At 72.5% G+C, this 56,509-nt stretch carries 54 protein-coding genes and 1 pseudogene (1 of these 55 cut by a window edge); 19 read left to right on the top strand and 36 right to left on the bottom strand.

Going from position 1 to position 56,509, the window contains the following annotated elements; translation table 11 throughout:
* The 9 genes from EFE23_RS10285 to EFE23_RS10250 form a co-directional block, all read right to left on the bottom strand.
* Nucleotides 1–446 carry the 5' end (the start) of an SIS domain-containing protein gene (locus tag EFE23_RS10285; protein WP_123240664.1) on the bottom strand. The gene continues 751 nt to the left of window position 1, outside the view, so the window shows 446 of its 1,197 coding nt (coding positions 1–446); its start codon is at nt 444–446; the stop codon falls past the left edge of the window.
* Nucleotides 443–655, bottom strand: coding sequence for a Trm112 family protein (locus EFE23_RS10280; protein ID WP_123240663.1), 213 nt, complete (start codon nt 653–655; stop codon nt 443–445). The genes EFE23_RS10285 and EFE23_RS10280 overlap by 4 nt, the downstream gene beginning before the upstream one ends.
* A gap of 198 nt (nt 656–853) precedes the next feature.
* Entirely contained in the window at nt 854–1,849 is a 996-nt protein-coding gene (locus EFE23_RS10275) for a hypothetical protein (protein ID WP_123240662.1), read from the bottom strand.
* Nucleotides 1,850–2,013: 164 nt separating this feature from the next.
* Nucleotides 2,014–2,685, bottom strand: a complete 672-nt coding sequence (nfi, locus tag EFE23_RS10270) for a deoxyribonuclease V (RefSeq protein WP_123240661.1) — start codon at nt 2,683–2,685, stop codon at nt 2,014–2,016.
* Nucleotides 2,686–2,756: 71 nt separating this feature from the next.
* Nucleotides 2,757–2,933, bottom strand: coding sequence for a hypothetical protein (locus EFE23_RS28460; protein ID WP_199737000.1), 177 nt, complete (start codon nt 2,931–2,933; stop codon nt 2,757–2,759).
* A 171-nt stretch (nt 2,934–3,104) separates the two neighbouring features.
* A complete protein-coding gene (locus EFE23_RS10265; protein ID WP_123240683.1) occupies nt 3,105–3,548 on the bottom strand; it encodes a hypothetical protein in 444 nt (147 codons plus the stop codon).
* Nucleotides 3,548–7,798, bottom strand: a complete 4,251-nt coding sequence (locus tag EFE23_RS10260) for a toxin glutamine deamidase domain-containing protein (RefSeq protein WP_123240660.1) — start codon at nt 7,796–7,798, stop codon at nt 3,548–3,550. Before EFE23_RS10260 ends, EFE23_RS10265 begins: the two co-directional genes overlap by 1 nt.
* A gap of 18 nt (nt 7,799–7,816) precedes the next feature.
* Complete coding sequence (locus tag EFE23_RS10255) at nt 7,817–8,173, bottom strand: hypothetical protein (protein WP_123240659.1); 357 nt, start codon at nt 8,171–8,173, stop codon at nt 7,817–7,819.
* 5 nt (nt 8,174–8,178) lie between these two features.
* Entirely contained in the window at nt 8,179–8,592 is a 414-nt protein-coding gene (locus tag EFE23_RS10250) for a YbaB/EbfC family nucleoid-associated protein (protein WP_123240681.1), read from the bottom strand.
* A gap of 80 nt (nt 8,593–8,672) precedes the next feature.
* On the opposite strand from EFE23_RS10250, the gene EFE23_RS10245 reads away from it, so the two are divergent.
* Complete coding sequence (locus EFE23_RS10245) at nt 8,673–9,905, top strand: SUKH-3 domain-containing protein (protein WP_233600940.1); 1,233 nt, start codon at nt 8,673–8,675, stop codon at nt 9,903–9,905.
* Between the two features lie 21 nt (nt 9,906–9,926).
* Here the strand turns inward: EFE23_RS10245 and EFE23_RS10240 are convergent, their stop codons facing one another.
* Nucleotides 9,927–11,366 carry an aldehyde dehydrogenase family protein gene (locus EFE23_RS10240; protein ID WP_123240658.1) on the bottom strand — a complete coding sequence of 480 codons (1,440 nt, stop codon included), beginning with the start codon at nt 11,364–11,366 and terminating at the stop codon, nt 9,927–9,929.
* 141 nt (nt 11,367–11,507) lie between these two features.
* Here EFE23_RS10240 and EFE23_RS10235 point away from each other — a divergent pair, with 141 nt between their 5' ends.
* The 5 genes from EFE23_RS10235 (at nt 11,508) to EFE23_RS10215 (ending at nt 16,930) form a co-directional block, all read left to right on the top strand.
* The gene (locus EFE23_RS10235) at nt 11,508–12,944 is read left to right on the top strand and encodes a gamma-aminobutyraldehyde dehydrogenase (RefSeq protein ID WP_123240657.1); all 1,437 of its coding nucleotides are present in this window, start codon (nt 11,508–11,510) and stop codon (nt 12,942–12,944) included.
* Nucleotides 12,945–12,947: 3 nt separating this feature from the next.
* A complete protein-coding gene (gabT, locus tag EFE23_RS10230) occupies nt 12,948–14,219 on the top strand; it encodes a 4-aminobutyrate--2-oxoglutarate transaminase (protein WP_123240656.1) in 1,272 nt (423 codons plus the stop codon).
* Between the two features lie 406 nt (nt 14,220–14,625).
* Nucleotides 14,626–15,042 (top strand): GntR family transcriptional regulator, encoded by a 417-nt coding sequence (locus EFE23_RS10225; RefSeq protein WP_123240655.1) that lies wholly within the window; start codon nt 14,626–14,628, stop codon nt 15,040–15,042.
* Between the two features lie 11 nt (nt 15,043–15,053).
* Nucleotides 15,054–15,944 (top strand): ABC transporter ATP-binding protein, encoded by an 891-nt coding sequence (locus tag EFE23_RS10220; RefSeq protein WP_123240654.1) that lies wholly within the window; start codon nt 15,054–15,056, stop codon nt 15,942–15,944.
* Nucleotides 15,941–16,930, top strand: a complete 990-nt coding sequence (locus EFE23_RS10215) for an ABC transporter permease (RefSeq protein ID WP_123240653.1) — start codon at nt 15,941–15,943, stop codon at nt 16,928–16,930. Before EFE23_RS10220 ends, EFE23_RS10215 begins: the two co-directional genes overlap by 4 nt.
* 81 nt (nt 16,931–17,011) lie before the next feature.
* On the opposite strand, the gene EFE23_RS10210 is transcribed toward EFE23_RS10215, so the two are convergent.
* Nucleotides 17,012–17,698, bottom strand: a complete 687-nt coding sequence (locus EFE23_RS10210) for an RlpA-like double-psi beta-barrel domain-containing protein (protein WP_123240652.1) — start codon at nt 17,696–17,698, stop codon at nt 17,012–17,014.
* 167 nt (nt 17,699–17,865) lie between these two features.
* Here EFE23_RS10210 and EFE23_RS10205 point away from each other — a divergent pair, with 167 nt between their 5' ends.
* The 4 genes from EFE23_RS10205 (at nt 17,866) to EFE23_RS10190 (ending at nt 22,701) form a co-directional block, all read left to right on the top strand.
* Entirely contained in the window at nt 17,866–19,404 is a 1,539-nt protein-coding gene (locus EFE23_RS10205; protein ID WP_123240651.1) for a hypothetical protein, read from the top strand.
* 122 nt (nt 19,405–19,526) lie between these two features.
* Complete coding sequence (locus EFE23_RS10200; protein WP_123240650.1) at nt 19,527–20,810, top strand: GAF domain-containing protein; 1,284 nt, start codon at nt 19,527–19,529, stop codon at nt 20,808–20,810.
* 41 nt (nt 20,811–20,851) lie between these two features.
* On the top strand, nt 20,852–22,357 hold the full coding sequence (gene adh / locus EFE23_RS10195; protein ID WP_123240649.1) for an aldehyde dehydrogenase: 1,506 nt from the start codon (nt 20,852–20,854) through the stop codon (nt 22,355–22,357).
* The gene (locus tag EFE23_RS10190; RefSeq protein WP_123240648.1) at nt 22,357–22,701 is read left to right on the top strand and encodes a DUF779 domain-containing protein; all 345 of its coding nucleotides are present in this window, start codon (nt 22,357–22,359) and stop codon (nt 22,699–22,701) included. The genes adh and EFE23_RS10190 overlap by 1 nt, the downstream gene beginning before the upstream one ends.
* 53 nt (nt 22,702–22,754) lie before the next feature.
* On the opposite strand, the gene EFE23_RS10185 is transcribed toward EFE23_RS10190, so the two are convergent.
* From EFE23_RS10185 to EFE23_RS10135, 11 genes are all read right to left on the bottom strand, one after another.
* A complete protein-coding gene (locus EFE23_RS10185) occupies nt 22,755–23,504 on the bottom strand; it encodes a LamG-like jellyroll fold domain-containing protein (protein ID WP_123240647.1) in 750 nt (249 codons plus the stop codon).
* A gap of 98 nt (nt 23,505–23,602) precedes the next feature.
* The gene (locus EFE23_RS10180) at nt 23,603–24,349 is read right to left on the bottom strand and encodes a G5 domain-containing protein (protein WP_233600939.1); all 747 of its coding nucleotides are present in this window, start codon (nt 24,347–24,349) and stop codon (nt 23,603–23,605) included.
* 217 nt (nt 24,350–24,566) lie between these two features.
* On the bottom strand, nt 24,567–24,878 hold the full coding sequence (locus EFE23_RS10175) for a helix-turn-helix domain-containing protein (RefSeq protein ID WP_123240645.1): 312 nt from the start codon (nt 24,876–24,878) through the stop codon (nt 24,567–24,569).
* Complete coding sequence (locus EFE23_RS10170; RefSeq protein WP_373683989.1) at nt 24,875–25,162, bottom strand: type II toxin-antitoxin system RelE/ParE family toxin; 288 nt, start codon at nt 25,160–25,162, stop codon at nt 24,875–24,877. The genes EFE23_RS10175 and EFE23_RS10170 overlap by 4 nt, the downstream gene beginning before the upstream one ends.
* A 145-nt stretch (nt 25,163–25,307) precedes the next feature.
* Nucleotides 25,308–26,321, bottom strand: coding sequence for an agmatinase (speB, locus tag EFE23_RS10165; protein WP_123240644.1), 1,014 nt, complete (start codon nt 26,319–26,321; stop codon nt 25,308–25,310).
* Nucleotides 26,318–27,520, bottom strand: coding sequence for a saccharopine dehydrogenase family protein (locus tag EFE23_RS10160; protein WP_123240643.1), 1,203 nt, complete (start codon nt 27,518–27,520; stop codon nt 26,318–26,320). The genes speB and EFE23_RS10160 overlap by 4 nt, the downstream gene beginning before the upstream one ends.
* Nucleotides 27,520–28,938, bottom strand: a complete 1,419-nt coding sequence (locus tag EFE23_RS10155) for an NAD(P)/FAD-dependent oxidoreductase (protein WP_123240642.1) — start codon at nt 28,936–28,938, stop codon at nt 27,520–27,522. The genes EFE23_RS10160 and EFE23_RS10155 overlap by 1 nt, the downstream gene beginning before the upstream one ends.
* On the bottom strand, nt 28,935–29,771 hold the full coding sequence (locus EFE23_RS10150) for an ABC transporter permease (protein ID WP_123240641.1): 837 nt from the start codon (nt 29,769–29,771) through the stop codon (nt 28,935–28,937). The genes EFE23_RS10155 and EFE23_RS10150 overlap by 4 nt, the downstream gene beginning before the upstream one ends.
* Nucleotides 29,771–30,676, bottom strand: a complete 906-nt coding sequence (locus EFE23_RS10145) for an ABC transporter permease (protein WP_123240640.1) — start codon at nt 30,674–30,676, stop codon at nt 29,771–29,773. Before EFE23_RS10145 ends, EFE23_RS10150 begins: the two co-directional genes overlap by 1 nt.
* The gene (locus EFE23_RS10140; protein ID WP_123240639.1) at nt 30,673–31,827 is read right to left on the bottom strand and encodes an ABC transporter ATP-binding protein; all 1,155 of its coding nucleotides are present in this window, start codon (nt 31,825–31,827) and stop codon (nt 30,673–30,675) included. The genes EFE23_RS10145 and EFE23_RS10140 overlap by 4 nt, the downstream gene beginning before the upstream one ends.
* A gap of 5 nt (nt 31,828–31,832) precedes the next feature.
* Nucleotides 31,833–33,017, bottom strand: a complete 1,185-nt coding sequence (locus tag EFE23_RS10135; RefSeq protein ID WP_123240638.1) for an ABC transporter substrate-binding protein — start codon at nt 33,015–33,017, stop codon at nt 31,833–31,835.
* 209 nt (nt 33,018–33,226) lie between these two features.
* On the opposite strand from EFE23_RS10135, the gene EFE23_RS10130 reads away from it, so the two are divergent.
* Nucleotides 33,227–33,739 (top strand): Lrp/AsnC family transcriptional regulator, encoded by a 513-nt coding sequence (locus EFE23_RS10130; protein ID WP_123240637.1) that lies wholly within the window; start codon nt 33,227–33,229, stop codon nt 33,737–33,739.
* Here the strand turns inward: EFE23_RS10130 and EFE23_RS10125 are convergent, their stop codons facing one another.
* Nucleotides 33,740–33,886 (bottom strand): DUF397 domain-containing protein, encoded by a 147-nt coding sequence (locus EFE23_RS10125; RefSeq protein ID WP_123240636.1) that lies wholly within the window; start codon nt 33,884–33,886, stop codon nt 33,740–33,742.
* 52 nt (nt 33,887–33,938) lie between these two features.
* On the bottom strand, nt 33,939–34,268 hold the full coding sequence (locus EFE23_RS28830; RefSeq protein ID WP_233600938.1) for a Scr1 family TA system antitoxin-like transcriptional regulator: 330 nt from the start codon (nt 34,266–34,268) through the stop codon (nt 33,939–33,941).
* A 341-nt stretch (nt 34,269–34,609) separates the two neighbouring features.
* Here EFE23_RS28830 and EFE23_RS10115 point away from each other — a divergent pair, with 341 nt between their 5' ends.
* Genes EFE23_RS10115 through EFE23_RS10105 form a run of 3 tightly spaced genes read left to right on the top strand, consistent with a single transcriptional unit; the run spans nt 34,610 to nt 37,958 of the window.
* The gene (locus EFE23_RS10115) at nt 34,610–35,956 is read left to right on the top strand and encodes an aspartate aminotransferase family protein (RefSeq protein ID WP_123240635.1); all 1,347 of its coding nucleotides are present in this window, start codon (nt 34,610–34,612) and stop codon (nt 35,954–35,956) included.
* Nucleotides 35,941–36,582: a pyridoxamine 5'-phosphate oxidase family protein gene (locus EFE23_RS10110; RefSeq protein ID WP_123240634.1), complete on the top strand. Its 642-nt coding sequence runs from the start codon at nt 35,941–35,943 to the stop codon at nt 36,580–36,582. Before EFE23_RS10115 ends, EFE23_RS10110 begins: the two co-directional genes overlap by 16 nt.
* Entirely contained in the window at nt 36,582–37,958 is a 1,377-nt protein-coding gene (locus EFE23_RS10105; RefSeq protein WP_199736999.1) for an NAD(P)/FAD-dependent oxidoreductase, read from the top strand. Before EFE23_RS10110 ends, EFE23_RS10105 begins: the two co-directional genes overlap by 1 nt.
* Nucleotides 37,959–38,064: 106 nt before the next feature.
* On the opposite strand, the gene EFE23_RS10100 is transcribed toward EFE23_RS10105, so the two are convergent.
* Nucleotides 38,065–38,439 (bottom strand): DUF3499 domain-containing protein, encoded by a 375-nt coding sequence (locus tag EFE23_RS10100; RefSeq protein ID WP_123240633.1) that lies wholly within the window; start codon nt 38,437–38,439, stop codon nt 38,065–38,067.
* 154 nt (nt 38,440–38,593) lie between these two features.
* Here EFE23_RS10100 and EFE23_RS10095 point away from each other — a divergent pair, with 154 nt between their 5' ends.
* Nucleotides 38,594–39,043: a metallopeptidase family protein gene (locus tag EFE23_RS10095; RefSeq protein ID WP_123240632.1), complete on the top strand. Its 450-nt coding sequence runs from the start codon at nt 38,594–38,596 to the stop codon at nt 39,041–39,043.
* Nucleotides 39,044–39,111: 68 nt separating this feature from the next.
* Here the strand turns inward: EFE23_RS10095 and EFE23_RS10090 are convergent, their stop codons facing one another.
* The 6 genes from EFE23_RS10090 to EFE23_RS10065 form a co-directional block, all read right to left on the bottom strand.
* Nucleotides 39,112–39,372, bottom strand: coding sequence for a WhiB family transcriptional regulator (locus tag EFE23_RS10090; RefSeq protein WP_013284161.1), 261 nt, complete (start codon nt 39,370–39,372; stop codon nt 39,112–39,114).
* 491 nt (nt 39,373–39,863) lie between these two features.
* Nucleotides 39,864–40,205, bottom strand: a complete 342-nt coding sequence (locus EFE23_RS10085) for a phospholipase (RefSeq protein ID WP_199736998.1) — start codon at nt 40,203–40,205, stop codon at nt 39,864–39,866.
* A gap of 14 nt (nt 40,206–40,219) precedes the next feature.
* Complete coding sequence (locus tag EFE23_RS10080; RefSeq protein ID WP_123240631.1) at nt 40,220–41,617, bottom strand: DUF4331 domain-containing protein; 1,398 nt, start codon at nt 41,615–41,617, stop codon at nt 40,220–40,222.
* Between the two features lie 54 nt (nt 41,618–41,671).
* The gene (locus tag EFE23_RS10075) at nt 41,672–41,950 is read right to left on the bottom strand and encodes a hypothetical protein (RefSeq protein WP_123240630.1); all 279 of its coding nucleotides are present in this window, start codon (nt 41,948–41,950) and stop codon (nt 41,672–41,674) included.
* A 151-nt stretch (nt 41,951–42,101) separates the two neighbouring features.
* Nucleotides 42,102–44,630 (bottom strand): bifunctional FO biosynthesis protein CofGH, encoded by a 2,529-nt coding sequence (locus EFE23_RS10070; RefSeq protein WP_123240629.1) that lies wholly within the window; start codon nt 44,628–44,630, stop codon nt 42,102–42,104.
* Between the two features lie 245 nt (nt 44,631–44,875).
* Complete coding sequence (locus EFE23_RS10065) at nt 44,876–45,781, bottom strand: hypothetical protein (protein WP_123240628.1); 906 nt, start codon at nt 45,779–45,781, stop codon at nt 44,876–44,878.
* Between the two features lie 99 nt (nt 45,782–45,880).
* Between EFE23_RS10065 and cofD the strand changes: the two genes are divergently transcribed.
* Nucleotides 45,881–46,828, top strand: coding sequence for a 2-phospho-L-lactate transferase (cofD, locus tag EFE23_RS10060; RefSeq protein ID WP_123240627.1), 948 nt, complete (start codon nt 45,881–45,883; stop codon nt 46,826–46,828).
* Complete coding sequence (locus tag EFE23_RS10055; protein WP_123240626.1) at nt 46,825–47,910, top strand: coenzyme F420-0:L-glutamate ligase; 1,086 nt, start codon at nt 46,825–46,827, stop codon at nt 47,908–47,910. Before cofD ends, EFE23_RS10055 begins: the two co-directional genes overlap by 4 nt.
* An 83-nt stretch (nt 47,911–47,993) precedes the next feature.
* Here the strand turns inward: EFE23_RS10055 and EFE23_RS10050 are convergent, their stop codons facing one another.
* Nucleotides 47,994–48,980, bottom strand: coding sequence for a helix-turn-helix domain-containing protein (locus tag EFE23_RS10050; RefSeq protein ID WP_123240625.1), 987 nt, complete (start codon nt 48,978–48,980; stop codon nt 47,994–47,996).
* Between the two features lie 277 nt (nt 48,981–49,257).
* Nucleotides 49,258–50,286: pseudogene (locus EFE23_RS10045) on the bottom strand (hypothetical protein); the annotation flags it as partial.
* A 39-nt stretch (nt 50,287–50,325) separates the two neighbouring features.
* Between EFE23_RS10045 and EFE23_RS10040 the strand changes: the two are divergent.
* Nucleotides 50,326–50,910, top strand: coding sequence for an NUDIX hydrolase (locus EFE23_RS10040; RefSeq protein WP_123240624.1), 585 nt, complete (start codon nt 50,326–50,328; stop codon nt 50,908–50,910).
* Nucleotides 50,911–50,975: 65 nt separating this feature from the next.
* Here the strand turns inward: EFE23_RS10040 and EFE23_RS10035 are convergent, their stop codons facing one another.
* Nucleotides 50,976–52,067 carry a mannose-1-phosphate guanylyltransferase gene (locus EFE23_RS10035; RefSeq protein ID WP_123240623.1) on the bottom strand — a complete coding sequence of 364 codons (1,092 nt, stop codon included), beginning with the start codon at nt 52,065–52,067 and terminating at the stop codon, nt 50,976–50,978.
* 63 nt (nt 52,068–52,130) lie between these two features.
* On the bottom strand, nt 52,131–53,276 hold the full coding sequence (locus EFE23_RS10030) for a glycosyltransferase family 4 protein (RefSeq protein ID WP_123240622.1): 1,146 nt from the start codon (nt 53,274–53,276) through the stop codon (nt 52,131–52,133).
* Nucleotides 53,277–53,427: 151 nt separating this feature from the next.
* Here EFE23_RS10030 and EFE23_RS10025 point away from each other — a divergent pair, with 151 nt between their 5' ends.
* Nucleotides 53,428–54,117 carry a TIGR03089 family protein gene (locus EFE23_RS10025; protein ID WP_123240621.1) on the top strand — a complete coding sequence of 230 codons (690 nt, stop codon included), beginning with the start codon at nt 53,428–53,430 and terminating at the stop codon, nt 54,115–54,117.
* A gap of 108 nt (nt 54,118–54,225) precedes the next feature.
* On the opposite strand, the gene EFE23_RS10020 is transcribed toward EFE23_RS10025, so the two are convergent.
* Nucleotides 54,226–56,214 carry an acetoacetate--CoA ligase gene (locus EFE23_RS10020; RefSeq protein WP_123240620.1) on the bottom strand — a complete coding sequence of 663 codons (1,989 nt, stop codon included), beginning with the start codon at nt 56,212–56,214 and terminating at the stop codon, nt 54,226–54,228.
* Nucleotides 56,215–56,509 lie beyond the last annotated feature (295 nt).

Genomic DNA, 56,509 nt, shown 5'->3' with positions numbered 1-56,509 from the left:
AGCTGGGAGTCCGGCGCGCCGACCGCGACCAGGCGGGCGCCCCGCCGGTGCGCGGCCTCGGCGGCGCCCAGCGCCTCGGGGCTGCGGCCGGAGGCGCTGACCGCGATGACCACGTCCGCCGCGCCCACCCAGCCCGGCACACCGGCGCTGCGGTGCGGGATCACCGGCACCGGGCAGCGCGGCCCGGCCACCGTGGCCAGCACGTCGCCGGTACGGCCGGCGGTGCCGATGCCGGCGATGACGACCGCGCGGGGCCGGCCCTCGTCGGCCAGCACGCTCAGGTTCGCCTCGGCGGCCAGCGCCGCCGACTCCCGCACCTGCGCGCCGGCCGAGGCGGTGAAGCGCAGCATGCCGCCCGGATCCTGCTCGGCCAGCAGCTCCGGGTTGTCCAGCAGCGACTCGTCGGGGTGCCGGTGCCCGCTGACCCCGGCCGTACCCTCCATCACGGCTGCGTCGCGGCGCCGCCGCGGGCGTCGTCCGCCGCGGGACCACCGCGCGCCTCGTCGAGCAGCAGCACCGGCACGTCGTCACGAACCTCGAAGATCCGACCGCACTCGGTGCAGGTCAGGGTCTGCGCCTGTGGGTCGTAGTCGAGCGGGGCGTGGTGTGTGTCCGGGCAGGCGAGGATCTCGAGCAACTGCGGGTCCAGGGCCACGGCGCGGCTCCTTCCACGTATGCGGTCTCACCGGTCGGCGGTGCCACCCGGCGCAGGCGATCTTATCGGCGAACCGGTGCCGGCACCGCGCCACGTCTCAGCACTAACGGCACCCTCCCGGCCGGCGCGGCGACCACCCGGCGCGGGTCGTCACCACACACCGTCACCGTAACGCCCGGCGCGCGGCCGGACGCGGGCTCAGCGCGGCGGGCGGGGCAGCACGGTCGTGGCGTCCGGGCCGGCGGCCGGCGGCTCGCCACCCGGCTGGTCCCCGGCGGCGGGAGCGCCGTACACGTTGCCGGTGGCCCGGGGGGTCGCGGACCCGCCGTAGACGGTCGGGGTGGGTGGCTGCTGCCCGTACACCGGGGCGACCGGGCCGCCGGAACGGTACGTGGTGCCGCCGGTGGCGCGCGGCAACGGGACCTGCGGGTACGCGTCCCCCTCGCCGGCCTTCTCCGCGCGGTTGCGCCGGATCAGCAGCGCGATCAGGCCGGCGCCGACGAGGACCAGCAGGATGCCGAACCACATGATGGGAGAACCTCCGGAGGAACTGTCGGCCGCGGCGGAGGGTGCCCCGGCGGTCGGGCCGAGGGCGGCCACGGCCGAACCGGTGTCCTCGGCGCTCGGCTCGGTCACTTCGGCGCTCGGCGTCGGCGTCGGGGACGGCTTGCGGCTCGGCGTCGGGCTGGGAGCCTTCGCCCCGCCCACCACCCGGGCCGCGGTGCTGGCCCGGCCGATGAGCCGACCGGCGGCGGTGGTCGCCTCGCCGATCACGGTCAACCGACCGTCGGCCACGCCGGCCAGGAAGGCGACCCGGTAACGGACGGTCCTGCCCTTGCCCTTGCAGAGCGTCGGCTCGGCCGGCGAGGTACGGGCCGTGGCGACCGCCCCGGAGCCCCCGGAGACCGGCACCGGCCACCAGCGGCCGTCGCTGTTCACCTGCACCCGGACCTGCTCGGGCCGGACGCCGTCCAGCCGCAGCGCCAGCGCGGTGCGGAGCATGACGCAGCCGTCGGTACGCTTGCGTACCTCGACCGCGACGCCGCCCGGGGACCCGCCGACCGTGAAGCTGCTCGCCGACCGCACCGCCACCCGGTCGCCGTCCGCTGACGCCGGGGAAGACGCGACGATCAGCAGGCCGCCGAGCACCGCCCCGACCAGGCCCATTCGCGCCGCGTGCCGCCTCACCGACATCCCCACCTCACCATTCCGCCCCTGCCGGGCCCGCCGGTAGGGTACTACCGGGCCGGAGTGGCAGCCGCGCATCGAGCGCTCACCATGTGTGCCGCGACACGCCGGACGCCCTCCCCGGCGACCCGTGCACGACCTGTGCCGCGGACGCGCCGCGGCGGGCGCGGTCAGGCGGCGGCGCCGGCCAGGGCCCGGCGGCACAGCCGGTCGGCGGTCCGGGTCGTCTCGGGCAGCCGGTACCGAGGGGTCAACGCCAGCACCCGGTCCGCCGCGTTGTCCAGGCTCATCCGATGACCGACGCTGACGAAGACCGGCCTGACCCCGTCCCGGGTCCGCAGCACCCGGCCGACCACCTCGTCACCCTCCCGCAGCGGGCTCCAGTCGCCCCGCCGCGGCCCCGGCTCCGTCCACGCGCCGACCAGCGGCGTCTTACCCACCCCGATCGTGGGCAGGCCGGTGACCAGACCCAGGTGGCAGGCCAACCCGAACCGGCGCGGGTGCGCCAGCCCGTGCCCGTCGCAGACCAGCAGGTCGGGGCGGACGGCCAACCGGTCCAGGGCGGCCAGCAACGCGGGCAGCTCGCGGAAGGCGAAGAGCCCCGGCACGTACCCGAAGGCCGGCCGGCCCACGCTCACCGCCTCGTCCACCACGGCCAGGGTGGCGGCGTCGAGCACCGTCACGGCCGCCGCCAGCCGGTCACCGCTCTCCGCGTACGCGACGTCCAGGCCGGCCACCGTCGCGGGCGCGGTCGGGCCCGGCCCGACCAGGTCCACCCGCGACCGCAACTCCTCCTGTACGCGCAGCGCCTCCGCCACGTCGGCCGGCGGCACGTAACGCACTCCCCCGGCCGGATGCCCGACCGCCGGCTGCTCCGGTCCTCCCCGCCCCGCGGGTACCGGCCGTCCTGGTGTCACCGCCGGCCGGACCGCCCGCCGACCTGGCTGAACGCGATCCCGAAGGCCACCCCGAGACCGATGCCCAGCACGATCCCGGCGGCCCCGCCGATGGTCAGCCACCCGATCACCAGGCCGAGCACGATCCCCGCCACCCAGAAGAGTGCCCGCTGCCGATCGGTCGAACTCGTCACCCGCCCACCGTAACCAGCGATCCGCGCCCGCACGCCTGCTCCCTCGGCGCTCGGGGACCAGATGGAACACCGCCGTGGGCCGGAGGATCCAGCGTGCGCAGGTCAGTCGTGCCTGGACGCCGGCCCTGAGCCGGGCCCCGTAACGCACTTCGGTCGCTCGGCCATCCGTCGTCAGGAGGCCGCGGAGGCGATGGTCGGGTCGGCACCGGGGTCGCCGGCCTGCTGCAACTGCTCCTCGAACATCACGAACGTCCGCCGCCGGATACCGGCGATCAGCGCGGCCTCGTCGACCGTGTACGGACGCCGCTCTGCGATTGCGACATCCTCAATCGCCCTGACCGTCTCGTAGAGGGCGAAGATCGGCCCTTCTCCCTTGACGTAACGTCCGCGCTCCTCCTCGGTCCGTTGAACGAACCGTTCCGGCGAGCGAACGAAAATGTCGCCGCCCATGGCGAAAAGGATTTCGTCCACTATGTCGTTGGCGGGCTGCCAGCCGCCGGTGTCTCGGTCTAGCCGCCAGGCAGTGAGGCCACCATCGGGCGTGGGTACGAACTTCACCGGCGTTTCGTAATAGTCGTAGTAGGAAGGCAATTGAATTCCATGCACCGGATCCATCACTCAGATCTCCCATCCAGCGTCGATTGAAGGGCGGCCCAGAAGTACTCCCGCTGACGATGGCTGATGCCTTGGCGGATCGCCGACTCCATCTCCGACAGGCTACGGTTCTGTTCTCGCGCAATCGCTTCCAGGTCTCGCTTCACCTCGAACAGCGAGTGCTCCCAGGTCGCCACCTCGTCAAGGGCAGCGAGCTGCAGCCGAAATTCGGCGACGTGTCCGGACGAGGTCCTCACCATCATCTGTATGTCCCGATAACCACTGTCCTGAGGATCGATGAAGCGATCCTCGAACTGAACAACTGTGACCCGCAAGTCACCTTGCAAAGCCGACAAACCCGCGTAAAGCTCGCCGAGCCGGCGATAGGAAACGCGGCCGGCCGCTAGGTCTAGAAGACGAGAGGCGTCGCCCCCATACTTCACCACCTTGTCTTCGGCTCGTCTCCTGTCCTTGGGACCTGGCCGTGGCGAGTACTCAGCACCGTGCGATTTCTCCGCCAGGCTGCGTCCCAGAACATCGACCTCAGCCTGGGCAAGGACCGCAGCTTCATAAAGTTGGTCGAGGTACTGGCGCTGATACGTAACGTCCCGGCGTCGATCGAGATCGAAGCCCGGTTGAATCGCAGCCGGACGATCGACGGTTAGGCCGGAGCTGATCTCCAACTGCGCGGCGTTGAGTGGGGTTGGCAATATGGGAGGCACCGGTGCGGTCGCGGCTGCGGCGATACCCCGCTCGGCGATCTCGTCCAGGACCTCACCGAGGACATCGATCGCTTTCTGATGGCTCGCCAGGTGATGCAACGTCATCGGTCGGGCCGTCAACGAGTTCGCCAGCTCCGGGGTCGCGAGGATCATCCGCGCCAGGTCCGGACGTTGGCTGAGCTGGTGCACCAACGCCTCCGCCAGCAGCGGTTCGTCGCGCGGGGACGCCTCCCAGGTCTGGTCGAGCATCTGTTGGACGCGGGGGTCGCCGAGCAGCCGCGCCACGTCGTCGGCCGCCGATTGGTCCAGCCCCGGCACCAGCCGCCGCAGCGTCGGTGGGTTGATGTGCTGCGCCAACTCGACCGGCGTCACCCCGGCGGCGAAGGCCTCCCCGATGCTCCCGCTGGCGGCCAGCGCATCCCGGACGTAGAGTCCGGCCGCTATTCGGTCGGCGTGTGCGGCAAGGTGCGCTTTGCGCTCGGCTTCGGCTGGATCCGGCGGCGGCGCGCTTCCGGGCACCGGCGGTTCGGTGACCCGGTGGAACGTGGTGTCCTCACCGAGCAGGTACGCATGGTTGAAGTCCGGCGAACCGTCCTCGTCGTCGAATGTTGGCGGATCGGGCGGCCGCGGCGGCTCGGGTGGCTCCCGCAGTTCGGGCAGCACGTTGTAGGTGCCGGGTGGTCGACCGGCGAACGGCATCGGCTGGCCGTCCGGACCGAGCACCAACGCGTCGATCGCCACCGTGTTGTGGGGGTGCGACACCCCGCTGTGCGTGTAGAGCGGACGATCCCAGACAGAGCCGTTCTGCGGATCCAGGTAGAGCACGGTGCCGTTCTGGTTCAGCGCCACCCAGGCGTGCGAGCCGCCGCCTTCGTAGCTGGTGATGAGGAAGGCATAGCTGCCGTGCCCGCCGCCGAGCAGTTGCCAGTGCAGGTCGCGGTAGCCGCGCTCGACCCGCTGCCGCGCTTCGAGATCACTCGTCGGGGCGGGTCCCGCGCACAGGTCCTGGAACCAGCCGCCGGTGACCTCCTCGACCCGCTTCGGCCCGTCCACCTCGCCGTCGACCGGCGAGCGGACGTTGCCCTGGAGATAGCCGTCGAAGGTACGCGGCGCGGAGACCCGGGGCCGGCCGTGCACCCAGGTCTCGTAGAACGACAGGGTGCAGTCGAGGCAGTTGATGCTCCGGGTCGCGTCCGCCTGCGGACCACCGTCGTTCGCGAGCTGGAACCAGCCGCCGTACCGGGGATCAGCGGTACGCACGACGCTGCCGTCCGGGTTACGCGGCATCTGCCGCTCCAGGTCGGTCTGATGCAGCGCGAGCGGAGGGCGCAGGCCACCACGTACGCCGTAGCGACGGGTGCGGTCGATCGGCGGCGGGTGGCCGTCACCGGTCAGTGCCGAGCGGTCCGAGGTCTCCACCGCGCCGCTGGCGAGATCGGCGACCTCGCTGTTGATTCGGTAGAAGTCACCGTCGTCTTCGACGGTCACTCGTTCAGGGAGAAGGCTGCCGTCCAGCACAGCTTCCGCTTGATCGACCCACTGATAGTGGAGCTGATCTCTAAGCCGGCCCTCCCGATGGTGCTCCTCGGCGAGCTGGATCTGCCCCGCTTCCCTCAGCTCCTGGGCCCGTTTGAGAAGCCACCGCGCAGCCTCGTGTTGCTGTTCTGCGGCATCACGTAGCTCCTTTGCGGTGGTGCGGCGTCGTTTGTCTTCGTACCACTCGCGCTGCTCCCGGACGTAGCGTTGGTACCGCCGCCGGTCGAAAGCCTCCCGATCGGCCGCGAGCCGGGCCGCCCGCTCCTCAGGAGTGCTTCGACGGGGCGGCAATGGTTCTACGGGCATCGGCACTGCCGGCGACGCGTCCTGGGCCGGCGGACGTGGTGCCGGGGCCAGCGACTCCAGCAGCGGGAACCGAGGACTCGGCGCGGGCCGGTCACCCTGGCCGGGGGTCGACGGCGGGGTGGCCGGGTCCACGGCTGGTCGGACATGTGGGTGCGACGACGGCACCGTCGACGGCTCTGCCTGTGGCGTCGTCGCGTTGGTGGGGGCGGTGTGGACGGGTCCCAGCATCGGCGGGTGGGACTCAGGCGCAACGGGCGTGGCTACCGGTGCTGTCATGCCCGGCCGGGGAGGTGCCGGCTGGCTGGACATCCCGAGGTCCGCCGCTGCGGGGCTGTGGAGCGGATCGGGTCTGGGGTCGACGGCGACAGAATGGGTGACGGCAAGCGACGACTCGACGGTGACCGAGGAGAGCGTGGGGCTGGCCAACGCTTCGATGCGGGGCCGGTAAAGGTCGGGGTCTCCGGCGGGATGCCCAGAGGTCGAGGCGACGGGGACAGTGCCTTCAACGTCGACCGGCGAGCGCCCAAGTTCGCCGACCCCGCTCTCCTGCCGCAGATGGTCGACCGTGGCAGGGCCAACGTCGTGCGCCGGAACGACCGGCCCGGCCAAGTGGGAGGTCGGCTCCGTGGGAATCACACCGGTTGCATCGGTGACCTGCCCCGATGGCAGGGCGAGGTCGATCGGCTGGGTGAGGCCGGCCAGCTTCCCGTCGAGCCGGTGGTGCATCGCCGCGTCGGCCTGGCCGGTGGCCGACCCGCTGACCCCGGAGGCCGCCGCCCGGGCCAGGTCCTCGAGCGACACTCCCTGCCCGGTGGCCAAGCCTGCGGCGGTGTCTGCCAGGGTCTCGCCGGCCATCTCCCGGCCGAGGTGCTCGCCGAGCTGCGTGAACCGCCCGTGTGCGTGTCCGCCCAGCCCGGCGAGGGGCGCCGCCGCGCCGCCGGCGAAGCCGCCGAGCGCGGACATCCCCGCATCGGTCAGGTCGAGCCCGTCGCGGCGGCCGGTGGAGTTCTGGTACGCCTGCGTCGCCAGGTTGGTGCCGGCCTCCTGCCCGGCCTCGATGAGGCCACCGGCGAGGGCGCGTCTGGCCAACCCGCGTGCGCCGCTCTTGACGGCCTCCTTCGCGGCCCGCTCGCCGGCTTCCTTCAGACCCTCCTTGACTGCCTTGCGGGCCAACTGCGCCACGAGGCGCTTGAAGATCTGCTGCACCGCCACCCGGCTGGCCGCGGTGGCCGCGCCGACGGCCGGCGACGCGACGCCGGCGGTGGCCACGGTCAGCACCGCCAGCGAGAGCAGCTCGATGACCAGGATGCCCAGTTCGATCCAGGCCTCCAGCTTGGCGCCCTCGATGTCGCACCCGCAGGACTCGACGACCTTGCCCAGTTCGCCGGTGAAGGCGAGCACGGCGTGCAGCGGCGCGTCGTCGCCCTCGGCGACCTTGTGCCAGGCGATGTCGAAGGTCTTCGCGACCAGCCCGACGCCGCCGTAGCCGCTCCGCACCTCGCCGGCCGCCGTGATCGCGTCATTCCTCGGGATGCCGAGCACGTCGGCGACGCCGTACCACTGGTCGGCGAGGTCCCAGACGGCCCGCTCGTCACCCTCCGGCCACTCCACTCCGATGACCCAGTCGAGTGCCTCGTAGATCCAGCCCGGGACGTCCCAGGGGCAGTAGTCGAGCGGATGCGGGATCGGGCTGGGCAGCAGAGTCACGGGCGGATCCTCCGAAGGTCAGCGCCAGTGCCGATGCGGGTTGTGATGCTGGTGCGGGATCTCCCCGAGCTGCCGGGCATTGGCAGCGTCGGTCTCGACGGTGGCGGTCACCGAGCGGACCACGTCGGCGCCCAGCCCGTGCAGGGACCGGCCCAGGACCTCCCAGGCCTTCAGCAGCGTCTCCTCGTAGCCGCGGTACTGCTTCTCGAAGGCGGCGCCGATGTCGTCGCGGCCCCAGGGTCGCCGGGCACTCGCCTCGGCGATCGCCCCGCCGGCCTCCCGCCGGGCGGCCGTGACCGCATCCCCCGCCAGGCTCAGGTCGGCCCCGCCCCGGCGGGCCCGGTCAGGGTCCAGCCAGATCTCCCCGTCGGCCATTGCGGTCACTCTCCAGGCGACAGCACGGCGTCCGCCCGGCCGAGCAGGGCACCGAAGTCATTCGTACGCAGGAACTCCACCGACGGCGAGCCGGGCGGCAGATAGCCGGCGACCAGCTCCCGGGTGGCCGCCAGTCCTGCGGCGGAAGCCCGCAGTACGGTTGTGGTGATCTTGCGGCTCAGCGCCTTGGCGTCCCGGTCGTGGAAAACCGCCGGAGAGACGTCCACGCTGATCAGCTCGCCTCGGGCGCCGACCACGGCGGTCACCTGGCCGTCGTCGGAGCGCTCGGTCACCCGCAGTTGGGCGAGCTTGGTCTGGAGTTCGTCCAGTCCGGAGCGAAGTCGCTGGTACTGGCCGTACACCTCGTCGAACCGCGCACGAAGCGCGCGGTTGGCCTCCCGGTCGGCAGTTTCGGCCACCGCCACCCCTCCCCGTCACCCTCGGTAGGGCAGACCATACCGGGCGCCACGGAATCCGTGGGGTCCGGTAGTTTCGGGCTGTGATCGAGCGACAGCAGGCCGAGCAACTCGCCGCCGTCTGGGCGCAGCGGGATTCCGACCGTTTGGGATTCCCCTGCTCGCCGATGGTCGAAGAGTTCGACCTCGGCTACCTGATCACCTCGACGGTGTCGCGGGACGCCCGCGCCCTCCCCGGCGACCTGCCCACCACCGTCGTGGACAAGGAGACGGGCGAGGTGTCCACCTGGCCACGCCTGCCGTTCCCCGCGGTGGAGCGGTTGTTCCGCCAGCGCCGACCGGCCGCGCCCCGCCCGCCGCGCACCGTCGATCCGGCCGGCCAACTGCTCCGCGAGATCACCCGACTCCCGACGCCCGGCGCCGCGACGCATCTCACTCTCGACGGCCGGACGCACGTCGCCCACGGGGCGAAGGGAGACGTCGAGCTGCACCACCATCCGCTCGTGCGGTCCTATCTGGACGGACTGCCGCCCGGCCATCTCGTCCGCGGCGGCGAACGGCACGCCGAGATGATCGTCGTCTCCGACCTGCTGCACGAACACGATCACCGTCGCGCCGGCGATGGACTTCCCTCGCTGACTCTGGAGGAGGCCAGGGCGATCCTCGGCCGCAGCCGGCTCGAGTTCTTTCGGGTGCGAGAGTCAGGCGACCCCGGAGGTGGGCCGGCCGAGCTTCCGTGCGACTCGTGCATCAATTTCCTGGTGCACGTCAACGCCTTGCCGTGGTCGGACCTCGCATACACGGAGGAGTGGCGTGCCGCGCCCTCGCCCGCCATTCATCCCGGCCGCTTTCCTGACGAGGTCGGCGAGTCGCTGATGGATGCCGGCTGGGAGGACGGCATCTTCAACGAGGCGCTCTCCATGGGGGCCATCGGCGAGACGCTTGAGGTAGCGGGCAGACATCATCGTCACGAGGCCTTTCCGGCGGCGGAGCGAACCCTCACGGCGTTCCCGACTATCCTCAGCCGACGGCGGGGCCCGGGCAGCGAAGTCTGGATCAGTAGGTTCACCATCAACCCGCTGCGCAGCGCCCACACCGCAGACACTCTCGCTGACTTCGGGGCGGTGCTCGGCGTACGGCTGTTCCCGCTGGGCACCGAGCGCGGCGACAGCATCATCGCGGTCGACGAGCAGGGGCGGATCTTCGCGCTGGACCAGGCCGGCGAGTGGTTCCTCGGCCCGGACATCGACGCCGCCCTCACCACCCTGCTGCTCGGTCGCGCTCCCGCCCGGGTACGCGACGACGGCACCTGGTGAGCACCGCCGGGCGGCGAGACGCTACAGCGCCAGCCCGGTGAGCACCATGACCCGCGGCTCCGTGTAGTCGTCCATCGCGCTGCGCAGCCCCTCCCGGCCGACGCCGGAGCCCTTCACCCCGCCGTACGGCATCTGGTCGGCCCGGTAGGACGGCACGTCGCCGATGATCACCCCGCCGACCTCCAGCGTCCGCGCGGCGGCGAACGCCACGTCCAGCCGATGGGTGAACACGCCGGCCTGCAGTCCGTACGCGGAGTCGTTGACGGCGGCGAACGCGGCCTCGTCGTCGGCGACCGGGGCGACCACCAGCACCGGCCCGAAGACCTCCTCCCGGCAGACCTTGGCGTCCGCCGGCACGCCGGAGAGCACGGTCGGCGGGTAGCTGGCGCCCTCCCGGCGTCCGCCGACCTCGATGGCGCCGCCCGCGGCGACCGCCTCGTCCACCCACGCTTCGACGCGTTCCGCCGCCTCGACGGAGACCAGCGGCCCGACGTCGGTCAGCTCCGAGGTGGGGTTCCCGGTCCGCAGTTCCTGCACGGCGGCGACCAGCCGGGGCAGGAAGCCGTCGTAGAGCCATTCGTGCACGTAGACCCGCTGCACGGCGATGCACGACTGCCCGGCCTGGTAGTTGGAGAACGTGGCGATCCGGTGCGCGGCGAAGGTCAGGTCCTCGTCGGAGGTCCAGTCGGCGCAGATCACCGCCGCCGCGTTGCCGCCGAGTTCGAGGGTCACGTGCTTGTCGGGGGCGGCCCGGCGGATGGCCGCGCCGACCGGTCCGGAGCCGGTGAACGACACCACCGGCAGCCGCGGGTCGGCGACCAGTTCGGCGGCGCGTTCGTTGGGCAGCGGCAGCACCGAGAACATCCCCTCGGGCAGCGCGGTCTCGGCGAGGATCTCGCCGAGCAGCAGCGCGGACAGCGGGGTGGCCGGGGCGGGTTTGACGATGATGGGCGCCCCGACGGCGATGGCCGGGGCGACCTTGTGCGCGACCAGGTTCAGCGGGAAGTTGAACGGGGCGATCCCCAGCACGGGGCCGCGCGGCACCCGCCGGACCAGCGCGACCCGCCCGGTGGCCGCCGGGTCGGTGTCGAGGCGTTGCAGTTCGCCGGAGAAGCGCCGGGCCTCCTCCGCCGCCCAGCGGAAGGTGGACACAGCCCGTCCGACCTCGGCCTTCGCCCACTTGATTGGCTTGCCGTTCTCGGCGGTGATCAGCGCCGCGACCTCGTCGGCCCGTTCGGCGAGCCGGCGGGAGACGTGGTCGAGGGCGGCCGCGCGGACGTGCGCGGGCAGGGCCGCGGCCGCCGCGGCCACCCCGGCGGCTGCCGTGACGGCGGCCTCGACCTGGTCGGGCGTGGCGAGCGTGGTACGCCCCACCGTGCGCCCGTCGTACGGGTGGGTGACGGTCAGTTCGCCCGCACCGTGGGTGGGGCGGCCGGCGACATAGAAGGCTCTCGGCTCCACGTCCGGCAGCGTAGACCACCCCGGCCCGCGCGGAAACAGTTGCCCAAACCCTTGTCTGCCTCGGATTCAGTAGCCAAGATGGCAGTCAGATTGCGATAACCTCCGCTGACCCTTCCCCCGGCCATCCCTCGGAGACTTCTGATGAGCGATCAGCAGCAGCTGCGCAACTTCGTCAACGGCGCGTACGTCGACCCGGTGGACGGCGGCTACGCCGACCTGATTGACCCCTGTACCGGCGAGGTGTTCGCCCAGGCGCCGGTCTCCGGGGCGGCGGACGTGGACGCGGCGATGCAGGCCGCGGCCGCCGCGTTCGAGGGTTGGCGGGACGCTACCCCCGGGGAGCGGCAGAAGGCCCTGCTCAAGCTCGCCGACGCGGTGGAGGCCCGGGCGGCCGAGCTGGTCGACGCCGAGGTACGCAACACCGGCAAGCCGCGCCAGCTCACCGCCGACGAGGAGCTGCCGCCGTCGGTGGACCAGTTCCGCTTCTTCGCCGGCGCGGCCCGCCTGCTGGAGGGGCGCTCGGCCGGCGAATACCTGGCCGGGCACACCTCGTACGTGCGGCGCGAGCCGATCGGCGTCTGCGCGCAGGTCACCCCGTGGAACTACCCGCTGATGATGGCGGTCTGGAAGATCGCCCCGGCGCTGGCGGCCGGCAACACCGTGGTGCTCAAGCCGTCGGACACCACGCCGGTGTCGACGCTGCTGCTGGCCGAGATCGCGGCCGAGTTCCTCCCGCCGGGCGTGTTCAACGTGGTCTGCGGCGACCGGGACACCGGCCGGGCCCTGGTGTCCCACCCGACCCCGCAGTTCGTGTCGATCACCGGCTCGACCCGGGCCGGCATGGAGGTCGCCGCCGCGGCCGCGCCGGACCTGAAGCGGACCCACCTGGAGCTGGGCGGCAAGGCCCCGGTGGTGATCTTCGACGACGCGGACATCGCGGCGGCGGCCGAGGCGATCGCGGTGGGCGGCTACTTCAACGCCGGTCAGGACTGCACCGCCGCCACCCGGGTGCTCGCCGGCCCCGGCATCTACGACGACTTCGTGGCCGCCCTCGCCGAGCAGGCCCGGAACACCAGGACCGGCGCGCCGGACGACGAGGACGTGCTCTACGGCCCGCTGAACAACGCCAACCAGCTCTCCCGGGTGCGCGGGTTCGTGGACCGGCTGCCGGACCACGCGAACATCGAGACCGGGGGCTCGCAGCTCGGCGAGCGCGGCTACTTCTACGCCCCGACCGTGGTCTCCGGCGTCCGGCAGCAGGACGAGATCATCCAGGACGAGGTGTTCGGCCCGGTGATCACCGTGCAGCGCTTCTCGGCCGAGGACGAGGCGGTGCGCTGGGCCAACGGCGTCGACTACGGTCTCTCCGCCTCGGTCTGGACGAAGGACCACGGCCGGGCGATGCGGATGACCCGCCGGCTCGACTTCGGCTGCGTCTGGGTGAACACCCACATCCCGTTCGTCTCCGAGATGCCGCACGGCGGCTTCAAGCACTCCGGGCACGGTAAGGACCTCTCGGTCTACAGCCTGGAGGACTACACCCGGATCAAGCACGTCATGCACAACATCGAGGGCTGAGCCATGGCATCGTCGGACGAGCTGCACAAGCGGCGGGGGGCGGCCGTCGCCCGGGGCGTCGGCAGCACGATCACCGCCTACGTCGACCGCGCCGGGGGCGGGACGGTCACCGACGTCGACGGTCGGGAGTGGATCGACTTCGCCGCCGGCATCGCGGTCACCAACGTGGGCAACTCCGCCCCACGGGTGGTCGAGGCGGTCAAGGCGCAGGTCGAACGCTTCACCCACACCTGCTTCATGGTCGCCCCGTACGAGTCGTACGTGGCGGTCTGCGAGCAGCTCAACGCGCTGACCCCGGGCAGCTTCGAGAAGCGCTCGGCGCTGTTCAACTCCGGCGCCGAGGCGGTGGAGAACGCCGTCAAGATCGCCCGGCACGCCACCGGCCGCCCGGCGGTGGTGGTCTTCGACCACGCGTACCACGGCCGGACCAACCTGACCATGGCGCTGACCGCGAAGAACATGCCGTACAAGCACCGGTTCGGGCCGTTCGCCGGGGAGGTCTACCGGGTCCCGATGTCGTACCCGCTGCGCGACGGCGGGCTGGACGGGGCGACCGCGGCGGCCCGGGCGATCGAGATGGTGGAGAAGCAGGTCGGCGCGGAGAACGTGGCCGCGCTGCTGATCGAGCCGATCCAGGGCGAGGGCGGCTTCGTCGTACCAGCGGAGGGTTTCCTGCCGGCGCTGCGCGAGTGGGCGACGGCGGCCGGGGTGGTGTTCGTCGCCGACGAGATCCAGACCGGGTTCTGCCGCACCGGCGACTGGTTCGCCTGCCAGCACGAGGGCGTCGAACCGGACCTGGTCACCCTGGCCAAGGGCATCGCCGGTGGCCTGCCCCTGGCGGCGGTGACCGGCCGGGCTGAGCTGATGGACGCGGTGCACGTCGGCGGCCTCGGCGGCACGTACGGGGGCAACCCGATCGCCTGCGCGGCGGCCCTCGCGGCCATCGAGACCATGCACGAGCTGGATCTGGCCGCCGCCGCCCGGCGGATCGGCCAGGTGATGGGCGACCGGCTGCGCGCGATCGCCGCCCGGGATCAGCGGATCGCCGAGGTGCGCGGCCGGGGTGCGATGCTGGCCGTGGAGATCGTGCAGCCGGGCACCCGCACCCCGGACCCGGCCGCCACGGCGGCGATCTCGGCGGCCTGCCACGCCGCCGGCCTGCTCACCCTCACCTGCGGCACGTACGGCAACGTGCTGCGCTTCCTGCCTCCACTGGTCATCTCCGACGACGAGCTGGCCCGCGGCCTGGACATCCTGGACGCGGCCTTCGGCTGATCGGGGTACGCGGGGATGTCGTGGGCAACCGCCCGCCGGGCCACCCGCCGCAACTCCCCCACGATCTCGGCGACGAGCTTCTCGTCCGGCTCACCCACCCACTCCTCGGCGGCGGACAGGTCGCGCGCCGCCAGGTCGAGGTCGCCGTGCCGGATCGCCGCCCACAGCCTGCCGACCAGCACCGTCGGCTCCAGGAACCTGCCCCGCAGCGGGGCCAGCTCGTCGCCGGGCCCGATGTCGACGGCGGCCAGCGCCTGCTCGGGACTCGCCGCGAAGTAGTCGGTCAGGATGCCCACGGCCGAGACGGTACGGCCCGCCTCCGACACGTCCGATCCGCCATGGGGTCCCCTTCCGCCGCCATCCTGTTCTATAGTCCTACTGTCGTAGGACAATAGAAGGGCGTCGCGTGATCGAGTTCGTACTGGACGGCCGGTCCAAGGTGAACACCTATGTGCAGCTGATCCAGCAGGTCAAACAGGCCCTGCGGGTGGGGCTGCTGACGCCCGGCGACCAGTTGCCGAAGGTCCGCGACGTGGCGCAGTCGCTGGCCATCAACCCCAACACGGTGCTGAAGGCGTACCGCGAGCTGGAGATCGAAGGTCTGGTCGAGGGCCGCCCCGGCGTCGGCACCTTCGTCCGCCGGACCCTCGCCGGCTCGGCGCTGGCCGATCAGGCCGAGCTTCGCGAGGAGCTCGTGGCCTGGCTGCACCGCGCCCGCGCCGCCGGACTCACCCCGGAAGACGTCACCGCCCTGGTCGAGACCACCATGCGGGCCGCACTCGCCGCCGAGGCGACGCGCACCGAGCCCGCCTCAGCAGGATGAGAGGACAGCTGATGGAGATCGCGCTGGAGGCCGAGCAGCTCGGCAAACGGTACGGGAGAACCTGGGCGCTGCGGGACTGCTCGCTGCGCCTGCCCGCCGGGCGGATTGCCGCCCTCGTCGGCCCCAACGGTGCCGGCAAGAGCACGCTGCTGCACCTGTCGGTCGGCCTGCTGCGGCCGGACGCCGGCGCGGTGCGGATCTTCGGCGAAGCGCCGTACGCCAACCCGTCGGTGCTGCCCGAGGTCGGCTTCGTCGCCCAGGACACGCCACTCTACCGGGACTTCACCGCGGCCGAGCTGGTGGAGCTGGGCCGCCGGATGAACAAGCGCTGGGACGGCGCGCTCGCCCGCAACCGGCTGGCCCAGCTCGGCATCCCGCCGAAGCTGCCCGTCGGCAAGCTGTCCGGCGGCCAGCGGGCGCAGGTCGCGCTGGCGCTCGCCCTCGCGAAGCGGCCCCGGCTGCTGCTCCTCGACGAACCGGTCGCCAGTCTCGATCCACTGGCGCGGCGGGAGTTCCTGCAGTCGCTGATGGGCAGCGTCGCCGACTCCGACACGACCGTGCTGCTCTCCTCGCACCTGCTGGCCGACCTGGAACGGGTCTGCGACTACCTGGTCGTGCTGCAGGCCGCCCGGGTGCACCTGGCGGGCGCGGTCGACGACCTGGTCGCCGCCCACCGGCAGCTGGTCGGGCCCCGGCACGGCGGTGAACCGATCGAGGGGGTCGACGCCGTGGTCCGGGCCAGCCACACCGCCCGGCAGTCAACGCTGCTGGTCCGTACGACCGGCGAGGCTCTCGACCCGGAGTGGACGGTGCACGACGTGACGCTGGAGGACCTCGTCCTGGCGTACCTCGCCGAGGGCGAGACCACCACGAGCCACGCGGCCTGGGAGGTGCCGGCATGATCTGGCTGGCCTGGCGGCAGCACCGCAAGCAACTGCTCTTCACCCTCCTCGGCTTCGCCGCGCTCGCGGCCCTGATGGTCCCGATCGGCCTGTCGATGCGGCACAGCTTCACCGAACTCGGGCTGCCGGACTGCGTCAGCAAGCTGGCGCGTCCGGACGTCGACCCGGTCACCGTCAACGGCTGCGAGTCGGCGTTCCGCCAGTTCACCAACCGGTACGCCAGCCTCAACCTGGTCGCCGTCCTGCTCGTCGTCCTGCCGGTGCTCGTCGGTCTGTTCTGGGGCGCCCCGCTGGTCGCCCGGGAGGTGGAGCAGGGCACGCACCGGTTCGCCTGGACGCAGGGCGTCGGCCGGACGCGGTGGGCCCTGGTGAAGTTCGGCCTGGTCGTCGCCGTCACGGTGACCCTGGCGATCGCCTACGGACTGGGCATGGCCTGGTGGGTCAGCCCGCTCACCCAGGCCGCGCACGAGGGCCGCCTCGGCTTCATCGTCTTCGACCTGCAGGGCATCGCCCCGATCGGCTACACCCTCTTCGCGGTGGCGCTCGGCATCTTCGCCGGCACCCTCTGGCGCCGGATGCTGCCCGCCATGGGCGTCACCCTGGCCGCGTTCATCGGCGTCCGGGCGGCGGTGGCGATCCTGGCCAGACCGCACTACCAGCCCGCCCGCACCCGCACCTTCCCCATCGAGGGGGCCGGACCGCTGCAGGAGGACCGGGGCAACTGGGTCCTCGCCAGCGGGGTGCGCAACGCCGACGGGAAGCTGATCGCGGCCGACACCCACATCATGTGCCCGCCGGGTGGCCAGGGACCGAATGGCCAGCGCTGCGGTGCCGAACTCGGCGCCGGACCCGGCGCCTACAACTGGGAGCTCTACCAACCGGGGGACCGGTTCTGGCCGTTCCAGTGGATCGAGACGGGCATCTTCGTCGCCCTCGCCGCGCTCCTGCTCTACCTGGCCCTGCGCCGCGTCCGTCGCATCGCCTGAACCGCCATCCGTGGCACACCATGGCGGTCACCGCATCCGGGAGACCGCCATGGTGTGCCACCTGCGGGCGGCGCCGGCGGCTCAGCCGAGCAGTTCCACCACGTTGCGCCGGACCAGGTTCTTGCCGGGCTCCCGGACGAGGTCCATCGCGGCGGCGTTGAGCAGGACGCAACTGCCCGACGGCCCGGTCACGGTCACGGTCACCGCCTTGCCGTTGTCCAGGTTGGTCACCCGCAACCGGGTCCCGGCCGGGAACTGGCCACTGGTCGCCGCCGGAGCGCCGGCCTCGCCCGAGAACGTGATCGGGCCGCCGCACACGGTCCGGCCGGCCGCGCCGCCCGGCTGGGCGGGGGCGCCCGGCTGGGCGTAACCCGGCCGGGTCTCGCCGGAGCCCGGCCCGGCGGGCTGGCCCGCCGGGCCGTCGAGCCGTTCCACCAGGTTGCGCCGGACGACGTTCTTGCCCGGCTCCCGGACCAGGTCCATCGCGGCGGCGTTGAGCAGGACACAACTGCCCGACGGACCGGTCACCGTGACGGTCGCCGCCCGGCCGTTGTCCAGGTTGGTCACCCGCAACCGGGTGCCCACCGGGAACCGGTCGCTGGTCGCCGCGGGCGCCCCGCCCTCCGCCGAGAAGGTCACCGACCCCTGGCACACGCTGGCCCGCTCCGGCGTGGTCCCGGCGAAGCCGAGGCCCGTGCCGAACGCCACCGTCGCCGCGGCGACCGCCGCCATCCCACCCGCCAGTACGTGTTTCCGCTGCACCCTCACCGCAACTCCCGTCGTCCGTCGGCCTGACTTCGACCACTGGTACGGCGTGGGAGCGCTGCTCCGTTCACCGGGGCGCCGACCGGTGGACAATTCCGAGTTTCATCCGCTTCCGGCTTTTTTGTCGCGTCTGATGGGACTCTGCGGCTCCTTACCGACAGAGGTGTTCCATGACGTCTTCCCGTGGTCGTACCCGTCTGCGTCTGGCCGGCCTGGCGCTGCTCGCCACCATGGCGGTAGCGGCCGGCTCCGGCACGCCGGCCACCCGGCCGGCCGTCGCTGCCGCGCCGGTGCAGCCGACCGCCACCACAGCCCCCGCTCCCAGCTCGCCGCCCGACCTCCTGTCCCTCCTCCGGGAGCAGCAGCAGGTGCCGGTGCTCCCGGCCGACGCGCCCCGCAGCACGGCCGACCCGTACGGGCAGGTGCCACCTGGCCGGGCCGCCGGGCCGGGCCAGCTCGACCCGACCTTCGGCGTCCGGGGCGTCGCGGTCACCCGATTCGCCGACCGGGCGGTGCAGGCCAATGACCTGGCGGTCCTGCGGGACGGCTCGATCGTCGCGGTGGGCGGCGACCAGAACGGCGAGAGCCCGGACTTCCTGCTGGCCAGGTACCACTGCGACGGCACGCTGGACACCGGCTTCGGCGAAAACGGCCGGGTGGTCACCCCGCTGCCGCCGGTTGGCGGCGGTGGCGCGCGGGCGGTCACGCTCGCCCCGAAGGGCGATCTGGTGGTGGTCGGCACCGCCGGCCTCGGGCCGGACCAGTTCGGCTTCGCCGTGGCCCGCTACCGGCCCGACGGTGAGCTGGATCGACGGTTCGGCAGCGGCGGCGTCGTGGTGGCACCGGTCGGCCCGCTCCGCCAGGGCGGCGCGACCGACGTGGTCGTCCTCCCCGACGGACGGATCCTGGCTGCGGGTGGGGCGAACGACGCCCAAGGCAACCCCGGCTTCGCCGCCGCCCGGTTCCTTCCCGACGGCCGGCTGGACCCGAGCTTCGGCACCGGCGGCTGGACGATCGTGCCGATGCCCGGCAACGACGCCGACGCCTTCGCCCTCGGAGTTCAGCGGGACGGCCGGATCGTGCTGGGCGGTGTCGCCAACTTCGGGGTGAGCTGGTTCGCGCTGGTCCGGCTCACCGCTCAGGGGCGACTGGACCCCAGCTTCGGCATCGCCGGGAGGGTGCTGGAACGCTTCCCGGACGCCGGCATCAACGGCCTCAACGACCTGGTCCTGGACCCGGCGGGGCGGATCATCGCAGCGGGCGTCACCGGCAACCTCAACGACTCGAGCGGCTTCGGCCTGATGCGTTTCCGCCCCGACGGCGCACTCGACCGGACATTCGGGGGCGGCACCGGCCGGGTGCGCACCGATTTCGAGGGCAGGGCGGGCGCGAACGGCGTGCTGCTCCGGCCGGGCGGCCGGCTCGTCGCGGTCGGCCAGGCGTTCCCGAATGTCGCGCTGGCCGGCTACCTGCCGAACGGCGAGCTGGACGAGAGCTTCGGCACCGACGGCCGCACGGTCACCGCGGTCGGAACGATCTCCGCCGCCTCGTCCGTCGCGCTCCAGTTCGGCCGGCGGCTCGTGGTGGCCGGGGTGACCGGGAACGAGACGCTCAGCGACGCCGCCTTCCTGGCGGCCCGCTACGGGCTGGTCCGGGGCCCGCTGCCGCGATGCTGCGAGCGGACCCCGTCGGTCAACGGGCTGGGCTGAGCAGCCTGCGGACCGGTCCGGGTGGTGGAGGTGCGCCCCACCCGGACCGGTCGATCCGCCCGGGCAACCGGTATTGGCGATCACGGGTGAGCTGGGTCACCATGGGCGCGAGGAGGTCGCCCATGGCTGACCCGTGGCTCGCCCTGGAGTTCGGCGCCGATCCGGCGGAGCGGATCGCGCAGGTCGGCGCCGCCCACGAGGCGTTCCTCGCCGGACACGTCACCGCCGACCGGGTCCGGGACGTGGTCCGCCGGTCGTGGGAACGGTCCGCGCTGCTCGACCCCGAGACCACCGCCCCGGTCGACCTGACCGACGACGCGCTGGAGAGTTACCGGGCCGCCCACCCCCTCGCGCGGGTGCTGCCGCTCTTCCGCGACCTGCTCGGGGGGATCGCCCAGGACGGCGCGCACCTGATGGCGGTCTGCGACGCGTACGGGCGGCTGCTCTGGGTGGAGGGGCATCCGGGGGTGCTCCGGCACGCCGAGCGGATGAACTTCGTGCCCGGTGCGCGGTGGGACGAGGCACACGCCGGCACCAACGCCCCCGGCACCGCCCTCGCCGTCGACCACAGCGTGCAGATCTTCGCCACCGAACACTTCGTCCGGCCGGTGCAGCGCTGGACCTGCGCCGCCGCTCCCATCCACGACCCCACCACCGGCCGGCTGCTCGGCGCGGTCGACATCACCGGCGGCGACCACCTGGCCACCCCGCAGAGCCTCGCCCTGGTCCGGGCCACCGCCCGGGCGGCCGAGGCGTTCCTCGCCGGGGCCGCGCCGGCCGAGCCGGACCTGCTGCACGTCACCGCGCTCGGCCGCGACGAGGCGGAGCTGCGGATCGGCGGGCGGCGGATCCGGCTCGGCCGCCGGCACAGCGAACTGCTGGTGCTGCTGCTCGACCACCCCGAGGGGCGCACCGGCGAACAGCTCGGCCTCGACCTCTACGGCGACGACCGGCTGCACCCGGTCACCCTGCGCGCCGAACTGTCCCGGCTGCGCCGGGCGCTCGGCGAGGAACTGCTCGACTCCCGCCCGTACCGGCTGCGGGCGGCCGTGCGCGCCGACTTCCGTACCGTCACCGAGCTGCTGGAACGCGGCGACCCGGCGGGGGCGCTCCAGGCGTACGGCGGGCCCCTGCTGCCCGGGTCGGACGCGCCGGGAGTCGCGCGACTGCGCCGCCTGGTCGACGGGCAGCTGCGCGCGACCGTGCTGGCCACCGCGGACGCCGACCTGCTCGCGGCCTGGACCGCGACGCCCGCCGGGGCCGACGACCTCACCGCCTGGCAGGCCCTGGCGCGGGCGCTGCCGCCGGGCGCGCCCCGCCGGCCCCTCGCCGTGGCCCGCGCCCGCCAGCTCGCCCGGGAGTACGACCTGCCGCGCGCAACGTTGCTGCAACGTCGCGGACACTAACGTCCTCCGCCATCCACCACCCACGGACGGCGGAGGTACCCATGACACGCTACGACGCCCCCACCCACTGGCAGTCCCGCTACGACCACTTCATCGGCGGCGAGTACGTGAAGCCGCACGGCGGCCGGTACTTCGAGAACCCCAGCCCGGTGACCGGGCAGACCTTCTGCGAGGTGGCCCGGGGCACCGCCGACGACGTCGAGAAGGCGCTCGACGCCGCGCACGGCGCCGCCGACGCGTGGGGCCGCACCTCGGTCGCCGAGCGGGCGCTGGTCCTCAACCGGATCGCCGACCGGATGCAGGAGAACCTGGAGTCCCTGGCCGTCGCGGAGACCTGGGAGAACGGCAAGCCGGTACGGGAGACCCTGGCCGCCGACATCCCCCTGGCGATCGACCACTTCCGCTACTTCGCCGGGGCGATCCGGGCCCAGGAGGGCTCACTCGGCGAGATCGACGACGACACGGTGGCCTACCACTTCCACGAGCCGCTGGGGGTGGTCGGGCAGATCATCCCGTGGAACTTCCCGATCCTCATGGCGGTCTGGAAGCTCGCCCCGGCGCTCGCCGCCGGCAACGCGGTGGTGCTCAAGCCCGCCGAGCAGACCCCGGCGTCGATCCACTACCTGCTGTCGCTCGTCGCCGACCTGCTTCCGCCCGGCGTGGTGAACGTGGTCAACGGCTTCGGGGTCGAGGCGGGCAAGCCGCTCGCCTCGTCGCCCCGGGTGGCCAAGGTGGCGTTCACCGGCGAGACCACCACCGGGCGGCTGATCATGCAGTACGCCAGCGAGAACATCAAGCCGGTCACGCTGGAGCTGGGCGGCAAGAGCCCGAACATCTTCTTCGACGACGTCAGCGCCGCGTCCGACGACTTCCGGGACAAGGCCCTCGAAGGCTTCACCATGTTCGCCCTCAACCAGGGCGAGGTGTGCACCTGCCCGTCCCGGGCGCTGATCCAACAGGGCCACTACGCGGACTTCCTGGCCGCCGCGGTGTCCCGCACGGAGCAGATCAAGCAGGGGCACCCGCTGGACACGGCGACGATGATCGGCGCGCAGGCATCCAACGACCAACTGGAGAAGATCCTGTCCTACCTGGACATCGGTCGGCAGGAGGGCGCTCGCGTGCTCACCGGCGGTTCACGGGCGGACCTGGGCGGCGAGTTGTCGGGCGGGTACTACGTCGAGCCGACGATCTTCGAGGGCGACAACTCGATGCGGATCTTCCAGGAGGAGATCTTCGGCCCGGTGGTCTCGGTGACCTCCTTCGCCGACCTGGACGACGCCGTGAAGATCGCCAACGACACCCTGTACGGCCTCGGCGCGGGGGTCTGGACCCGGGACATCAACACCGCGTACCGGGCCGGCCGGGCGATCCAGGCGGGTCGGGTGTGGACGAACTGCTACCACGCCTACCCGGCGCACGCCGCGTTCGGCGGGTACAAGCAGTCCGGCATCGGCCGGGAGAACCACAAGATGATGCTGGAGCACTACCAGCAGACCAAGAACCTGCTGGTCAGCTACTCCCCGAAGAAGCTGGGCTTCTTCTGATGGGTGACCCGGTCACCCTGACTCCCGCGGCGGCCGAGCTGATCCGGTCGCTACGGGAGTCGCACGGCCCGATCATGTTCCACCAGTCCGGCGGCTGTTGCGACGGCAGCGCCCCGATGTGCTACCCGGCCGGCGAGTTCCGCACCGGCGCCTCGGACGTACGCCTCGCCGCGCTCTCCGTGGACGGCGTCCCCGAGCCGGTCGAGTTCTGGATGTCCAAGTCCCAGTGGGAGCTGTGGAAACACACCAGGCTCACGGTCGACGTGGTGCCCGGCCGGGGCAGCGGCTTCTCGCTGGAGGCCCCGGAGGGCGTCCGCTTCCTCATCCGGTCCCACCTCGCCTGAGGCTGCGGGGGCGGGCGGGACAGCGTCCCGCCCGCCCCCGCGAGCGCACGCCGTCAGCCGAGGCTGAATACCGCGTTGTCCAACTCGCCGCGGAACTGGTCGTTGTTGCTCAGGCCGGCGCCCTTCGCGCCGATGGTCACCTTCGAGGTGTTGCTGACATCCATGCTGGCGTCCCCGTCGAAGGGCACCGCCGGGTGGGCGCCGACAGTGATGCTGAGCACCGTGCCCCGCCGCTTGCACTGGACGAAGGTCCAGCCCTGGTCGGCGATGGAGACCCCACTGCTGACCAGCGCCTCGGTCCAGACACCGTCACGGAAGCCGGCGATCCGGCAGCCCGGGATCCCGTTGTCCGCCTGGAGTTTCCACTGGCTGCCGGTCTTGGAGTAGAAGCCCTTCTGCACCAGGTTCGCCCCGGCGGTGACCTGGCCGGCGGTGAGCTTGACCAGCACGCTGATCGTGAAGTCCTGCGTGCCCGGGTTGAGGTTGGCGGCGTCCGGCACCTGGATCACCGCGCTGCCCGCGGCGGGGAAGGCGAGCGCCGGGCTGCCGCCCGTGCCGTTGGGCCGGGTGGCGCGGGAGATGCTGCCCGGGTCGCTCACCGCGATGCAGCCCGAGTCGCCCGGGGTGGCCACGTCGGCGAAGCACCCCGAGGTCCACGGGCCCGGCTCGACCTGCCCGCTCGGCGCCGCGTCGAAGTCGAGGCGCAACTGCTCCGTGGCCGCGTACGCGGGTGCGGTGTCCACCAGCACGGCGGCGGCGAGGGTGGCGACACCCAGGGCGATTGCGGACCTGGCTCGACCCATGAAGGCCCTCCGGAGATCGTGCCGCGGTCCCCCGTACGGCCGCAGCGCCCCCACATGATCACGTCCACTTCGGCCCCTGTCAATGCCGGCCGGGTCCGTCAGTCGTCGCAGCCGTACCCGTCGTGATCGCGGTCCAGCCGATAGATGTCCGAGCCGATGACCTTCACCGGTCCGGTCACATACGCGGGGCCGTCGCCACCGCCGCCCGCACAGTCCACGTCACTCGCGATCGGTACGCAGCCGCTGTAGTTCGGGTCGCACCGCGATGACGGCTCGGACTTGGTGCCGACCGCCACCACCTGGGTCACCGGCTTCCTGGTGACCACCGAACTGACCAACCGCCGTCCGGTCTCGGCACCGTCGGTCAGCGTGACCTCGTAGGTCAGCGTCCGTACCCCGTTGACACCCCGGGTACGCACCACCCGCTTCCCCTTCGCGAGATTCGGATCCTTGACGGTGCGCTGGTCGTACCGGATGGTCTGCGTCTCGGTCTCGGTGCGGGTCTCCACCTTCGGCGAAGGCGTCGGTGCGGCCGAGGTCGCCGAGGGCGGGAGCGCGGCCGGAACCGTCTCGGCCGGGCTACTGGGGACCGTGATCGGCGCGGCGGCGGGCGGGTTGGCAGCGTCGGCGGCCGATGGCTTCCGGTCCGACTGCGGGCTGTCGGTGAAGGCGCCGATGACGGCCACGCCGGAGCAGCAGAGCAGAAACACGGACAGCATAACGCCGCCGAGGATCACGCCGGTGCGTCCGCCGGGGCTGAGTCGGACGAACCAGCCGGGCCGGGGAGGGCGGAGCTGGTGGCCGTACGGCGACTGACCGGGGGTGGGCGGGAGCGAATTCGTCACGGGGCCGAGTTTGCTGGTCACCGTGCGCTGTCGGATCCGCCGCAACTCTCCTCATCGATGCCGACCAGGGCACCGGCGCTACACCTCACGGCCGCGCCGCCCGCAGGACGGACCATGGGCGCCCGTCGATTGGTTGTCCCGGCGTGGACGATTGCTCCAGGCAACTGGATGCTCGGCCCGTCACCCGCGCCCGGGTGGCACCAGCTCTCCGGACTGATCAGGCGATCTGGCGGAGGTCGTCCCCGTAGTCGAAGATGATCCGCAACTTCGCGCCGAGCGCGTTCGCGTAGCGGCTCAACGTAGCCACCTCGTTCACGTCGAGATCACCGTTTTCGATCTGGCTCACCCGTCCGGGCGTCACTCCCATCAACTCCGCCACCTGGCGCTGCGTCAGGCCCAGACGCTTGCGCTCCTCGGCAAGGTGGAACGCACTCACCCACGCCTCGGTGCGGGTCCGCTCCGCCTCGTACGCCGCATCCTCGCCGCCCAGTTCAGCGCGGACCTGGTCCCAGTCGTAGAACTCCGTCACGACTCCCCCCTTCGCTCGCGCTCATTGTCGAGCCACGCCTTGTACGCCACCTCCGCCAGCGGGATGTTCCGCTGATACCACTGGCTCCAATTCCCAGCTTTGTTGCCGGCGACGAGGAGTACCGCCTGCGACCACGGATCGAAGACGAAGAGAACGCGAAGCGCCACGTCCCGACCCGATCGCGGCCGAAGTTCCTTCAGGTTGCTGATGCTGCTGCCACGGAGCGTGTCCACGAGAGGCCGGCCCAACCCCGGTCCGACCTCCGCAAGCTTGTCCACGGCCACCCGCACGCTCTCATAAGACCCGGGATCGGTCCGCCGCAGGTCTCCCAGCCACTGGGCGGACCTCACCGGTGACGCGGATCGACCAACGCCCCCTGGCAGCATTCACCCGTCAACTATAGCTTGGGCTAAACATGAGGGGGAGGGGTCAACGGCTGTCGAGGAGGGGTTGGTGGGGGTTCCAGGGTGGGCCGCCGGCGGCGTCGCGGCGGCGGCGGGCGATCGCGGACAGCGCCTCCAGGACGACCCGGTTGCCCAGGTACGCGGTGATGTCGGCGTGGTCGTACGGCGGGGCGACCTCGACCACGTCCACGCCGACGATCGGCAGCTCGTAACAGCAGCGCCGGACCGCGTCGAGGAGCTGCCGGGAGGTCAGCCCGCCGGGCTCCGGGGTGCCGGTGCCGGGGGCCATGCCCGGGTCGACCACGTCGACGTCGACGGAGAGGAACACCCCCTCGCACTCGTCCGTGGCGATCCCGAACGCCTCCGAGAGACAGGAATCCAGGCCGCGCGCCACGATCTCGGTCATCTCGTACGAGCGCATCCGCTGCTCGGCCATCCACGCCAACGTCTCGGGGCCGGGCCAGTAGCCGCGCAGGCCGATCTGGAGGAAGCGGTCGCCGCGTACCGCGCCGGACTCGATGAGCCGGCGCATCGGCTGGCCGTGCCCGTGCAGGGAGCCGAACTCGATGTCCCCGGTGTCGGCGTGCGCGTCGAAGTGCACCAGCGAGACCCGGCCGAGGCCGTGCTGCCGGGCCACCCCGGTGGCGTCGGGCAGGGCGATGGAGTGGTCGCCGCCGAGCACGATCGGGATCGCCCCGGCCCGGGCCACCGCGTGCACCGCCGACTCCAGCGCGGCAAGCGACCGCTCGATGTCGCCGGAGAACATCTCCACGTCGCCCGCGTCGTACACGCAGAGGTCCCGCAGCCCGTCGACGCGCAGGGCGAGGGACGGCCGGGAGCCGTCGTGCGGCAGGTAGCAGGCCTGCCGGATGGCGGACGGTCCGAACCGGGTGCCCGGCCGGTGCGAGGTCCCGCCGTCGAACGGCGCACCGACGATCACCACGTCGGCGTCGGCGTAGGTGACCGGCTCCTCGATGGTGCACGGCGGTACCCCGAGGAACGTCACGTCGGGGCCGAACATCGGACCGTAGCGGGTCACCGCTCCTCCATCCCCCACGGCGAGCCGTAGCCGGTCAGCAGGTCGAGGAAGGGTACCGGAGGGAACGCCTCCGGGCCGAGCACGCCAGTGCCGGACCAGCCGCCGGTGGCGAGCAGCTCCAGCGCGACGACGGGGTTGACCGCGGTCTGCCAGACCACCGCCTGGTGGCCGTACTCCCGCATCGACCACTCGTTGTCGACCACGTGGTAGAGGTAGACCTTCCGGGGCCGGCCGTCGGTGCCGGTGCCGGTCACGTACGTGCCGGCGCAGGTCTTGCCACGCATGCGGTCGCCGAGGGTGGCCGGGTCGGGCAGGCTGGCGGCAACGACATCACGGGGAGCGACCGAGGCGCCGCCCACGCGCACCGGCGACGTGGTGTCGAGGCCGAGCTTGTGCAGCGTCTTCAGCACCTCGATGAACTCCTCGCCGAGGCCGTACTTGAAGGTGACCCGCTTGGCCTTCACCCAGCGCGGGATGAGCAGCACCTCCTCGTGCTCCACGTTGACGCACTCGACCGGGCCGATCCCTTCCGGGAACTCGAACACCTCGGGCTCGGAGAAGGGCGGTGTGGTGTACCAACCCCGGTCGGCCGCCCAGATCACCGGCGGGTTCAGGCACTCCTCGATGGTGGTCCAGATGGAGAACGAGGGGGCGAAGTCGTAGCCGTCGACGGTGAGGTTCGCGCCGTCGCGTACCCCGATCTCGTCGATCTCGGTGAACAGCTCGTCGGCGGCGTAGCGGGCGAACACGTCGGAGAGGCCGGGCTCCACGCCGATGCCGCAGAGCGCCAGGCGGCCGGCCGCCGCCCAGGCCGAGGAGGCCGCGAACTGCTCGTCGCCGAGCTTCACCCCGGTCTCGGTGTACGGCGCGGACGGGTGCGGGCGGGACAGGGACATCGCCATGTCCAGGTAGTCGGCCCCGGCGGCGAAGGCCCCGTCGAAGATCGGCATGACGAAACGCGGGTCGACCGCGTTGAGCACGTGGGTGATCCGGTGCTCGCGGCAGAGCGCGGCGACCGCCTCGGCCGAGGAGGCGTCGAGCCGGGCGGCGACGAAGCGGTCGCCGTGCCCGGCCACCGCCCGCTCGGCGCGGGCCAGGTCGTAGTCGGCGACCACCATGGTCTCGAAGAAGGAACGGCGGGCGGCGATGGCGACGGCGGCGGAGCCGACCCCGCCGGCGCCGACGAGCAGGATGCGCATCAGGAATCGAACCCCAGTCCAAGACGATCGAGAGTACGGAGCCACAGGTTGCGCCGCCCCTCGCGCGCGTCGGCGCGGGCGAGCGACCAGCGGGTGAGGTTGATGCCGGTGGCCCGGAACGGTTCCGGCGGGAACGGCAGCGGCTTGCTGCGGACCAGGTCGAGCCGGGTCAGCGGGGTCTGCGCGCCGCCGAGCAGGTCGAGCATGACCCGGGCGCCGAACCGGGTCGCCCCGACGCCGAGCCCGGTGAACCCGGCCGCGTACGCCAGCCGGCCGTCGTAGGCGGTGCCGAAGAACGGGCAGAACCGGGTGCAGGTGTCGATGACGCCACCCCAGCGGTGGCTGAACCTCAGGTCCGCCAGCTGGGGGAAGATCGTGAAGAAGTGGGACGCCAGAGCGGTGAAGGTGGCCGCGCGCTGCTCCAGTGACGGGGCCATCCGGTTGCCGTAGTGGTAGACCGCGTCGTAGCCGCCGAAGAGGATCCGGCCGTCGGTGGTGATCCGGTAGTAGTGGAACTGGTTGCCGGTGTCGGCCAGCCCCTGCCGGTTGCGCCAGCCGATCGCGTCCCGCTGGGCGGGCGTCAGCGGCTCGGTCATCAGCGCGTAGTCGTAGACCGGCACCAGCCAGGCGCGCAGCCGGCGCAGCAGCGGCGGGAACGCGTTGGTGGCCAGCACCACCTGGCCGGCCAGGACGGTCCCGGGCGCGCCGTCGGGGCCGGCCGTGGCGGCGCGCAGCGCCCCGCCGTCCGGGCGCAGGCCGGTGACCCGGGTGTGCTCGTGGATCCGTACGCCGAGGTCGAGCGCGGCGCGGCGGAGCCCCCAGGCCAGCCGCGCCGGGTCGAGCATGGCCACCCGGTCCCGGTCCCACATCCCGCCGAGGTACGTCGGCGAGTCGACCTCGGCGCGCACCTCGTCCCGGTCGAGCAGCCGGACGTCGTGGCCGTACCGGCGGGCCAGCTCGGCGGCCTCGGTGAGCCCGGCGAGCTGGTACGGCTCGACCGCCACCGCCAGCTCACCGGTCCGTTCGAAGTCGCACTCGATGCCGTGCTTCCCGACCGTGGCGGCAATCGCGTCCAGGTTCTCCCGGCCGAGCCGCTCCAGCTCGTCGATCTCACCGGGGAACCGGTCGACGCCGTTGGCCAGGCCGTGGGTGAGCGAGGCGGCGCAGAATCCGCCGTTGCGCCCGGACGCCGCCCAGCCGCAGGTGCCCGCCTCGACCAGGAGCACGTCCCGCCCCGGGTCGGCCTCCTTCGCCAGCAGCGCGGTCCAGAGCCCCGAGTACCCGCCGCCGATCACCAGCAGGTCGGTGTCGTGCGTGCCGGCCAGCGGCGGCAGCGGGTCGGGGCGTTCCGGTCGGTCCAGCCAGTACGGGACGGGCGCGGCATCGGCCAGCGCCCGGCCGGTATGCGGGAGTTTCATGACGCGCTCTTCGGCGTCCCGACGGCCGCGACCGGGGCCACCAGGGCCGCGCGCCGGGCCCGCCGGCCGCGCAGCGTGCTGGCGCCGACCAGCAGCAGCGCGATCGCGAACATCGCCGTGCCGATGACGTTGACCTGCGGCGGGATGCCCCGCTGGGCGGCGCCCCAGACGTACATCGGGAAGGTGACGGTGGTGCCGGCGTTGAAGTTCGTGATGATGAAGTCGTCGAAGCTGAGCGAGAAGGCCAGCAGCGCGGCGGCCATGATGCCCGGCAGCACCAGCGGCAGGGTGATCCGCCGGAAGGTCTGCCATTCGCTGGCGTACAGGTCCATCGCGGCCTCCTCCAGCCGCCGGTCCATGCCGGAGAGCCGGGCCTTCACGGTGACCACCACGAACGAGACGCAGAACATGACGTGCGCGATGACGATGGTCCAGAAGCCCTGCGGCACGCCGGCGGCGACGAAGAGGGCGAGCAGCGAGGTGCCCATCACCAGCTCGGGGGTGGCCATCGGCAGGAAGATCAGGCCGTTGATCCCGGCCCGGCCCCGGAAGCCGTGCCGGACGAGGGCGAACGCCATCAGCGTGCCGAGGAGGGTGGAGACCACCGTGGCGATGAGGCCGATCTCCATGCTGCGCACCACCGCGTCACACATGTCGGAGGTGGCGCAGGGTTGGGTCCAGTTGTCCAGGGTGAACTCGTTGAAGTCGTAGGACAGCCGGCTGGAGGGCCGGTTGAAGGAGAGCCCGGCGACCACGACGATCGGCAGCGAGAGGTAGCCGAGGACGAGCAGGGCCACGCCCATCACCCAGCGGTCGGCGATCCAGCGTCGCATCACAACACCTCCTCGGTGCCGGCCTTGCGCAGGTAGCCGAAGACGATCGCGAGGATCGCCGCCATCAGCAGGAAGGACAGGGCGGCGCCCTGCGGGTAGTCCAGCCGGACCAGGAACGCCGAGTCGATGACGTTGCCGATCATGTACTCGTTCGGGGTGCCGAGCAGCTCGGCGTTGATGTAGTCGCCGGTGGCCGGAATGAAGAAGAGCAGGGTGCCGGCGATCAGGCCGGGCATCGACAGCGGCAGGGTGACCTTCTGGAAGGCGCGCAGCGGGCTGGCGTACAGGTCGCTCGCCGCCTCCAGCAGCCGGGAGTCGAGCCGCTCCAGGCTCGCGTACAGCGGCAGCACCAGGAACGGCAGGAAGTTGTACGTCAGGCCGAGCACCACCGCGAACGGGGTGGCCAGCAGCCGGCCGTCCGGGCCGAGCAGGTGCACGTCGCGCAGCAGCCCGACCAGGGCGCCGTTGTCCGACAGGATGGTCTTCCAGGCCAGCGTGCGGACCAGGAAGCTGGTGAACTGCGGCGCGACCACGGCCACCAGCAGCAGGTTCTTCCACCGTCCGGCCTTCTGCGCGATCGCGTACGCCAGCGGGTAGCCCATCAGCAGGGCCAGCACCAGCGCGATCGCGGAGTAGGCGAACGACCGGACAAAGTGCGGCCAGTACGCCTGCAGCGCCGCCGGATAGTTGTCGAACGCCCAGGTCATCGCGTACCCGGTGGAGAGCGATCCGCCCGGGTCGTAGAGGCTGGCGGCGGCGAGCTGGAGCAGCGGCAGGGCGAAGAAGATCAGCAGCCAGGCCGCGCCCGGCAGCAGCAGCAGGTACGGCAGCAGCCTGGACCGTGACCGCCGGGGCGCGGCGGCCGGCTCCCCGGCGGAGGTCGGCACGTGCGCGAGGGCGGTCATGACGGCACACCGACCGGCGGCTCGTCGAGCAGCGGCGCGGTCTGGTCGTCCTCGCCGGGCTCGCGCGGCAGCACGAAGGCGTGCCGCGGGTCCCAGTGCGCCGTCACCGGGGTGCCGACGGCGAGCCGCCCGCCGACCCCGCTGTTCGCGGCGAACACCGACAGCTCGCTGCCCCAGGCGGTCCGCACCAGGTACTGGGTGCTCACGCCGACGTACGAGGCGTCGGTGACCACGCCGCCGACGTGCTGGTGCCCGGCCGGGACCTCGCCCGGGTCGGCGGCCAGGTGCAGCTTCTCGGGGCGTACCCCGAGGAAGACCGGCCCGTGGTCGACGCGGGCCCGGTCGGCGGGGACCGAGAAGCGCGCGCCGTGCGCGGTGACCGGCAGGTCGTCGCCGGTCCGCCCGGCCGCCTCGCCGGCGAGCAGGTTGGACTGGCCGAGGAAGTTCGCCACGAACGCGGTGGCGGGGTACTCGTACAGGTCGGCGGGGGCACCGAGCTGCTCGATCCGGCCGGCGTTCATCACCGCGACGGTGTCGGCCATGGTCATGGCCTCCTCCTGGTCGTGGGTGACGTGCACGAAGGTGATGCCGACCTCGGTCTGGATCCGCTTCAGCTCGATCTGCATCTGCCGGCGCAGTTTCAGGTCGAGCGCGCCGAGCGGCTCGTCCAGCAGCAGCACCTGCGGGTGGTTGATCAGGGCGCGGGCCAGCGCGACCCGCTGCTGCTGGCCGCCGGAGAGCTGGGCCGGCTTGCGCCGGCCGTACCCTTCGAGCTGCACCAGCGCGAGCATCCGTTCGACCTGGTCGGTCACCTTGCGGATGCCGCGCCGGCGCAGCCCGAAGGCCACGTTCTCGTGGATGTCGAGGTGCGGGAAGAGCGCGTAGCTCTGGAACACGGTGTTCACCGGCCGCTTGTACGGCCGCAGCCCAGCGATGTCCCGGTCACCGAGCAGTACCTGCCCGCTGGTGGGCTCCTCGAGCCCGGCGATCATCCGCAGCGTGGTGGTCTTGCCGCAGCCGGACGCCCCGAGCAGGGCGAAGAACGAGCCCTGCGGGACGGTGAGGCTGAGGTCGTCCACCGCGGTGAAGACGCCGAACCGCTTGGTCAGGTTGGCCAGCCGCAGATCGCCGGCCGGTGTCTCGTGTCCCATTGTCCTCACGCCCCGATGACCTGCTGGAACTTGGTCTCGTACTCCTTCTCCTGCTTCTCGTCCAGGGCCATGAACACCTTGGACTTCGAGAGCATGGCCTCGTCCGGGAAGATGAGCGGGTTGCCGGCCAGGTCCGGGTCGATCTTCTCCATCTCGGCCTGCGCGCCCTTGACCGGGCAGATGTAGTTGACGTACGCGGCGAGCTTCGCGGCGACCGCCGGGTCGTAGTAGTAGTTGATCAGCTCTTCGGCGTTCGCCTTGTGGCTGGACCTGTTCGGCACCAGCATGTTGTCCGACCAGAGCATCACGCCGGACTCCGGCACCACGAACTTGATCTTGTCATCGTCGAAGCCCAGCTGGATGACGTCGCCGGACCACGCGATACAGGCGACGATGTCGCCCTTGGCCAGCTCGGTGGAGTACTCGTTACCGGTGAACTTCCGGATCTGCCCGGAGTCGACCGCTCGCTTGAGCTTGGCCAGCGCGTCGTCGAACTGGGCGGCGGTGAAGTTCGCCGGGTCGTGGCCGCTGGCCTGCAACAGGAGGCCCATGGTGTCGCGCATCTCCGACAACGCGGTCACCTTGCCCTTGAGTTCGGGCTTGGTGAGCAGCTCGTCGACGGTGCGGATCTCCTTGGCGTGCTTGCCGTTGTAGGCGATCCCGGCGAGACCGGACTGCCACGGGATGGCGAGCTGGTTGTCGCTGTCGAAGGGGCGGTTGCGCAGCGAGGGCAGCAGGTTCGCCTCGACGTTGGGCAGCTTCGCCTTGTCCAGCTTCTGGATCCAGCCGAGCCGGATCATCCGGGCCGCCATCCAGTCGGTGAGGACCATGACGTCCCGCCCGGTGGGCTGGCACCCGGCGAGCTGGTTCTGCACCTTGCCGAAGAACTCGTTGTTGTCGTTGACGTCCTCGGTGTAGGTCACCTGGATGCCGGACTTGGCGACGAACGCGTCCAGGGTGGGGCGCTTGGACTCGTCCTTCTCGTCCACGTCCATGTACTGCGGCCAGTTGGAGAACGCCAGCTTCTTCTCCGTGGCGGAGAGGTCATCGCTCTTGCAACCGGCCTCGGTCTGCTGGGCGCCCTTGGTGCCGCAGCCGGCCAGCGTGCCCGCGGTCGCGAGCAGGGCAGCCGAGCCGAGGGTGCCGGTGAGCAGACCACGCCGGGTCAGTGACCGGTGGGGACTACGCATGTGACGACTCCTAGGGGGGTCATCGTCGGCGGCGGGACGGGGGTGGCACGCCGGCGGGAGGGTCAATGGCGATGGACGACTGATCCTGACATGAGGTGACCTCCCTTACAAGGGATTCCGTTGCGGGAATAGCTTCGGGCGACGAAATACGCCAGACTGCCGCCGGGCACTACGCTCAGCGCCAAGGATTCGGACATGGGGAGCGGACGATGGGCAATCGGCAACTGGAGAACGGAAACGGCACGCGCCGTGTCACGGTGCGTGAGGGAGCCAGTCACGCTCTGCTCGACGACGTGGCCAAGCAGATCATCGAGCAGCTCCAGGAGGACGGCCGGCGCCCGTACGCGACCATCGGCAAGGCGGTCGGGCTCTCCGAGGCCGCGGTGCGGCAGCGGGTGCAGCGGCTGCTCGACGCCGGGGTGATGCAGATCGTCGCGGTCACCGACCCGCTTCAGCTGGGCTTTCCCCGGCAGGCCATGATCGGCCTGCGCACCGACGGCGACCTGGAGACCGTGGCGGACCGGCTCGCCGAGTTCGAGGAGATCGACTACGTGGTGATCACCGCCGGCTCGTTCGACCTGCTCGCCGAGGTGGTCTGCCGCAACGACGCGCACCTGCTGGAGATCCTGCAGAAGCTGCGCGGCGTGGCGGGCGTGGTGTCGACCGAGGCGTTCGTCTACCTCAAGCTGCGCAAGCAGACCTACAGCTGGGGCACCGCCTGATCAGCGCGCCTTCGCGGCGGCCACGAACGCCCGCCAGGCGGCCGGGGCGAAGGCGAGGGTCCCGCCGTCGCGGTCCTTGCTGTCCCGGACCAGCACCCGGCCGGGCAGGTTGTTGGCGGTGCGCCAGCGGGCGTCGGTCAGCTCCATGTCGTCGCCACTTCCCTGATCAGCTCGATCGACCGGCGGCGGGGGGAACGCCTCACCGGTGACGCTCCCACCTGCGCCCCGGGTTAGCAACATCCAATGGATCACTCACGATCTCACCGCGGAGCTGGCCGTCCACATAGGTCAGTTCCGCGCCGTCGGGTAGCCGGGCGAGCATGAACGGGCCGGCCAGCCCGGTGTGCCAGGGACCGTCGGCCGGGATCACCCGGACCTGGACCTGCTCCAGTGTCGGCGAGCGACTCGACCGTCTCCCCCTTCTCCGCCATCGCCACCCGCAGCACCTCGTTCGCCATACCAGCCTCCGTGTCGCTGTCCGCAGGCATCGCAGGGTGGGCGCCGCGGGCCCGGAAAAGGCCCCGAACATGTCCCACGGGGTCGACGGAGTCCCTCAGAGCGTGCCTTTCGAGCTGATGTCGAAAACGACTCACAGCCCGGATCGCGGGCGGCACGCCGGCGGGGCCCGGGGGGCGGCGCCCAGACGAGCGATGTCGCCGACGACTCAGCTCGAAAGGACTTTCCCCGGCACCGTCCCCCGACGAAGCCCCGCGCGATCGGACCGCGAAATCCGTTGCTACGGCAAACCTCGAACGCTGAATCCGTTGCCAGTCGCCGTCAAGACTTGCGTTATCAGTAACGACTGTGCGATAACCGTGGGCAGAGCGGCCGGTGTCACCCCTGACCGGCCCGAGACCCGATGGGGCTGACATGGCCAACGCCACCGACCACCTCTGGATGCACTTCACCCGGATGGCCAGCTACTCCGCCGGCGAGGTACCGACGATCGTGCGCGGCGACGGCGCGTACGTCTGGGACGCGCAGGGCCGCCGCTACCTGGACGGACTCGCCGGGCTCTTCGTCGTCAACGCCGGCCACGGCCGGACCGAACTCGCCGAGGCGGCCGCCAAACAGGCCGGCGAACTGGCCTACTTCCCGCTGTGGTCGTACGCCCACCCGACCGCGATCGAACTCGCCGAGAAGGTCGCCGCGCTGGCCCCCGGCGACCTGAACCGGGTCTTCTTCACCACCGGCGGTTCCGAGGCCGTCGAGGCGGCCTGGAAGCTGGCCCGGGCCTACTTCAAGCGCACCGGCAAGCCCACCAAGTACAAGGTGGTCAGCCGGTACATCGCGTACCACGGCACCTCGATGGGGGCGCTGTCGATCACCGGCCTGCCCGGCATCAAGACCGACTTCGAGCCGCTGGTGCCCGGTGGCATCAAGGTGCCGAACACCAACTTCTACCGCGCCCCCGAGCACGGCGACGACCCCGAGGCGTTCGGCCGCTGGGCCGCGGACGAGATCGGGCGCGCCATCGAGCGGGAGGGCCCGGACACCGTTGCCGCGGTCTTCCTGGAGCCGGTGCAGAACTCCGGCGGCTGCTTCCCGCCACCGCCCGGCTACTTCCAGCGGGTCCGGGAGATCTGCGACGCGTACGACGTGCTGCTCGTGAGCGACGAGGTGATCTGCTCCTGGGGCCGGCTGGGCGAGTACTTCGGCGCCACCCGGTACGGCTACCAGCCCGACATCATCACCACCGCCAAGGGCATCACCTCCGGCTACGCCCCGCTCGGCGCGATGATCGCCAGCGACCGGCTGATGGAGCCGTTCCTCAGCGAGACCGGCATGTTCGCCCACGGCGTCACCTTCGGCGGCCACCCGGTCTCCTGCGCGGTGGCCCTGGCCAACCTGGAGGTCTTCGCCCGTGAGAACCTGGTCGGGCACGTCCGGGCCAACGAGGGCGCCTTCCGGTCCACCCTGGAGAAGCTCACCGACCTGCCGATCGTCGGCGACGTCCGGGGCGACGGCTACTTCTACGGGATCGAGCTGGTCAAGGACAAGGCGACCCGGGAGACCTTCGACGAGGCCGAATCGGAGCGGCTGCTGCGCGGCTTCCTCTCCACCGCGCTCTTCCAGGCCGGGCTCTACTGCCGCGCCGACGACCGCGGCGACCCCGTGGTGCAGCTCGCCCCGCCGCTGATCGCCGGGCAGCAGCAGTTCGACGAGATCGAGCAGATCCTGCGTACCGTGCTGACCGAGGCATGGTCGCGCCTCTGACCGGCGGCGCGGGCACCGACCGGACCCGGGTACGCCGCCTGCCCGACCTCGCCGTGCACGACCGGCAGAGCCTGCACGCCGTGCTCGACGCCGGCCGGGTCGGCCACCTGGCCATCGTCGATCAGGACCAGCCGTACGCGCTGCCGGTCGCGTACGCCCGGGACGGCGAGCGGGTGCTGGTGCACGGCTCCACCGGGAGCCGGCTCTTCCGGCACCTTGCCGCCGGCGCCCCGGCCTGCCTCACCGTCACCCTGCTCGACGGCCTCGTCCTGGCCCGCAGCGCCTTTGAGTCCTCGATGAACTACCGCTGCGCCATGGTACTCGGCCGGCTGGTCACGCTGGACGGCGCGGAGAAACTGACCGCCCTGGAACGCCTCTCCGAACACCTGCTCCCCGGGCGCTGGGCGCAGATCCGGCCGCCGTCGGCCAAGGAACTGGCCGCCACGCTGGTGCTCGCCCTGCCGCTCGACGAATGCTCGCTGAAGATCAGCGCCGGCCCGCCCGACGACCCGGAGGACGACCTCGACCTGCCGGTCTGGGCCGGGGTGGTACCCGTCGTCGAGGCGTACGGCACCCCGCAGCCCGATCCACGGCTGCGCCACCAGCTGCCCGCACCGGAGTGGTGATGCGCTACCAGGAGCTGTCGTACTGGTTGTCCAGTCTGGACGAGCCGCTCACCCCGCGGCCCGGGCTGCCCGGTGACACCGACGCCGACGTGGTGATCGTCGGGGCCGGCTACACCGGGCTGTGGACGGCCTACTACCTCGCCGCGGCGGATCCGAGGCTGCGCGTGGTGGTGCTGGAGCAGGAGATCGCCGGGTACGGCGCCTCCGGGCGCAACGGGGGCTGGTGCTCCGCGCTCTTCCCCACCTCGCTGCCCGCGCTGGCCCGCCGGCACGGCCGGGACCGGGCGCTCGCCATGCACCGGGCCATGCGGGAGACCGTCGGCGAGGTGGGCCGGGTGGTCGCCGCCGAGGGCATCGACTGCGACTGGCGGGCCGGCGGCACGGTGGTGCTGGCCCGCACCGAGGTGCAGCTCGGCCGGGCCCGGGCCGCCGCCGCCGAGGCCCGCGAGTACGGGCTCGCCGACACCGACCTGGTGCTGCTGGACGCGGCCGAGGCCGCCGCCCGCTGCCACGCCGACGGGGTACGCGGCGGCACGTACACCCCGCACTGCGCCGCGGTGCACCCGGCGAAACTGGTCCGCGGCCTGGCCCGGGCGGTCGAGCGCCGGGGCGTACGCGTCTTCGAGCGGACCCCGGTGACGGCGCTGCGCCCGGGTGCGGCGGTGACCCCCGCCGGGGTGGTCCGCGCGCCGGTGGTGGTCCGGGCGACCGAGGGGTTCACCCCCGCGCTGCCCGGCCAGCGGCGGGTCGTGGCGCCGGTCTACTCGCTGATGGTGGCGACCGCGCCGCTGCCCGAGCCGGCCTGGGCGGAGATCGGCCTGGCCGAACGGGAGACCTTCTCCGACTACCGGCACGTCATCATCTACGGCCAGCGCACCGCCGACGGCCGGCTCGCCTTCGGCGGGCGGGGCGCCCCGTACCACTACGGCTCCCGGGTCCGGCCCGGCTTCGACCGGGAGCCCCGGGTCTTCGCGGCGCTGCGCCGGGTGCTCGGCGAACTCTTCCCGGTGCTCGGGCCCGAGGTGCCGGTGACGCACACCTGGGGCGGGCCGCTCGGCGTGGCCCGGGACTGGGCCGCCTCGGTGGGCCTGGACCGCTCGACCGGTCTCGCCTGGGCCGGCGGCTACGTCGGTGACGGCGTCGGCACCAGCAACCTGGCCGGCCGTACCCTCGCCGACCTGATCCGGGGCGCGGACAGCGACCTGACCGCCCTCCCCTGGGTCAACCACCGCTCCCCCAGCTGGGAACCCGAACCCCTACGCTGGCTCGCCGTCAACGCCGGCCTCAAGGTGATGTTCTCCGCCGACGAGGCCGAGGCGCGCACCGGCCGCCCCTCCCGCCGCGCCGCCGCCTTCTCCCGCCTCCTCGGCCACTGACCCGCACTCGCGCCCGCATCCAACGCGTTGATCATGAAGTTGGCGGCGTTTTCGATCTCGCTGACCGCCGTCAACTTCATGATCAACGGCAGCGAAGGGCGGCGGGTCAGTGGTTGGGGGGGATGACGCGGAGGTGGCCGCGGCGGCCCTGTTGGGGGGCCGGCTGGGCGGTCGGGTGCTCGGCGTCCGTGGGAGGGCGTGGGGGTGCGGGACGGGCGGCTTCGCGCACGGCCTCGGCCAGGGCGACCAGGTCGTCGGTGGTGGGCGGCGGGGGCTCGAACTCGCCCTCGTGCCGCACCACGTCCCAGCCCCGGGGCGCGGTCAGGTTACGCGCGTGCGGCTCGCAGAGGTCGTACGTGTGCGGCTCGGCGAAGGCCGCCAACGGGCCCACCACGGCGGTCGACTCGTTGTAGACATAGGTCAATGTGGCGACCGCTTGCCGGGGGCAGCCGTTACGGGAGCAGCGCCGTGGTGACCTCACGGCGGCAGGGTATCCCCATTACCGGGTCCGGCGCACCGCTTCGCGTTACGACACGCCCGTCATGGTGATCACAATTCGTCCGATCGGATCACCGGCGCGCCGCCGCGGCGGCGCAACGACGGGCAGCCAGGTGGGGCGGGCTACCCTTTGCGTCATGACGAGCCCGGAGAACCGCCGCCCCGGCTCCGGCCGGCGCAACCACCGCGACCGCCACGGTCGCGGCCTGCGCGGGCGGCTGGTGCCGGCCACCGTACCGCTGGCCCGGACCAAGGCCGAGGTCTTCGACGACCTGGTGCTGGACACGGTCGAGACCCTGGAGCGCCGGTTCGCCAAGGAGTTGGCCGGCGTCGAGTTCGCCGTCGAGGACGTCCCGCCGGATTTGAACGTCTACGACTCGGACGTGCTGGAGGACGGCGAGGTGCCGCTCGCCCGGCTGCTGCCCGGCCGGCCCGGCCGGCAGGAGGTGCCGCCGCGGATCGTGCTCTACCGGCGGCCGCTGGAGTTCCGGGCGATGGACCGCGAGGACCTCGCCGATCTCGTGCACGACGTGATCATCGAGCAGGTGGCGAACCTGCTCGGGGTCGACCCCGACGAACTGGCCTGAGCCGGCCCCCACCGGCTCGGCCCGTCAGCCCGGGCCGGGCGGCCCCCACCGCCCCGGCCCGGTACGCGTCAGGCGGCGACCCGCCGCTTGAGCTTGCGCCGCTCCCGCTCGGAGAGCCCGCCCCAGATCCCGAACCGCTCGTCGTGGCCGAGGGCGTATTCCAGGCATTCCGTCTTGACTTCACACCGCGAGCAGATGCGCTTCGCCTCGCGGGTCGAGCCGCCCTTCTCGGGAAAGAACGCCTCCGGATCGGTCTGCGAGCAGAGCGCCCGCTCCTGCCACTCCGGCGCGTTTCCGAGCAGGTCGGCCACCTCGAGCTGGCCGTCCATCAAATGCCTCCTTGTCGCGCACCGGCGTCATCGCCGCTGCAACCCCCCACGCGAAAGGCGTGCTTGTCCGTCCGGTCACGATTTGTTGCGTTCCGTGCGAACAACCCCATTCAAATTACACGCGTGTAATGCGTGCGCCGTCAAGCCAAACTTGATAATGGAGTCGCCCTCCCGACACGTCAGGGCCGGCCATCCGGGCCGCCCGAGCCTCGCAACCTGCCCTATCGATTCAGACCCCGGACGAGTAACGCCCTCTCCGGCGAGTTGCCCCAGATTTTCGCCGTGGCGCACCCCGGCACGGACCCGCCCGGCGGCCCCGGTGGAGGCTCCGGCGGGCCGCACCCGGGCGGCCGTCGCAACACCGTCCAAGATCAGCATGTAATGGGGGAAAGGTTAACCCGGCTGGCGCGCAACCGCCCGTCGAGCGCCGGAAACGCCGACCGCGCCCCGTCCACCAGGCGGACGGGGCGCGACGGCGACTGCGCGTACGGTCAGCTCACTGTCGAGGGCGAGCTGGGCGGCCAGACGAATTCGGCGACCGCGCCACCGGTGACGGAGATCGCTCCGGCCGGTGTGGAATCGTCCCACCAGACGGTATAGAGACCCGCCTCCAGGTCCGGGTACACGGCACTGTGGAAGACCCCGTCCCGGACGTGCCGCTCGCGTACGGCCGAGTGGGTGCGCGGCCCGTCGTCGTCCACCCGGCTGATCTCGATCTCGCGGCCGTGCAGCTCACGTCCGGTGTAGATGATCAGTGCGCCCGAGTCGCCGCCCAGGTCGAGCACGACGCTACCGCTCTCCGACGGTCCCAGGGTGTGCTGGTGCTGGTGCACGGCCGGCCCCTCTCTCAGGACTTCTTCGCCGGCGGGTTGTCGAACCCGTCGTACGGGGTACCGAGGAACGGGAAGTCACCGAGGAACGGCGCGGTCACGTCGGCCGCGCTGAGCCCGGGGGTGACCGCGGCGGCCGCGGCGTCCGGCTTGAAGGTCTTGTCCACCAACGGCACGGTGAGGCCGGCGATCGCCCGCAGCGCGATGCTGACCACGTCGTCGCCGACCCGCCGGCCGTTGGGGAAGCCGGCCAGATCGCCGCCGAGCACGCCGAACCGGTCCGGCTTGCGGTTCGGCCGGATGGCGGTGTTCAGCCGCAGCATGTCGGCCTGCACGTCGCCGGTGGTGTTGGCGAACCCGTCGATCAGCCCGGCCGGGATGCCGGTGAGCAGGATCGCCACCAGGTCGGCCCGGGGCTTCTTCGACTTGTTCAGCGCCTCCAGGTTGGGGAAGACGCCCGGATAGAGCGCGGGCAGCAGGGCCGCCAGTTCGGGGTGCTCGACGAACTGCGCGAACCGCTTGTCCTCGGTGGGCGGCAGGCTGTTCCACAGGTCCTTTCTGGACATCGGCACGACGACCTCGTTGAACAGCGGGTTCCCCAGCCGGGAGACCTGCGTGAACGGGCCCGCGACGGTGTCCGCGGCCACCCGGTCACCGAGCACCCGGACCTGCTGGCGGGACGCCGTGGTCCACACCCCGATCGTCGAGGCCCGGTCGGCGTAGCCGTACCGGCTGGCCTTGCGGCGCACCGTGCTCAACGGCACCTGCACGGCGATGCTGTGCACGTTGGTCCGGTCCAGCGCGTTGACCGGCTGCCCCTCGGTCTTGAATATCTTCTTGCCGGCGACGTGCAGCTGCTGGAACGGCCGGAGCGTGCCCAGGTCGAAGATGGCGCCCAGGTCGACGAAGAAGCCGTCCGCCCGCTGCCCGGCGAAGACCTTCTCCCCCGTCGACAGCCGGTACGTGGCCTGCCGGACCAGGTCGTGGTATTTCGGGGTGGAGAGCGGACCCACGTTGCACGGCGGGCAGGGCAGTTTGTGGGCGAGCACCCGCTCCCGACCGTCCGCAACCCGGGTCAACCGGTAGAACTGCCGCCGGTTCCAGTTCTTGCTGTCCAGCGACTCGATCGGCCCGGTGTTGTAAAGAAAGCTGTTCGGATTCGTGATCTCGGTGGTGAATTCGAAGCGATACGTGACATCCGGATAGCCGTCACCGTCGTTGTCGATGTGAATCTCGTACCGGACGTCGTCGCCGAACTCGAAGAAGTTCGGGCCGCCGGACGGGAGCTGCACCGGCACGTAGTTGGCGATCAGCGTCACCGTGTCCGGGTGGTCGGGACTGACGAACGCGTACAGGTCGGAACTGTCGGCCACCGGATCCTTGGCTATCTCCGGGGCTTCGCGGTGAGAGGACATGGCGGACCACACCTTCGTCGAAAGAGAAGAGGTCGAGGGGAAGAACCGGGCGGGTCAGCGTCGACCGGCGGCGCGTACCAGCCGGTCCGCCAGGGCCCGGTCGCGCACCTGGATCCGGGTCGTGCCGACGAAGACGTCCATCGCGCCGGAGGCCGCGTCGCGCAGGTGGACCACGATCGGCTCGTTCCGGCGGCCCGTGCTGGGCGTGTTCTGTGCGGCCGACAGGCCCGGCACGGTGAGGGCGGCGGCGCCCAGGGTGGCGCTCGCGGCGGCGGTCAACGTCTGCCGGCGGGTCAGTCGCGGCCAGGGCCGCTTCCGCTGATCACTGGTCATGGGCAACCTTTCCGGGCCGGCGCCGCAGCGCCCGCGGTGGGCCGGAGACCCGGACGCCGCCGGGTGCTCCGCGGGAGTCACCGGCGGCGGCCCTCGCCGCAACCGCCGCCGGCATCCACTGGTACGGCCGGCGGCGGGGAAAGGTTCGACGTCAGGCGCGAGCGTGACCGTACGCGGTCGTCCGCTTGCGGGCCGGCCGGCCCGCCGCCGCCGCGATCGCCCGGAGCTGCTCCTCGGTCCGGGCCGAGCCGTTGCCCGACCCGGCCATCCGGGAGATGGTCTCCTCCATCAGGGTGCCGCCCAGGTCGTTGCAGCCGTCCCGGAGCATCGCCGCGGCGCCGTCGTCGCCGAGCTTCACCCAGGAGCACTGGATGTTGGCGATCCGGCCGTGCAGCAGCAGCCGGGCCATCGCGTGCACCACCCGGTTCTCCCGCCACGTCGGCCCGGGGCGGGCGATCCCGGCCAGGTAGATCGGCGCGTTGGTGTGCACGAACGGCAGCGCCACGAACTCGGTGAAGCCGCCGGTGCGGTCCTGCACCCCGGCCAGCACCCGGAAGTGGGCGAGCCACTGGCCGGGGTGGTCCACGTGGCCGTACATCATCGTGGAGCTGGACCGGATGCCCAGCTCGTGCGCCGTGCTGACCACCTCGACCCAGGCGGCGGCCGGCAGCTTGCCCTTGGTGAGCACCCAGCGCACCTCGTCGTCGAGGATCTCGGCGGCGGTGCCCGGGATGGTGTCCAGCCCGGCCTCGCGGAGCTGGAGCAGCCACTCCTTCACCGGCACGCCCGCCTTCGCCGCCGCGGTGACGATCTCCATCGGGGAGAACGCGTGCACGTGCATCCCCGGCACCCGGGCCTTGATCGCGCGGACGATGTCGGCGTACCCGGTGACCGGCAGCTTCGGGTCGATCCCGCCCTGCAGGCACACCTCGCCGGCGCCGGCCGCCCACGCCTCCTCGGCCCGGTCGGCGATCTGGTCCAGGGAGAGCCGGAACGCGTCCGCATCGCTCTCCCGCTGTGCGAACGCGCAGAACCGGCAGCCGACGTAGCAGACGTTGCTGAAGTTGATGTTGCGGTTGACCACGTAGGTGACGTCCTCGCCGACCGCGTCCCGGCGGACGTCGTCGGCGATCCGGCACAGCTCGTCCAGCGCCGGCCCGTCGGCGCCGAACAGCGCCAGCGCCTTCGCCTCGTGCGCCGCCGCGAGCAGCGCCGCCGGGTCGTCCGCGGCCAGCCGCAGGCCCGCGCGCAGCTCGGCGTCCGCGGTGGTCGCGGTGCCGCTTCCGGGTACGCGCGCCCCGGCGGCGACCTTGTCGGCGACCTCGGTCCAGTCGCCGTAGACGCTGTCGAAGTCGCCCCGGCGGTCCCCGGTCCGGCCGGTGGTGTCGATGGTGGCGTGCAGGTCGGTCCGCCCGCCGAACACCTCCTCCGGCTCCTGCCAGGGCCGGCCCGCCGGACGGGCCGCCTCGACGGCCAGCCCGGTCTCCGGGTCGGCGAGGGCGGTGACGTGCGGCAGCAGGCGCGGGTCCAGCCACGGATCGCCGGCCCGGACGTACTCGGGGTAGACGGTCAACCGCTCGCGCAGGGTGAAGCCGGCCCGCGCGGTACGCCGGGCCAGCTCGTCGAGCTGCGGCCAGGGGCGCTCCGGGTTGACGTGGTCCGGGGTGACCGGCGAGACGCCGCCCCAGTCGTCGATGCCGGCCCGCAGCAGCAGGTCGTACTCCCCCTCGATGAGGTTCGGCGGTGCCTGGACGCGGGCCTTCGGGCCGAGCAGGATCCGGGCCACCGCGACCGTGGCCGCCAGGTCGTGCAGTTCCGCGTCGGGCATCCCGCGCATCGCGGTGTCCGGCTTGGCCCGGAAGTTCTGCACGATCACCTCCTGGAGGTGGCCGTACTCCCGCATCCGCCGGCGGATCGCGAACAGCGCGTCCACCCGCTCGGCCAGGGTCTCCCCGATGCCGATCAGGATGCCGGTGGTGAACGGCACGCCGACCCGGCCGGCGTCGTCGAGCACCCGGAGCCGGACGGCCGGCTCCTTGTCCGGGGAGCCGAAGTGCGGGCCACCCGGCTCGGCCCACAGTCGGGTCGCGGTGGTCTCCAGCATCATCCCCATGCTCGGCGCCACCGGCTTGAGCCGCTGCAGCTCCGACCAGGACAGCACGCCCGGGTTAAGGTGCGGCAGCAGGCCGGTCTCCTCCAGCACCGCCACCGCGCAGGCGCGCAGATAGTCGAGGGTGGAGTCGTAGCCCCGCTCGTCCAGCCACCGCCGGGCCGCCGGCCAGCGCTCCTCCGGGCGGTCACCGAGGGTGAACAACGCCTCCTTGCACCCCTGCGCGGCACCCGCCCGGGCGATCGCGAGGACCTCGTCCTTCTCCAGGTACGCGGCGGGCAGCCGGTGCGGCACCGTGGCGAAGGTGCAGTAGTGGCAGCGGTCCCGGCAGAGCCGGGTCAGCGGGATGAACACCTTCTTGGAGAAGGTGACCACGCCCGGGCGGCCCGCCTCGCGCAGCCCGGCGTCGCGCACCTCACCGGCGATCCGGAGCAGCTCGTCCAGTGCGTCGCCGCGCGCGGTCAGCAGCGTGCTCGCCTCGTCGACGTCCAGCGCCCGCCCCGTCGCGGCCCGGCGCAGCGCCCGCCGGACACTCGCCTCCGTCGGAGCGGGCTGGGTGCGATCAACCATCCGTCCAGCCTAGGCGCTGAACCACCCGCACCGACCCCCGGTGGCGCCCGCTCACGTCGGCGCCCGCTCACGTCGGCGCTCGCTCACGGCGACGCCCGCTCACGTTGGCGCTCGCTCACGTTGGCGCTCTTACACGGAAAGAGTGGCCTCCCGGCGTCGGGAAGCCACTCTTTCCGTGAATCAGTCGTCTCGGTGCGCAGCCGCGCAGTCGCGGGGCGCGCGCAGTCGCGGCGGCGCGGGGAGGGTCAGCGGGGGTGGTTCGGGTCGTCCCGGTCGAAGCGCTGGGTGCGGTCACTGTCCTGCGGGGCCGGCTGGCCGAACTCCGCCGGCTGGCGCGGGATGGCCTGGGTCGGGTCCGCCGACGGCGGCTGGCCGAACGGCGGAGCCGGGTGCGGGGCGCCGAACGGAGGCCCGGACTGCGGGGCGTGCGGCGGGGCGGTGTTGAACGGCGGTGCCGACTGCGGCGACCCGTACTGGCCGGGCACCGGGTGCCCGCCCGGCTGGTTCGGCTGGCCACCGGGGACGTACCCGCTCTGGCCCGGTGCCGGGTAGCCGGTCGACTGGCCGGGGGCCGGGTAGGCGGCCGGCTGGCCGGGGTAGCCGCCCGGCTGCTGCGGCCAGCCCGGCTGGGGCTGCCCGTACACGCCGGGCTGCGGCTTGGGCCTCGGTACGTGGTGAAGCCGGCGCCAGATGGTGAACACCACGAACGCGGCGATCCCGAAGATGGCCAGCCAGGCCACCCGGGTGAGCAGGCCGAGGAACGCGTCCAGTACCTCGGCGGCGGCGAGCCGACCGACCAGCCAGATCAGCAGGGTGAGCGCGCCGAACAGGGCAGCGAACGCGTACTCGCCGAGGGCGGCCTGAGTGATCAGCTTCGCCTTGGGCAGCGCCGGGCGTACGTGGGTGGCGAGCAGCACGGCCAGCACCGGCAGCACGGCGGACTCGACGCCGACGAAGGCGAAGAAGGTGCTTCCCGCGCGGCTGCTGAACGTGCTGTAGTCGTCCATCGGCACCAGCAGCCGGAGCAGGCCGACGAAGAGCAGCACGGCGTTCGCGCCGAGCAGGACGAGCGCGGCCAGTTCGCGCAGTGGCTTGGTCACCTGGCTGGCCTGCGTCGCGTCGGCGGACGCGGGCTCGGCGGGGCTGGTCACGAACTCCCCCTGGGGACGAAAACGGACAGTTGCCGACGTGAGCCTAGTCGCACCGGGCACCGGCCGATCGACGGCCGCGCGTGCGGGAGGATGGACGCCATGCGCATCGTGGTTCTGACCGGCGGCATCGGGGGCGCCCGGTTCCTGCTCGGCGTCCGGGCGTACGCCCGGGAGGTGGGGGCCGAGGTGACCGCGGTGGTCAACGTCGGCGACGATCTGCTGTTGCACGGGCTGAAGGTCTGCCCCGACCTCGACAGCGTGATGTACACGCTGGGCGGCGGCGCCGACCCGGAGCGGGGCTGGGGCCGGGTCGGCGAGACCTGGACGGTCAAGTCCGAGCTGGCGGCGTACGGCGCCGAGCCGACCTGGTTCGGGCTGGGCGACAAGGACATCGCCACCCATCTGGTCCGCACGACGATGCTCAACGCCGGCTACCCGCTGTCCCAGGTGACCGAGGCGCTCGCCACCCGCTGGCAGCCCGGCGTACGCCTGCTGCCGGCGACCGACGACCGCCTGGAGACGCACGCGGTCGTGGATGTCGACGGCGGGCAGCGGGCGATCCACTTCCAGGAGTGGTGGGTGCGCCACCGGGCGCAGGTCCCGACCCACCGGTTCGTCTTCGTCGGCGCCGAGGCGGCGAAGCCGGCGCCCGGGGTGCGGGAGGCGATCGGCGCGGCCGACGTGGTGCTGATCGCGCCGAGCAACCCGGTGGTGAGCATCGCCCCGATCCTCGCCGTGCCGGGCCTGCGCGACGCGGTGGCCGACGGCCCGGCCCCGGTGGTCGGGGTGTCGCCGATCATCGGCGGCGCCCCGGTACGCGGCATGGCCGACCGCTGCCTCGACGTGCTCGGGGTGGAGTGCAGCGCGGCCGGGGTGGGCGGGCTCTACGGTGGCCGGTCGGCCGGGGGGCTGCTCGACGGCTGGCTGGTCGCGCCGGAGGACGAGGGGACGGTGGTGCCGGACGTGACCGTACGTTCGGCGCCGCTGCGGATGACCGACGAGGCGGCCACGGCCACGATGGTCCGGGCCGCGTTGGAGTTGGCGTGAGGCTGGAGATCCTGCCGGTGCTGGGCATCGGCGACGTGACCGAGGGCGACGACCTGGCGGCGGTGATCGCCACCGCCGCCCCGTGGCTGCGCGACGGTGACGTGCTGGTGGTGACCAGCAAGATCGTGTCGAAGGCGGAGGGCCGGCTGGTCGACGTGCCGGCGGACGGCCCCGAGCGGCTCGCCGCCCGGGACGAGGTGCTCGCCGGAGAGACGGCCCGGGTGGTGGCCAGCCGGGGTGCCACCCGGATCGTGCAGACCCATCACGGCTTCGTGATGGCCTCCGCCGGGATCGACGCGTCGAACGTGGACAAGACCCGCCTGGTGCTGCTGCCGAAGGACCCGGACGCGTCGGCCCGGGCGTTGCGGGCGGCGCTGCGCGAGCGGTACCTGGACGTCGCGGTGATCATCAGCGACACCATGGGCCGGCCGTGGCGCAACGGCCTCACCGACGTGGCGCTCGGCGTCGCCGGGATGCCGGCGATCCGCGACCACCGCGGCGAGATCGATCCGTACGGCAACGAGTTGCAGCTCACCCAGCTCGCCGTGGTGGACGAACTGGCCGGCGCCGGTGAGCTGATCAAGGGCAAGTGCGACCAGGTGCCGGTGGCCGTCGTCCGGGGCTACCCGGGGGTTGCGGGCGCCGGGGACGGCGAGGGCGCCCGGGCGCTGGTCCGGGACGCCGAGTTGGACCTCTTCTCGCTGGGCACCGCCGAGGCGAGGGCCGCCGGGCTCCGCGAGGCGGCCACGCTGGCCGACGGCCCCGGCCCGACCGCCGCCGACCCGGCCGCCGTCGACCGGGCGATCGCCGCGGTCACCGAGGTGGTCGCGCCCGGCACGGTCTTCACCCACGTCACCGACGAGGAGGTACGCGCCGGCCTGGTCGCCACCGTGCCCGGCTGGCCCGAGCGGGCCACCGGCCTGGTGCTGGGCGCGGCGCCGACTCCGGTGGACCCGGCGGACCTGGTGCGCTTCGGCGCCGACCTGCAACGGCTGCGGACCGCACTGGCCGCCGAGGGAGTCCCGTCGGCACTCCTTCCGCCGCCGACGGGCAGCACCGCCAGCGCCGCCCTGGCCATCTGACCCGCCCCGCCGGACGCCGTAACCCCGGCGCGGCCCGGCTCCCGGTCCCGACGCGGCCCCGCTCCCGGTGGGTGGGGCGCGGGTCAGGCGTCGAGGACGGCGCGGCCGAGGGGGGTCAGGGTGTGCAGCACGGTGTTGCGGTCACGGTGGCTGACCAGGAGGCCGGCGTTGCGCAGCACGCTGGCGTGCTGGCTGGCCGCGGCGGCGGAGATGCTCAGCCGGCGGGCCACCTCGCCGGTGGTGCAGCCGTCGTCGGCGGCGGCCAGCACGGCGGCCCGGGTCCGGCCGATCAGGGCGGCGAGTGCCTCCCGGTCGCCGTCGTCCGCGTCCCGCGAGGTCGCGAGCCCACCGAGCCGCTCGACCGGGTAGACCAGCACCGGGGGCAGCGTCGGGTCGAGGAGCGCGACCGGGGTACGGGCGCAGAAGAAGGAGGGGACCAGCAGCAGGCCACGGCCGTCCAGGCGCAGCTCGCGGGTGTCCGGATAGTCGAGCACCTCGAGGACGTTGTCCGCCCACCGCATGCTGGGCCGGAGGCTGGCGAGCAGCCCTTCGGGCCCGCCGTCGAGCATGGCCCGGGCCCGCCGAGCCCGGTCGGCCTCGACCGCGGCCTGGATCCGGGACCAGTACGGGGTCACCGCGAACGCCTGGTAGCGCGCCATCGAGTCGGTGAGGTGACGGAGCACCTCGGGCTCACCACGGGCCAGCGCGTCGGCCGGGGAGGGCAGGCTGTTCTCCTCGGCGAGCAGGGTGAGGTCGCGGCGCAGCATGTCGACCGGGGTGCCGCGGACCGCTTCGAGCCCCGCCTCGAACCCGTCCCGGGAGGCGTACGGGGTGAGGAAGTCGGGGAAGTAGCCGCGGGGCGGGTTGAGGGCGAACAGGAGCCGGAACTGTTCGGCGTCGCTCTCGGTACGGAGTGCGCGGGCCACCGCGCGCCGCCACTCGAGCAGCAGCGGCTCCCGCCCGCGGCCCTGAAGCAGGTGCAGGCTGAGGACCAGTTCCCAGACCGGGTCCGCGGCGGGGGCCACCCTGGTCCGCAGGATGTCCTCGCTCGAGAAGATGATCTTCAGCATGGAGCGCTCTCCGGGGCCGGTTGAGGGATTCACCCGCCTCCACCTGGCACTGTACCCGCTGGCACTAATCTCCACTTTTAAGCGTGGGCTGAAAAACCTCGACGGCCCCCGGACGGGTTGGGCAGACTACCGGTGCCCGCCGGGGCCGAGGTGGCAACCCCGGCCCGGGGCTACCGGGAGATCGGGGGCACGGGCGACCGGACGGCACCACGAGGGTCTGCGGCTTGTTCCGCAGGGGTGTCACCGGTCGCCCCCCCCGGGACCCGCCGTCCCGGTCGACCCAGAGCGCCACCCGGTGGTCCTCGTCGGTCACGTAAAAGCAGCTCCCGTCCAGCTCGGCCAGGCCTTCCACGTGATGGAACGGCGCCAGCTCGGCCACCGGCCTCCCCGCCAGACGGCCGTCCGCGGCGGGCTCCCACCGGAAGGCGACGTGCCGCGAGGTCACCTCGCCGCCGTGCGGGTGGTCGTCCAGCAGCACCGAGCCCTTGCCCAGCGCGTCGATCGAGCCGATCACCGCGGCGTATCCACCGTCGGGGGCGGCGGCGATCGCCCGGAAGCCGGTCAGCGTGCCCGGCGGGGTCACCCCGGTCAGCGCGTACGCGCCCACCGGGCGGGGCCAGCCGGAGTCGTCGAACATGTCGGCCACCCCGGCCAGCTCGACCAGGATCGGCTCGCCGTCGGCGGTCACCGGGAAGCGCAGCCCGAGCAGCACCGTACCGGTCGGGGTGAACGCGGCCGCCTCGACGTTGACCGGCAGGTCGTCCTCGGCGAGCCGGGTCGCCCAGCTCTTGGCCCGGGCGGTGCCACGGGCCAGGGTCTCCACGATGAACCGGGCCCGCACCCGGTCCCCGGGCGGCAGCGTGGTCAGGGGCGCGGCCGCGAGCGCGTCGTTGATCGCCCGGTGCAGCCGGAACCGGTTGCGCACCACTTGCACCGGCAGCGTGCCGGCGGCGGCCTCCTCCTCGCGGAACCGGGCCACGAATGCGCGGCGGGGCCGCAGCGGGCCGGCCTTCGAGCCGAAGTGCGAGCCGAAGACGTACACCCAGCCGTCGTGGCGGGCGAGCGCCTCTCCGTCCTCGGTGCGGCCGTTCTCCGGGCCGGCGTCGGCGGCCACGTGCTGCGCGACCCACTCACCGTCGACCCGCTCCAGCAGCAACGCCAGGCAGCGCTCCACCGGCCCCTCGTCCAACACCGTCCAGAAGCCACGCCGGGCGCCGTGGGCCCGCAGCAGCGCCGGGGAACGGACCGGCAACAGGTCGCTGGCCTCGTTGCCGGCCACGACGAACTCCAGGAGTCGCAGGGTCACCCGGCCAGGGTACGGAGCGGGCGCTCGTAGAGTGTCGGGGTGCACACCGACCTGGGAACGTACGCCGACCTGCACGCCGATGCCACCGCGCTGCTGAGCCGCTGGACGGCGACCAGCCCGGCCGCCGCGGCGAACCGGGACCGGACGCTGGAGCTGCTGGCGGCCGGGCCGGTGGCGCTGAGCCGCGCGCACCGGCCCGGGCACGTCACCGCCAGCGCCCTGGTGCTCGATGCGACCGGGGAGCGGGTGCTGCTCTGCCTGCACGGCAAGTTCCGGAAGTGGGTGCAGCTCGGCGGCCACTGCGAGCCGGGCGACCGGAGCCTGGCCGCCGCCGCGCTGCGCGAAGCGACCGAGGAGTCCGGCATCAGCGGCCTGGTGGTCGACCCGGAGCCGATCGACGTGGACATCCACCCGGTCTCCTGCCAGGGCGGCTCGCTGCACTACGACGTCCGGTTCGCCGTGTTCGCCCCGGCGGGGGTGACCGAGCGGGTCAGCGACGAGTCCGAGGCGCTGGGCTGGTTCCCCCCGGACCGCCTCCCCGAACCCCTGGCCCACGCCACCGCCCAGCTCATCGAGCCGGCCCTAGCCACCCTCGCCCGCCACACCACCGCCCAGCCATCTTGATCATGAGGTTGACGGCGATGTGGATCTCCACTGGCGCCGCCAACCTCATGATCGACGGGGGTGGGTCAGATCAGGGCTTCCTCGCCGTGGTCTTTTAGGGTGTCCACGATTTTTTTCACGTCCTGGGCCTGGGCGCGGGGGCAGACCAGCAGGGCGTCCGGGGTGTCCACGACGATCAGGTCGTGCACCCCGACGGTGGCGACCAGGCGGCCGGACTGCGGCACCACCACGGTGCCGGTGGTGTCGTGCAGCAGCACGCCGGGCTTGCCGTCGCCGCCCAGCACCACGTTGCCGTGGGCGTCGGCGGGAAGCACCTCGCCGAGGGTGTGGAAGTCGCCGACGTCGTTCCAGCCGAAGTCGCCGGGCACGGTCGCCACCCGGCCGGCGGTCGCCGCGCCCTCCATCACCGCGTAGTCGACGGAGATCTTCGGCAGGGTCGGCCAGACGGTGCCGAGGACGTCGTCCTGCTCGGGGGTGCCCCACGCCGCGGCGATGGCGGTGATCCCGGCGTGCAGGGCCGGCTGCTGCCGGGCCAGCTCGGCCAGGAACACGTCCACCCGCCAGACGAACATGCTGGCGTTCCAGAGGTGCCGGCCGGAACGGACGTAGGCCTCGGCAACCTCGACGGCGGGCTTCTCCTTGAACTCCGCCACCGGGCGCAGCGGGCCGCCGCCCACCAGGTCACCGGTTTCCAGGTAGCCGTAGCCGGTCTCCGGCCGGGTCGGGGTGATGCCCACCGTCATCAGCAGCCCCTGCTCGGCGCCGACGATCGCCTGCCGGACCACCTCGGCCCACCGCGCCGGGTCGCCGATCAGGTGGTCGGCGGCGAACGAGCCCATCACCGCCGCCGGGTCGCGCTGCGCGATCACGGCCGCCGCCAGGGCGATCGCCGCGCAGGAGTCCCGCGGCGAGGGCTCGACCAGGATGTTCTCCTCCGGCAGGCCAGCCAGTTGCCGGGCCACCGCCGTGACATGCGCGGCCCCGGTGACCACCAGCGTGCGCTCCGGTGTGGTCAGCGGCGCGAGCCGGTCCACCGTCGCCTGCAACAGCGAGGCCGGGGTGCCGGTCAGCGGGTGGAGGAACTTGGGATGGCCGGCACGGGACAGCGGCCACAACCTCGTGCCACTGCCTCCCGCCGGGATGACGGCGTAGAACATCAGCACATCATGCCCGAAGCGGGCGAGCCGCCACGGTTGGTCACGCCCACCCGCAGCCGACGCTCAGGAACGGGCCCGGCTCCATGCGGCGATGTGGACCTCCGCGCTGGACTCCCAGGTGAACTCCTTGGCCCGCTCGAAGCCGGCCTTGGCCAGGGCGAGCCGGCGCTGCTCGTCGTCCAGCAGGGCGGCCAGGTCGGTGGCGATCTGGTCCGGGTCCTCGCTGGTGTACGCCACCGCGTCGCCGCCCACCTCCGGCAGCGAGAGTCGCGGCGTGGTCAGCACCGGGGCCGCGCAGGCCATCGCCTCCAGGATCGGCAGGCCGAACCCCTCGCCGTACGACGGGTAGGCGGCGACCAGGGCGCCGCCGAGGAAGCCCGGCAGGTCGGCGTAGCGGAGGTAGCCCGGGCGGAGCAGCCGCAGGTGTGAGGGGACCTCGGCCACCGCCCGGTCGATGTCGTCGTCGTGCCCCTGGCCACCGGCGATCACCAGGGCCGGCGGGTTCTCCCGGTCGGCCACCGCGCGCGCCCAGCCCCGGATCAGGTTGGGTACGTTCTTGCGCGGCTCCTTGGCCCCGAGGAAGGCGATGTAGCTGCTGCTGCCCAGGCCGAGGCGGGCCCGTACCCGGGCCTTCTCCTCCTCGCCCGGGGCGTGGAAGGCGGTCTGGTCGACCCCGTGGTACGCCACGTCGATCCGGGTCGGGTCGGCGTCCAGCAGCCGGATCAACTCGTCCCGGGTGGCCTTGCTCGGCACGATCACCCGGTCGGCCCGACGCAGCGAGGTCTTGATCGCGCTGCGGAAGAACGTCCGGCGGGACTTGTCGTAGTGCTCCGGCTCGGTGAAGAAGGTCGCGTCGTGCACGGTGACCGTCACCGGGCAGCCGGGCCTCAGCGGGCAGGTGTAGAACGGCGAGTGCAGCACCTCGGCGCCGACCTGCTGGGCCAGCAGCGGCAGCCCGGTCTGCTCCCAGGCGAGCCGGGCCGGCCGGTGCGCGACCGCGGCCGGGGCGGGGACGACCTCGGCCCCGGGCAGCATCCGACGGTACCGCTCGAGGTCGGTGCGGAGACTCACCACGACCAGGTCCAGGGCGGACCCGCAGACGCCACCGAGCGCGCCGAGCAGGCCGTCGACGTATCTACCGACGCCGCCACGGTCGGCGGGGACACTCGTGGCGTCGATGAGCACGCGGGGCGGGCGACCGGCGGTCACGGGGCGACTCCTCAGGCTGGCGGGTCTGTGGGGAACAACACTGTCGGCAAGCCTACGCCGGGCCCGGGTCCCGACGCTGACTGCGACCCGACGGTACGCCGACTTGTCGTTGTCATCGAGTACGGACCCCGACGGCGTATCGTTCGCGCCGATGGCCGACAACATTGCCCGGGTGTTCGCCGACGCGATCGCGACCGATCCCACCCGACCGCTGCTGACCTGGTACGACGACGCCACCGGTGAGCGCACCGAACTGTCCGGCGCGACCTGTGCGAACTGGGTGGCCAAGACGGCCAACCTGCTCGTCGACGAGGTGGCGCTCGCCCCCGGGGACACGGCCGGCGTGCTGCTGCCCCCGCACTGGCAGACCGCCGCCGTGCTGCTCGGCTGCTGGTCGGCGAAGCTGACCGTGGTCGACGCGCCGGGCGATGTGGACGTGATCTTCGCCGCCGCGTCGAAGGTCGGCGAGGCGGACCGGTGGTCGGCCGGTGAGCGGTACGTGCTGGCGCTGGACCCGTTCGCCCTGCCGATGCGGGAGGTGCCGGCCGGGTTCACCGACTTCGTCCCGGCGGTACGCGGGCACGGCGACCACTTCACCGCGTACCCGGCGGGTGGCGAGGCGGACGCGGCGCTGCTCGCCCGCGCGGAGGCTCGGGCCGCGGAGCTGTGCCTCACCCCCGGCGACCGGATCCTGGTGGACACGACCACCTACCCCGACCGGGTCGACTGGCTCCTCGCCCCACTGGCGGCCGGAGCCACCATCGTCGCCTGCGCCAACCTCGACCCGTCCCGCCTCGACTCCCGCACCGCCGCTGAAAAGGTCACCCGCACCCTGGCCTGACCCACCCCGCGAGTTCGGCGATCTTGCACTTGCTGTGCCCCCATAAGGGACGTTTGCCGCAGAACGGCAACCCAAAGTGCAAGATCGCCGGTGTGGGGGGGGTCAGGGTCAGGCGGGGGTGGGGTTGTTGGTGGGGGCGCGGCGTTGGGCCAGGGCGGCGAAGGCCGTCAGGGAGTCGGGGTTGGCGAGGGCGCCCTTGGCGGCCGCGCGGTCGACCGGGGTGCCGGTGAGGATCTTCTTGACCGGGACCTCCAGCTTCTTCGCGCTCAGGGTGCGCGGGACGGCGCGGACCTGGTGGATCTCGTCCGGCACGTGCCGGGGCGACAGGGCGGTACGCAGCTCGCGGCAGATCTTCTTCCGCAGCTCGTCGTCGAGTTCGAGGCCCTCGGCGAGCACCACGAAGAGCAGCAGCTCGCCGGCCCCGCCCTGGTCGTCCTCCAGGTGCACGACCACCGAGTCGACCACCTCGTCGAGCCCCTCGACCACCGAGTAGAACTCGGCGGTGCCCAGCCGGACGCCGCCCCGGTTCAGGGTGGCGTCGGAGCGGCCGGTGATCACGCAGCCGCCCCGCTCGTTGACCGTGATCCAGTCGCCGTGCCGCCAGACGCCCGGGTAGACCTCGAAGTACGCCTCCCGGTAACGGGCGCCCTCGGGGTCGTTCCAGAAGCCCACCGGCATGCTCGGCATCGGCTCGGTGATCACCAGCTCGCCCAGCTCCCCGATCACCGGGGTGCCGTCGGCCGAGCGGGCCTCGACCTTGGCGCCGAGCGCCCGGCAGGCGATCTCCCCGGCGTACACCGGCAGCAGCGGCACCCCGCCGACGAAGCCGGTGCAGACGTCCGTGCCGCCGGAGAGCGACTGGAGCTGGAGGTTGTCGCCGACGTTCTCGTACACCCAGGTGAAGCCCTCGACGGGCAGCGGCGCGCCGGTCGAGCCGACCCCGCGCAGCGCGGACAGGTCGGCGATCGCCTTCGGCACCAGGTTGGCCTTGCGGCAGGCCAGCAGGAACGGCGCGGAGGTGCCGAAGTACGTGGTGCCGGTCTCCGCGGCCAGCCGCCAGAGCGCGCCCAGGTCCGGGTGGCCCGGGTTGCCGTCGAACAACACGATCGTCGCGCCCACCGCCGGTCCGGAGACCAGGAAGTTCCACATCATCCAGCCGGTGGTGGTGAACCAGAAGAACCGGTCGGACGGGCCCAGGTCGTGGTGCAGGGCCAGCATCTTGAGGTGCTCCAGCAGGATGCCGCCGTGGCCGTGCACGATCGGCTTCGGCAGGCCGGTCGTGCCGGAGGAGTAGAGCACGTAGAGCGGGTGGTCGAACGGCACCGGGGTGAAGGTCAGCGGCTCGTCGGTCTCCGCCGCCAGCTCGGCCCAGGAGATCGCGCCCGCCGGTGCCGCACCGGACGGGTCGAGGTACGCGATGCCGACGGTGTGCGCCAGCGACGGCAGCGCGGCCCGGATGGCGGCCACCTCGCCCCGGCGGTCCACCGGCTTGTCGCCGTACCGGTAGCCGTCCACGGCGACCAGCACCTTCGGCTCGATCTGCTGCCACCGGTCGGTGACGCTGCGGGTGCCGAATTCGGGGGCGCACGAGGAGAAGATGGCACCCAGGCTGGCGGTGGCCAGCAGCAGCACGAAGGTCTCCGGGATGTTCGGCGCGTACGCGGCCACCCGGTCGCCCTGCCCGACGCCGAGCCGGCGCAGTCCGGCCGCCACCCGGCGGACCTGCTCGCGCAGCTGTCCGGCGGTCAGCGTCTCGGGCGCGCGGGTCTGCCCGTACGCGATCACCACCGGGTCGTCGTCGCCCCGGCCCGGCATCCGCAGCACGTTCTCCGCGTAGTTGAGCGTCGCGCCGGGGAACCACCGGGCGCCCGGCATGGCCCGGTCGGCCAGCGTGGCGGTCGGCGGGGTGTGGGCGACCACCTCGAAGTAGTCCCAGATCGACCGCCAGAACCGGTCCAGGTCGGTCACCGACCAGCGCCACAGCGCGTCGTAGTCGGCGAACTCCAGCCCCCGGTGCTCGGCCAGCCAGCGCAGGTAGTCGCCGATCCGGGACCGCTCACGCACGTCGGCCGGCGGCGTCCACAGCATGTCACCCACTGCTCCACCCTCCCTGAGGCCCCGTCACGACACTGTGCATGGGCCGTGGCGCCATCTTGCCCTACCTTGCCTGGCCATTGTCCGCACCGGGTGCCGCCGAGGGGGCGTGGCCGCCCCACACCCCGCACCTTCAGGTTGTGTGGACCGGTGCAAGGAAGGGCCCCTTCTTAACGCCTGGCGGGGGTAAAGGGCCCCTTCCTAACACCTCGCACCACGCCGGCCGCCTGCTCAAGATCGCCGGCTGTTAACCGGGGCTCCCTGCTCTAACGGAGGCGTTAAGAAGGGGCCCCTCCTT

It is taken from the genome of Micromonospora solifontis, from assembly GCF_003725545.1.
In the GTDB taxonomy this organism is placed as follows: Bacteria; Actinomycetota; Actinomycetes; order Mycobacteriales; family Micromonosporaceae; genus Micromonospora; species Micromonospora solifontis.
The sequence above is the reverse complement of the archived record's forward strand: the minus strand, read 5'-3'. Positions and strand labels throughout refer to the sequence as shown.

Bases quoted from the DNA above. Each gene is read 5' to 3' on its own strand.
- EFE23_RS28830 (WP_233600938.1), bottom strand. From the start codon at position 34,268: ATGTTCGGGGCCTTTTCCGGGCCCGCGGCGCCCACCCTGCGATGCCTG.
- EFE23_RS10110 (WP_123240634.1), top strand. From the start codon at position 35,941: ATGGTCGCGCCTCTGACCGGCGGCGCGGGCACCGACCGGACCCGGGTA.
- EFE23_RS10095 (WP_123240632.1), top strand. From the start codon at position 38,594: ATGACGAGCCCGGAGAACCGCCGCCCCGGCTCCGGCCGGCGCAACCAC.
- EFE23_RS10090 (WP_013284161.1), bottom strand. From the start codon at position 39,372: ATGGACGGCCAGCTCGAGGTGGCCGACCTGCTCGGAAACGCGCCGGAG.
- cofD (WP_123240627.1), top strand. From the start codon at position 45,881: ATGCGCATCGTGGTTCTGACCGGCGGCATCGGGGGCGCCCGGTTCCTG.
- EFE23_RS10160 (WP_123240643.1), bottom strand. From the start codon at position 27,520: ATGCGCATCCTGCTCGTCGGCGCCGGCGGGGTCGGCTCCGCCGCCGTC.
- EFE23_RS10035 (WP_123240623.1), bottom strand. From the start codon at position 52,067: ATGTTCTACGCCGTCATCCCGGCGGGAGGCAGTGGCACGAGGTTGTGG.
- EFE23_RS10150 (WP_123240641.1), bottom strand. From the start codon at position 29,771: ATGCGACGCTGGATCGCCGACCGCTGGGTGATGGGCGTGGCCCTGCTC.
- EFE23_RS10025 (WP_123240621.1), top strand. From the start codon at position 53,428: ATGGCCGACAACATTGCCCGGGTGTTCGCCGACGCGATCGCGACCGAT.
- gabT (WP_123240656.1), top strand. From the start codon at position 12,948: ATGGCATCGTCGGACGAGCTGCACAAGCGGCGGGGGGCGGCCGTCGCC.
- EFE23_RS10115 (WP_123240635.1), top strand. From the start codon at position 34,610: ATGGCCAACGCCACCGACCACCTCTGGATGCACTTCACCCGGATGGCC.
- EFE23_RS10190 (WP_123240648.1), top strand. From the start codon at position 22,357: ATGGGTGACCCGGTCACCCTGACTCCCGCGGCGGCCGAGCTGATCCGG.
- EFE23_RS10070 (WP_123240629.1), bottom strand. From the start codon at position 44,630: ATGGTTGATCGCACCCAGCCCGCTCCGACGGAGGCGAGTGTCCGGCGG.
- EFE23_RS10050 (WP_123240625.1), bottom strand. From the start codon at position 48,980: ATGCTGAAGATCATCTTCTCGAGCGAGGACATCCTGCGGACCAGGGTG.
- EFE23_RS10105 (WP_199736999.1), top strand. From the start codon at position 36,582: ATGCGCTACCAGGAGCTGTCGTACTGGTTGTCCAGTCTGGACGAGCCG.
- EFE23_RS10135 (WP_123240638.1), bottom strand. From the start codon at position 33,017: ATGCGTAGTCCCCACCGGTCACTGACCCGGCGTGGTCTGCTCACCGGC.
- EFE23_RS10275 (WP_123240662.1), bottom strand. From the start codon at position 1,849: ATGTCGGTGAGGCGGCACGCGGCGCGAATGGGCCTGGTCGGGGCGGTG.
- EFE23_RS10220 (WP_123240654.1), top strand. From the start codon at position 15,054: ATGGAGATCGCGCTGGAGGCCGAGCAGCTCGGCAAACGGTACGGGAGA.
- EFE23_RS10200 (WP_123240650.1), top strand. From the start codon at position 19,527: ATGGCTGACCCGTGGCTCGCCCTGGAGTTCGGCGCCGATCCGGCGGAG.
- adh (WP_123240649.1), top strand. From the start codon at position 20,852: ATGACACGCTACGACGCCCCCACCCACTGGCAGTCCCGCTACGACCAC.
- EFE23_RS10080 (WP_123240631.1), bottom strand. From the start codon at position 41,617: ATGTCCTCTCACCGCGAAGCCCCGGAGATAGCCAAGGATCCGGTGGCC.
- EFE23_RS10130 (WP_123240637.1), top strand. From the start codon at position 33,227: ATGGGCAATCGGCAACTGGAGAACGGAAACGGCACGCGCCGTGTCACG.
- EFE23_RS10265 (WP_123240683.1), bottom strand. From the start codon at position 3,548: ATGGATCCGGTGCATGGAATTCAATTGCCTTCCTACTACGACTATTAC.
- EFE23_RS10215 (WP_123240653.1), top strand. From the start codon at position 15,941: ATGATCTGGCTGGCCTGGCGGCAGCACCGCAAGCAACTGCTCTTCACC.
- EFE23_RS10145 (WP_123240640.1), bottom strand. From the start codon at position 30,676: ATGACCGCCCTCGCGCACGTGCCGACCTCCGCCGGGGAGCCGGCCGCC.
- EFE23_RS10155 (WP_123240642.1), bottom strand. From the start codon at position 28,938: ATGAAACTCCCGCATACCGGCCGGGCGCTGGCCGATGCCGCGCCCGTC.
- EFE23_RS10235 (WP_123240657.1), top strand. From the start codon at position 11,508: ATGAGCGATCAGCAGCAGCTGCGCAACTTCGTCAACGGCGCGTACGTC.
- EFE23_RS10075 (WP_123240630.1), bottom strand. From the start codon at position 41,950: ATGACCAGTGATCAGCGGAAGCGGCCCTGGCCGCGACTGACCCGCCGG.
- EFE23_RS10140 (WP_123240639.1), bottom strand. From the start codon at position 31,827: ATGGGACACGAGACACCGGCCGGCGATCTGCGGCTGGCCAACCTGACC.
- EFE23_RS10255 (WP_123240659.1), bottom strand. From the start codon at position 8,173: ATGGCCGACGGGGAGATCTGGCTGGACCCTGACCGGGCCCGCCGGGGC.
- EFE23_RS10185 (WP_123240647.1), bottom strand. From the start codon at position 23,504: ATGGGTCGAGCCAGGTCCGCAATCGCCCTGGGTGTCGCCACCCTCGCC.
- EFE23_RS10125 (WP_123240636.1), bottom strand. From the start codon at position 33,886: ATGGAGCTGACCGACGCCCGCTGGCGCACCGCCAACAACCTGCCCGGC.
- EFE23_RS10205 (WP_123240651.1), top strand. From the start codon at position 17,866: ATGACGTCTTCCCGTGGTCGTACCCGTCTGCGTCTGGCCGGCCTGGCG.